Origin of the sequence: Streptomyces sp. NPDC059008 (assembly GCF_042749045.1) — a bacterium.
Lineage (GTDB): Bacteria > Actinomycetota > Actinomycetes > Streptomycetales > Streptomycetaceae > Streptomyces.
The window spans coordinates 1-56,513 of record NZ_JBHYJC010000025.1 but is presented as its reverse complement, the minus strand read 5'-3'; the positions used below and the strand labels follow the sequence as shown (position 1 = coordinate 56,513).

General features: G+C 72.4%; 48 protein-coding genes (1 of these 48 running past the window's edge). 23 read left to right on the top strand and 25 right to left on the bottom strand.

The features are described 5' to 3' along the window. Together ACFWZH_RS26155 and ACFWZH_RS26150 are read left to right on the top strand one after the other, a co-directional pair. Positions 1-84, top strand: partial view of a polysaccharide deacetylase family protein gene (locus ACFWZH_RS26155; RefSeq protein WP_384435926.1) — the end only. 720 nt of this gene lie to the left of the window's left edge; 84 of the gene's 804 nt are visible here — the last part of the coding sequence; its start codon lies beyond the left edge, outside the window; it ends in the stop codon at positions 82-84. A 51-nt stretch (positions 85-135) separates the two neighbouring features. Then, on the top strand, positions 136-3,663 hold the full coding sequence (locus ACFWZH_RS26150) for a lipopolysaccharide biosynthesis protein (protein ID WP_384435922.1): 3,528 nt from the start codon (positions 136-138) through the stop codon (positions 3,661-3,663). A 36-nt stretch (positions 3,664-3,699) separates the two neighbouring features. On the opposite strand, the gene ACFWZH_RS26145 is transcribed toward ACFWZH_RS26150, so the two are convergent. Continuing rightward, positions 3,700-5,070 (bottom strand): xylan 1,4-beta-xylosidase, encoded by a 1,371-nt coding sequence (locus ACFWZH_RS26145; RefSeq protein WP_384435919.1) that lies wholly within the window; start codon positions 5,068-5,070, stop codon positions 3,700-3,702. 128 nt (positions 5,071-5,198) lie between these two features. Here ACFWZH_RS26145 and ACFWZH_RS26140 point away from each other — a divergent pair, with 128 nt between their 5' ends. Next, entirely contained in the window at positions 5,199-6,311 is a 1,113-nt protein-coding gene (locus ACFWZH_RS26140; RefSeq protein ID WP_384435916.1) for a DUF5925 domain-containing protein, read from the top strand. A gap of 89 nt (positions 6,312-6,400) precedes the next feature. Next, entirely contained in the window at positions 6,401-6,835 is a 435-nt protein-coding gene (locus tag ACFWZH_RS26135) for an ankyrin repeat domain-containing protein (RefSeq protein ID WP_384435914.1), read from the top strand. 46 nt (positions 6,836-6,881) lie between these two features. Here the strand turns inward: ACFWZH_RS26135 and ACFWZH_RS26130 are convergent, their stop codons facing one another. Then, entirely contained in the window at positions 6,882-7,166 is a 285-nt protein-coding gene (locus tag ACFWZH_RS26130) for an acylphosphatase (RefSeq protein WP_384435912.1), read from the bottom strand. 60 nt (positions 7,167-7,226) lie between these two features. Further along, positions 7,227-8,000: a DUF72 domain-containing protein gene (locus ACFWZH_RS26125; RefSeq protein WP_384435909.1), complete on the bottom strand. Its 774-nt coding sequence runs from the start codon at positions 7,998-8,000 to the stop codon at positions 7,227-7,229. A 172-nt stretch (positions 8,001-8,172) separates the two neighbouring features. Here ACFWZH_RS26125 and ACFWZH_RS26120 point away from each other — a divergent pair, with 172 nt between their 5' ends. The 5 genes from ACFWZH_RS26120 (at position 8,173) to ACFWZH_RS26100 (ending at position 13,640) form a co-directional block, all read left to right on the top strand. Beyond that, positions 8,173-8,979: an alpha/beta fold hydrolase gene (locus tag ACFWZH_RS26120; protein ID WP_384435906.1), complete on the top strand. Its 807-nt coding sequence runs from the start codon at positions 8,173-8,175 to the stop codon at positions 8,977-8,979. Further along, the gene (locus ACFWZH_RS26115) at positions 8,976-10,304 is read left to right on the top strand and encodes a cytochrome P450 (protein ID WP_384435903.1); all 1,329 of its coding nucleotides are present in this window, start codon (positions 8,976-8,978) and stop codon (positions 10,302-10,304) included. The genes ACFWZH_RS26120 and ACFWZH_RS26115 overlap by 4 nt, the downstream gene beginning before the upstream one ends. A 116-nt stretch (positions 10,305-10,420) precedes the next feature. Then, on the top strand, positions 10,421-10,723 hold the full coding sequence (locus ACFWZH_RS26110; protein WP_384435900.1) for a hypothetical protein: 303 nt from the start codon (positions 10,421-10,423) through the stop codon (positions 10,721-10,723). 65 nt (positions 10,724-10,788) lie between these two features. Continuing rightward, positions 10,789-12,615, top strand: coding sequence for a S8 family serine peptidase (locus tag ACFWZH_RS26105; protein ID WP_384435898.1), 1,827 nt, complete (start codon positions 10,789-10,791; stop codon positions 12,613-12,615). Positions 12,616-12,821: 206 nt separating this feature from the next. Next, complete coding sequence (locus ACFWZH_RS26100) at positions 12,822-13,640, top strand: helix-turn-helix domain-containing protein (protein ID WP_384435895.1); 819 nt, start codon at positions 12,822-12,824, stop codon at positions 13,638-13,640. A 58-nt stretch (positions 13,641-13,698) separates the two neighbouring features. Here ACFWZH_RS26100 and ACFWZH_RS26095 read toward each other — a convergent pair whose 3' ends face one another. The 7 genes from ACFWZH_RS26095 to asnB all read right to left on the bottom strand — a co-directional run bounded on the left by ACFWZH_RS26095 (position 13,699) and on the right by asnB (position 21,635). Further along, on the bottom strand, positions 13,699-14,376 hold the full coding sequence (locus ACFWZH_RS26095) for a YitT family protein (RefSeq protein ID WP_384435892.1): 678 nt from the start codon (positions 14,374-14,376) through the stop codon (positions 13,699-13,701). Between the two features lie 87 nt (positions 14,377-14,463). Then, positions 14,464-16,119: an L-aspartate oxidase gene (locus ACFWZH_RS26090; protein WP_384435889.1), complete on the bottom strand. Its 1,656-nt coding sequence runs from the start codon at positions 16,117-16,119 to the stop codon at positions 14,464-14,466. A gap of 118 nt (positions 16,120-16,237) precedes the next feature. Then, positions 16,238-16,951, bottom strand: coding sequence for a hypothetical protein (locus tag ACFWZH_RS26085; protein ID WP_384435886.1), 714 nt, complete (start codon positions 16,949-16,951; stop codon positions 16,238-16,240). Between the two features lie 342 nt (positions 16,952-17,293). Continuing rightward, complete coding sequence (locus tag ACFWZH_RS26080) at positions 17,294-18,256, bottom strand: pirin family protein (RefSeq protein WP_384435883.1); 963 nt, start codon at positions 18,254-18,256, stop codon at positions 17,294-17,296. Positions 18,257-18,326: 70 nt separating this feature from the next. After that, the gene (ddaH, locus tag ACFWZH_RS26075; RefSeq protein WP_384435880.1) at positions 18,327-19,103 is read right to left on the bottom strand and encodes a dimethylargininase; all 777 of its coding nucleotides are present in this window, start codon (positions 19,101-19,103) and stop codon (positions 18,327-18,329) included. A gap of 74 nt (positions 19,104-19,177) precedes the next feature. Beyond that, on the bottom strand, positions 19,178-19,573 hold the full coding sequence (locus tag ACFWZH_RS26070) for a GntR family transcriptional regulator (protein WP_384435877.1): 396 nt from the start codon (positions 19,571-19,573) through the stop codon (positions 19,178-19,180). Between the two features lie 211 nt (positions 19,574-19,784). After that, positions 19,785-21,635: an asparagine synthase (glutamine-hydrolyzing) gene (gene asnB / locus ACFWZH_RS26065; protein WP_384435875.1), complete on the bottom strand. Its 1,851-nt coding sequence runs from the start codon at positions 21,633-21,635 to the stop codon at positions 19,785-19,787. 223 nt (positions 21,636-21,858) lie between these two features. Between asnB and ACFWZH_RS26060 the strand changes: the two genes are divergently transcribed. Then, a complete protein-coding gene (locus ACFWZH_RS26060) occupies positions 21,859-22,788 on the top strand; it encodes a GNAT family N-acetyltransferase (protein WP_384435872.1) in 930 nt (309 codons plus the stop codon). Positions 22,789-22,873: 85 nt separating this feature from the next. Then, positions 22,874-23,341 (top strand): hypothetical protein, encoded by a 468-nt coding sequence (locus ACFWZH_RS26055; RefSeq protein WP_384435869.1) that lies wholly within the window; start codon positions 22,874-22,876, stop codon positions 23,339-23,341. A 518-nt stretch (positions 23,342-23,859) separates the two neighbouring features. Here the strand turns inward: ACFWZH_RS26055 and ACFWZH_RS26050 are convergent. After that, the gene (locus tag ACFWZH_RS26050; RefSeq protein WP_384435866.1) at positions 23,860-24,459 is read right to left on the bottom strand and encodes a helix-turn-helix domain-containing protein; all 600 of its coding nucleotides are present in this window, start codon (positions 24,457-24,459) and stop codon (positions 23,860-23,862) included. A gap of 1,370 nt (positions 24,460-25,829) precedes the next feature. On the opposite strand from ACFWZH_RS26050, the gene ACFWZH_RS26045 reads away from it, so the two are divergent. After that, on the top strand, positions 25,830-26,870 hold the full coding sequence (locus ACFWZH_RS26045) for a lytic polysaccharide monooxygenase (protein WP_384435863.1): 1,041 nt from the start codon (positions 25,830-25,832) through the stop codon (positions 26,868-26,870). 92 nt (positions 26,871-26,962) lie between these two features. Here the strand turns inward: ACFWZH_RS26045 and ACFWZH_RS26040 are convergent, their stop codons facing one another. Beyond that, positions 26,963-27,418 (bottom strand): Lrp/AsnC family transcriptional regulator, encoded by a 456-nt coding sequence (locus ACFWZH_RS26040; protein ID WP_384435860.1) that lies wholly within the window; start codon positions 27,416-27,418, stop codon positions 26,963-26,965. 80 nt (positions 27,419-27,498) lie between these two features. On the opposite strand from ACFWZH_RS26040, the gene ACFWZH_RS26035 reads away from it, so the two are divergent. Further along, on the top strand, positions 27,499-28,782 hold the full coding sequence (locus tag ACFWZH_RS26035; RefSeq protein WP_384435857.1) for an APC family permease: 1,284 nt from the start codon (positions 27,499-27,501) through the stop codon (positions 28,780-28,782). Between the two features lie 82 nt (positions 28,783-28,864). Here ACFWZH_RS26035 and ACFWZH_RS26030 read toward each other — a convergent pair whose 3' ends face one another. Continuing rightward, the gene (locus ACFWZH_RS26030; RefSeq protein ID WP_384435854.1) at positions 28,865-29,347 is read right to left on the bottom strand and encodes an SRPBCC family protein; all 483 of its coding nucleotides are present in this window, start codon (positions 29,345-29,347) and stop codon (positions 28,865-28,867) included. 144 nt (positions 29,348-29,491) lie between these two features. Here ACFWZH_RS26030 and ACFWZH_RS26025 point away from each other — a divergent pair, with 144 nt between their 5' ends. Then, positions 29,492-30,076 carry a TetR/AcrR family transcriptional regulator gene (locus ACFWZH_RS26025; RefSeq protein WP_384435851.1) on the top strand — a complete coding sequence of 195 codons (585 nt, stop codon included), beginning with the start codon at positions 29,492-29,494 and terminating at the stop codon, positions 30,074-30,076. 67 nt (positions 30,077-30,143) lie between these two features. Here the strand turns inward: ACFWZH_RS26025 and ACFWZH_RS26020 are convergent, their stop codons facing one another. Beyond that, on the bottom strand, positions 30,144-30,992 hold the full coding sequence (locus ACFWZH_RS26020; RefSeq protein WP_384435848.1) for an esterase/lipase family protein: 849 nt from the start codon (positions 30,990-30,992) through the stop codon (positions 30,144-30,146). Positions 30,993-31,297: 305 nt separating this feature from the next. On the opposite strand from ACFWZH_RS26020, the gene ACFWZH_RS26015 reads away from it, so the two are divergent. Further along, on the top strand, positions 31,298-31,945 hold the full coding sequence (locus ACFWZH_RS26015) for a pyridoxamine 5'-phosphate oxidase family protein (RefSeq protein WP_384435846.1): 648 nt from the start codon (positions 31,298-31,300) through the stop codon (positions 31,943-31,945). Here ACFWZH_RS26015 and ACFWZH_RS26010 read toward each other — a convergent pair. Together ACFWZH_RS26010 and ACFWZH_RS26005 are read right to left on the bottom strand one after the other, a co-directional pair. Then, on the bottom strand, positions 31,936-32,985 hold the full coding sequence (locus tag ACFWZH_RS26010) for a helix-hairpin-helix domain-containing protein (protein ID WP_384435843.1): 1,050 nt from the start codon (positions 32,983-32,985) through the stop codon (positions 31,936-31,938). The two genes, ACFWZH_RS26015 and ACFWZH_RS26010, sit on opposite strands and share 10 nt — an antisense overlap. After that, a complete protein-coding gene (locus ACFWZH_RS26005) occupies positions 32,982-36,563 on the bottom strand; it encodes a DNA polymerase III subunit alpha (RefSeq protein WP_384435840.1) in 3,582 nt (1,193 codons plus the stop codon). Before ACFWZH_RS26005 ends, ACFWZH_RS26010 begins: the two co-directional genes overlap by 4 nt. Positions 36,564-36,785: 222 nt before the next feature. Here ACFWZH_RS26005 and ACFWZH_RS26000 point away from each other — a divergent pair, with 222 nt between their 5' ends. The 3 genes from ACFWZH_RS26000 (at position 36,786) to ACFWZH_RS25990 (ending at position 39,113) form a co-directional block, all read left to right on the top strand. Then, the gene (locus ACFWZH_RS26000) at positions 36,786-37,850 is read left to right on the top strand and encodes a DUF3533 domain-containing protein (RefSeq protein ID WP_384435837.1); all 1,065 of its coding nucleotides are present in this window, start codon (positions 36,786-36,788) and stop codon (positions 37,848-37,850) included. Beyond that, positions 37,847-38,170 carry a nuclear transport factor 2 family protein gene (locus ACFWZH_RS25995; protein WP_384435834.1) on the top strand — a complete coding sequence of 108 codons (324 nt, stop codon included), beginning with the start codon at positions 37,847-37,849 and terminating at the stop codon, positions 38,168-38,170. Before ACFWZH_RS26000 ends, ACFWZH_RS25995 begins: the two co-directional genes overlap by 4 nt. Positions 38,171-38,672: 502 nt before the next feature. Further along, on the top strand, positions 38,673-39,113 hold the full coding sequence (locus ACFWZH_RS25990; RefSeq protein WP_384435831.1) for a subtilase-type protease inhibitor: 441 nt from the start codon (positions 38,673-38,675) through the stop codon (positions 39,111-39,113). Between the two features lie 118 nt (positions 39,114-39,231). Here the strand turns inward: ACFWZH_RS25990 and ACFWZH_RS25985 are convergent, their stop codons facing one another. The 7 genes from ACFWZH_RS25985 to ACFWZH_RS25955 all read right to left on the bottom strand — a co-directional run bounded on the left by ACFWZH_RS25985 (position 39,232) and on the right by ACFWZH_RS25955 (position 47,522). Then, complete coding sequence (locus ACFWZH_RS25985; RefSeq protein ID WP_384435829.1) at positions 39,232-40,296, bottom strand: S1 family peptidase; 1,065 nt, start codon at positions 40,294-40,296, stop codon at positions 39,232-39,234. A gap of 399 nt (positions 40,297-40,695) precedes the next feature. Then, positions 40,696-41,658: a slipin family protein gene (locus ACFWZH_RS25980; RefSeq protein WP_384435826.1), complete on the bottom strand. Its 963-nt coding sequence runs from the start codon at positions 41,656-41,658 to the stop codon at positions 40,696-40,698. A 233-nt stretch (positions 41,659-41,891) separates the two neighbouring features. Continuing rightward, complete coding sequence (locus tag ACFWZH_RS25975) at positions 41,892-42,800, bottom strand: S1 family peptidase (RefSeq protein ID WP_384435823.1); 909 nt, start codon at positions 42,798-42,800, stop codon at positions 41,892-41,894. A gap of 269 nt (positions 42,801-43,069) precedes the next feature. Then, positions 43,070-43,855, bottom strand: a complete 786-nt coding sequence (locus ACFWZH_RS25970; protein WP_384435820.1) for a DUF1684 domain-containing protein — start codon at positions 43,853-43,855, stop codon at positions 43,070-43,072. Between the two features lie 127 nt (positions 43,856-43,982). Then, the gene (locus ACFWZH_RS25965; protein ID WP_384435817.1) at positions 43,983-44,825 is read right to left on the bottom strand and encodes an amino acid ABC transporter ATP-binding protein; all 843 of its coding nucleotides are present in this window, start codon (positions 44,823-44,825) and stop codon (positions 43,983-43,985) included. Then, on the bottom strand, positions 44,809-46,638 hold the full coding sequence (locus ACFWZH_RS25960; protein ID WP_384435814.1) for an FAD/NAD(P)-binding protein: 1,830 nt from the start codon (positions 46,636-46,638) through the stop codon (positions 44,809-44,811). The genes ACFWZH_RS25965 and ACFWZH_RS25960 overlap by 17 nt, the downstream gene beginning before the upstream one ends. Then, complete coding sequence (locus ACFWZH_RS25955) at positions 46,635-47,522, bottom strand: amino acid ABC transporter permease (RefSeq protein WP_384435811.1); 888 nt, start codon at positions 47,520-47,522, stop codon at positions 46,635-46,637. Before ACFWZH_RS25955 ends, ACFWZH_RS25960 begins: the two co-directional genes overlap by 4 nt. Positions 47,523-47,958: 436 nt before the next feature. On the opposite strand from ACFWZH_RS25955, the gene ACFWZH_RS25950 reads away from it, so the two are divergent. The 3 genes from ACFWZH_RS25950 to ACFWZH_RS25940 all read left to right on the top strand — a co-directional run bounded on the left by ACFWZH_RS25950 (position 47,959) and on the right by ACFWZH_RS25940 (position 50,711). Next, positions 47,959-49,068: an LLM class flavin-dependent oxidoreductase gene (locus ACFWZH_RS25950; RefSeq protein WP_384435808.1), complete on the top strand. Its 1,110-nt coding sequence runs from the start codon at positions 47,959-47,961 to the stop codon at positions 49,066-49,068. Beyond that, positions 49,065-50,012, top strand: coding sequence for an ABC transporter substrate-binding protein (locus ACFWZH_RS25945; RefSeq protein WP_384435806.1), 948 nt, complete (start codon positions 49,065-49,067; stop codon positions 50,010-50,012). The genes ACFWZH_RS25950 and ACFWZH_RS25945 overlap by 4 nt, the downstream gene beginning before the upstream one ends. Positions 50,013-50,258: 246 nt before the next feature. Beyond that, on the top strand, positions 50,259-50,711 hold the full coding sequence (locus ACFWZH_RS25940) for a cell division protein SepF (RefSeq protein WP_384435803.1): 453 nt from the start codon (positions 50,259-50,261) through the stop codon (positions 50,709-50,711). A gap of 13 nt (positions 50,712-50,724) precedes the next feature. Here the strand turns inward: ACFWZH_RS25940 and ACFWZH_RS25935 are convergent, their stop codons facing one another. Together ACFWZH_RS25935 and ACFWZH_RS25930 are read right to left on the bottom strand one after the other, a co-directional pair. Beyond that, a complete protein-coding gene (locus ACFWZH_RS25935; RefSeq protein ID WP_384435801.1) occupies positions 50,725-51,930 on the bottom strand; it encodes an acyl-CoA dehydrogenase family protein in 1,206 nt (401 codons plus the stop codon). Positions 51,931-52,046: 116 nt separating this feature from the next. Continuing rightward, positions 52,047-53,690, bottom strand: coding sequence for an MFS transporter (locus tag ACFWZH_RS25930; RefSeq protein WP_384435798.1), 1,644 nt, complete (start codon positions 53,688-53,690; stop codon positions 52,047-52,049). A gap of 210 nt (positions 53,691-53,900) precedes the next feature. Between ACFWZH_RS25930 and ACFWZH_RS25925 the strand changes: the two genes are divergently transcribed. Together ACFWZH_RS25925 and ACFWZH_RS25920 are read left to right on the top strand one after the other, a co-directional pair. Continuing rightward, entirely contained in the window at positions 53,901-55,094 is a 1,194-nt protein-coding gene (locus tag ACFWZH_RS25925; RefSeq protein ID WP_384435795.1) for a hypothetical protein, read from the top strand. 286 nt (positions 55,095-55,380) lie between these two features. After that, on the top strand, positions 55,381-56,418 hold the full coding sequence (locus tag ACFWZH_RS25920; protein WP_384435792.1) for a phosphatase PAP2 family protein: 1,038 nt from the start codon (positions 55,381-55,383) through the stop codon (positions 56,416-56,418). Positions 56,419-56,513 lie beyond the last annotated feature (95 nt).

The window sequence follows — 56,513 nt, the reverse complement described above, 5'->3', positions numbered from 1 at the left end:
ACCCGGGACCGGGTGCTCACCAGGGGGTACGCGGTCGTCCGCAGATCACGACAGGCGGTCCGGATGTGCGCGCCGGGCCGCTGAAGACGAGCCCGCCGCGGCCTCCCCGCGGTGGAAGAAGGGGCAGTTGAGCCGGTGTCCGACACCACCACCAAGGCCGAGGAGCGCGCGGAGGAAGGGCCACCGCGGCCGGGCGGGCGGGACGGCGGCAGTCCGCTGTTCCGCAACGCCTATGCGCTGATGCTCAACACCGGCGTCTCCGGGCTGCTCGGTCTGGGGTTCTGGCTGGTGGCGGCCCGTTTCTACACGGAGTCCGCGGTCGGCCAGGGCTCGGCGGCGATCGCCGCGATGAAGCTGCTGGCGGGGCTGACCGCGGTCACCCTCACCGGCGCGCTGGCCCGCTTCATCCCGGTCTCCGGCCGCACCACCCGGCGGCTGGTGCTGCGGACGTACGGGGGCAGTTCGGTCGTGGTGGCGATCGCCGCGACGGCCTTCCTGCTCACCCTCGACCTGTGGGGCCCCTCCTACCGCTTTCTGCACGGCACCCTCAACGGCCTGGGTTTCGTCCTGGCCGTGGTCGCCTGGTCGCTGCTGACCCTCCAGGACGGGGTGCTGACCGGGCTACGCAGCGCGCTGTGGGTGCCGGTGGGCAATCTCGCCTTCTCCGCGGTGAAGCTGGGGCTGCTGGTGGCCTTCGCCGCCGCGGTCCCCACCGCCGGGGTGTTCGTCTCCTGGGTCGCGGCGATCGCGGTCTCCGTCGTCCCGCTCGCCTGGCTGGTGTTCCGGCGGCTGATCCCCCGGCACGTACGGACCACACGGCACACCGCCCGGCCCCCGTCGCTGCGGGAGACGGGCCGCTTCCTGGCCGGCGACTACACCGGCTCGCTGTTCTCCCTCGCCGTGGTCTACCTCGTCCCGGTACTGGTGGCCTCCCAGGTCGGCGCGGCGGACAACGCGTACTTCTACATCGCCACCACCATCGGCGGCACGGTCAACCTGCTGGCCCTCAACATGGGCGCCTCGCTGACCGTGGAGGGCGCGCACGATCCGGCGCGGCTCGCCGCCAACACCCGGGCCGCGCTGCGGCGGATGGCCCGCATCATGGTCCCGGTCTGCCTGGCGCTGTTCGTCTGCGCGCCCTACCTCCTCGGCTTCTTCGGGCCGGGGTACGCGGAGGCGGCCACGCCGCTGCTGCGCTGGTTCGCGGTGGGCGCCGCGCTGCGCGTGGTGATGGAGGTGCACTTCGCGGTGCTGCGCGCCCAGAGCCGGACGTCCGGACTGGCCGCCCTGCAGGGCCTGCTGTGTGTGCTGGTGCTCGGGCTGACGCTGGTGCTGCTGCCGCGGATGGGGCTGACCGGGGCCGGTGTCGCCGAGATCTCCAGCCTGGCGGTGATCGTCGCGATCGCGAGCGGACGGCTGCGCCGGGTGCTGCGCGGGCGGGTGGCGGCCGCACCGCCGGCCCGGATCCCCGTGGACGGTCTGGCTCCGGACGGCGACCTGGCGGATCTGGCGGTGTACGGAGATCTCGGCGACGGCGCCTGGGCGTACGACAGGGCCCCCGACGCAGGCCCGGCCCCGGGCACCAGGGTGTACGACAAGGCCCCCGCCGCAGGCCCGGCCCCAGCCACCAAGATTCCCGGCGGCGGCGCACGCTCGCGTGGCTCGGGGAGGCGGGCCGCCGCGGTCGGATGGGCGCTGCTCGCCGCCGCCGCGGCGCTGTTCTGGCTGCCGCTGCGCGGCATGGGCGACGCCGACCTGGACGGCATGACGGGGTTGGGCCTGATCTCGGTGCTGCCCGCGGCGACACTGGCCGGCGTCGTCCTGCTGGTGGCGGCGTACGCCTGGGCGCTCTGGCTGCCCACCCCGCGCCGCACCCTGCTCACCGCCGTACTGGTGCTGACGGTGGTGTCCCTGCACGCGCTCCCGGCCGTCCTGGAGACCGAGCCGCGCTTCCCCACCGCCTGGCAGCATCTGGGCTTCCTCGACCACCTCGCCAGGACCGGCACCGCGGTACCGGACCTGGACGCCCGCTGGAGCTGGCCGGGCTTCTTCGCCGGGGTGCAGTTCGTCGCCCAGGCGTGCGGCGTCACCGACTTCACCGAGGTCCTGCGCTGGTGGCCGCCGACCGTCCAGCTGCTCTACCTGGCCCCGCTGTTCCTGCTCCTGAAGGCGGTCCGGGCGAGCCGGCGGGCGAAGTGGTGCGCGGCCTGGCTGTTCGCGCTGTGCGGCTGGGTCGGCCAGGACTACTTCTCCCCGCAGGGGTTCACCTACCTCCTCTACCTGGCGTTCGTGGCGATCCTGCTGGTGTGGTTCCGTACCCGGCCGGCGACCGTGGCCGCGGGATCCGGGCGGCGGCCGGGCGAGGCTGCGCCGCACCCGGCGGGCCGCGCCCAGCTCGCGGTGCTGCTCACCACGCTGATCGTGCTGTTCGTGGCGTCGGTGGCGGCCCACCAGCTCACCCCGTTCGTGATGCTCGGCGTGCTGACCGTGCTGGTGCTCGGCCGCCGCTGCACCCTGCGCGGTCTGCCGCTGCTGCTGGGCGTCCTGGTCGCGGCGTGGGTGGGGTTCTGCGCCGAGCCGTACTGGTCGGGCCACTTCGACGAGCTGTTCGGCGGGCTCGGGGGCATCGGCGGCAATGTCTCCTCGTCCGTGACGGACCGGATCGGGGGCGGCGACCCCACCCACAAGCTGGTGCTGTACGCCCGGGTGGCGCTGGCGGGCGGGGTGCTGGCGCTGGCCTGCCTCGGGGCGCTGCGGCGGCGGGCGGCGGGCTTCACCGAACGCTCGCTGCTGACCCTGGCGTTCGTGCCCTTCCTCGCGTTCGGGATGCAGTCCTACGGCGGCGAAATGGCGCTGCGGGTCTTTCTGTTCGCGCTTCCGGGCGCCTGTGTGCTGGCGGCGCTGGCGTTGTTCCCGCGCGGTACGGACGCCCGCCGGGGGCTCGGGCCGCTCGCCGCGCTGCTGACGGGGCTGCTCCTGGCCGGCGGCTTCCTCGTCGCCCGCTGGGGCAACGAGCCCTTCGAGCGGATCCGGCCGGGCGAGGTCGCGGCGATGGACCACGTCTACGCGCACGACCGTCCGACGGTGCGGCTGCTGTGGCTGAGCCACGACCCCGTCGACAGTGTCACCCCGGCGATGCCCTGGGGCGCCAGGGACATGGAGCGGGTGCAGTACGAACCGACCCCGGCGCCGCGCGACCCGACCCGGGTCGGCCCCCTCGTCACCGCCCTGCGGGACGCCGGACCGCAGTCGTATCTGATCGTCAACCACGGCCAGTCGGAGGCGCTGCGGCTGGACTCGGGGTATCCGGCGGACTGGGAGCGGCGGCTGCGCGCCGCGCTGGACCGGCGTGACGACCTCCGGCGGGTGCTGTCCAACGAGCACGCGGCGGTGTACGAGCCGGCGCGGCCGCCGGCGGGCGAGGCGGCCCCGCCCCGGCCCGGTCCGGCCGGACCGAAGGTGACCTGGACGCCGTGGACGGTGTTCGGCGCGCTGGCGCTGGTCGCGCTGGTCGCGGTGCTGGCGGCCCGCGAGGTGCTCCGGGTCGCGGCGTCGCCGAGCGCGCGTCGACGGCACTGGGTCCAGGGGATGTTCTGGTTCGCGATGCCGTTGCTGCTGGTGTTCCTGGTGTCGCTGGTGCAGCGGTTTATGACGCTGTCGTAGGGCCGGGACCGGGAGGCCGGACCGTGTGCCCGGCCTTCAGGAGCGCTCGACCCAGCGCACCTCGTACCCGTCCAGGGTGAGGTCCTCCCCGTCGACCGTCGCCGTGCCGCGGCGGTCGGCGGTGTTCACCAGCAGCGCCGTGCGGTCGTCGGCCAGCCCCAGGATCCTGGTGGTGCCGGTGTCGAACTCCCGCGGCCGGGCCGTGGGCGGGAAGGCACGGGAGAAGCGGGACAGCAGCGTCATCATCGGCAACTCCCGCCCCCCGTCGTCCTGTTCGGTGCTGGTCCACAGGCAGCCGGGGCAGTGCTCGCCCTCGGTCTCCGGGTTCCAGTAGAACCCGCTGGTGGCGCCGCCCGCCGCCATCTCGACCAGCGCCGTGGCCTGTGCGGCGACGCGGCGCCGCTCGCTCCAGCCGGCCCGGTCGCCCCCGCCGCCGCGCGCGCCGTCGTCCGTGATCTCGACGTACCACTCGGCCCACCACAGCGGCAGCCCGGTCTCCTGGCGCAGCCACCGCCCCACGTCGGCGAACTTCCGGGCGGCGGTGAACGGGCCCGGGGCGTAGCGGTCGTCCTTGCTGTAGCTGGAGCCGTCGACGACCACGAAGTCCGCGCCGGCCTTGTGCCGGTTCCAGTAGTCGAAGGCATCGAGCGTGCGCTGGTCGATGCTGCCCCACGGGCCCTTGAGGCGGGAGGCGTAGGTGTCGTCACCCGGCACATGGCTGTCCATCACCAGATAGGGCCCGCCCACCTGGTTCCCGGCGTCGGCCTCCTTCAGCTCCTTGTGGACGAGGTTGTACAGGCGGGTGTACCCCTCGTAGTCCCAGCGTCCCTCGGCGTCGTCGAAGAAGCCCTTGAACTCGTTCCACACGACGAAGTGGCGGACGTCCGGATAGCGCCGGGCGATCTTTCCGGCGAGGGCCGCGAAGTCCGCGTAGTGCGCCGGGTCGGGGGCCTTCTCCAGGGCGTCCCAGTCGGTCCCGCCCGCCGTGCCGCCCTTCATCCAGTCCGGCGCGCAGCACAGGGTCACCACGGGGGTGCCGCCGGTGCGCCGGATCAGCGCGATCCGGCGGTCCAGGTCGGCGAAGTCGTAGCGGCCCGGGCTCGGTTCGGGGTTCTGTGCGCCCCAGCCCATGATGTGCTGGTTCTGCGGCATCGGGCGGTCGGACAGCAGCCGGGCGGCCCGGTCCCGGGCCGGCTCGGCACCCTGGTCCGCGCTGAACTGGGTGTGGGTGAACCCCCAGCCCACGGCCGGCCCGGCGGCCCGCGAGGGCGCACGCCCCTTGGCGTCGCGGTCCCGCTGCCCCGGAGCGGTGCACATGACCAGCGTGACCAGCGCCATCGCCAGCGCGGCCACCCCTGCCACGACGACGAAGCCCGTTGTCTGACGTTCCCCACCATGACGTCGCACAAAGGGAGATTAGCGGGCCAACCGCCCGGTAAGCCCGGTTTTCGGGTTACCGGTCCCGTTCCGTACGGAGAAACACCGGAGGCGATAATCCGTGTACGCGACGGGCGGCGGTGGCGGATCATGGCGTCATGTGTGCCGATCATGTCCAGCCGTCCGCCGCGGAGGACTCCCTTCCGCTCCGTCTGACCCTGGACGACAGCGATGCGCCGTCCGACGTCATCGATGCGCTCTTCCTGGGACGGTTCGCCAAGGGCGAGCAGCCGTACTCCCGCAGCCGGTCGGTGGACCGGGTGAAGTCCGGGCTGACGCTGCTGCCGCCGGGCGCACGGATCCTGCGCTCGGCCAAGGACGAGGACCGCAGCGCCACGCTCGCCGAGGGCGACGGCTACACCCTGCTGGTCTCCCGCTGGAACCGCGGCGCCGACGTGACGGTCACCGCCGTCACCGACGAGCTGGCCGAGAAGGTGCTGGGGCAGGCCTCCGACGGCGCCGAGGACGCACCGGAGCCGCAGCCGGAGAACGTCCCGATGGGCTTTTGGTACTTCTCCCCGCGCCGCGGGCCGCACCGTACCTCCCGGCAGATCTCCGCCGGGACCTGGCAGGAGATCCGGCCCAACTACACCGCGCCGGTGGCCGATGCGATGGACCGGCTGATGAAAGTGGTGCCCGCGGAGATCGCCGGCCGGCTGCTCCTGCTGCACGGCCCGCCCGGCACCGGCAAGACCTCCGCGCTGCGCACCCTGGCCCGCTCCTGGCGCGACTGGTGCCAGGTGGACTGCGTCCTGGACCCGGAGCGGCTGTTCAACGACGTGGGCTATCTGATGGACATCGCGATCGGCGAGGACGACTCCGCCGGAAAGGGCCGCTGGCGGCTGCTGCTCCTGGAGGACTGCGACGAGCTGATCCGCGGCGAGGCCAAGCACGCCGCCGGCCAGGCGCTGTCGCGGCTGCTCAACCTCACGGACGGGCTGCTGGGCCAGGGGCGCAACGTCCTGGTCGGCGTCACCACCAACGAGGACCTGGAGCGGATGCACCCGGCGGTGGTGCGCCCCGGCCGCTGTCTGGCCCGTATCGAGGTCGGCCCGCTGACCCGTCCCGAAGCGGTCAACTGGCTCGGCGCGGACCGCGGCATCGGCCGCGACGGCGCCACCCTGGCCGAGCTGTACGCGCTCCGGCGCGGCACCGGGCCCGCGTCGGTCCCGGCCCAGGACTCGGGAGCCGATGCGGGGCTGTACCTCTGAGGCCCCGTGGCACGCCCGGCCGGCTCACCTACGGTGCGTGCGCATATCGGCTGGCCCCGCCGCGCACCCGGTCGCTAGCCTCGGCCCCCATGAACCAGCGCAAGCGCAAGAAGCTCACCCGGCGTCTCTTCGGGGCGATCTGGCTGCGTGACACCGCCCGCGTGGCGACGCTGCTGCGGGCCGGAGCCGACCCGCAGCGAGCGGACTACGGAGGCACCACCCCGCTGTACCAGGCCTCCGTGAACGGGTCGGCGGAGATCGCCCGCCTGCTCCTGGCGGCCGGGGCGGCCCCTGACACCGAGAGCGCCGGGCTCGGCTCGGAGGGCACGCCCCTGTGCGCGGCGGCGTGCTGGGGGCACACCGCGACCGTACGCGAACTGCTGGCGCACGGCGCCGATCCGAACCTCCGCGAAGACCACGGCACCGGCCGCACCCCCCTGGACTGGGCGAACGACGCCTCCCACGCCGAGACCGCCGCCCTCCTCGTCGCCGCGGGCGCTACGGCCCGCGAGGCCACCGGGTAGGGGCGCCCCAGGGCCGTTCCGACCCCGCCCCCGGCCCATCGGCCCCCTAGAACCCGCCGGGCGTCGGCCGGATCTCGAAGCCCCGCAGGCCCTCCGGCGCTTCCTCCGTCACGGACACCGCGTCGACCAGCGCCGTGGCGGGACCCTGGTGCGCCCACTCCACCAGTTCGCGGACCCGCTCGGGCTCCCCCTCGAACACGGCCTCCACCGTTCCGTCCGGGCGGTTGCGCACCCAGCCGGCCACCTCGCGCGCGTCCGCCGTGCGCCGGCAGGTGTCGCGGAAGAACACACCCTGCACTGCTCCGGAGACCACCACCCGTCTGCGGATCACCGTATGCCACCTCGTCAGCTCGCCCAGCGGTACGAGCGCAGATATATCCCCGGCCCGCGCTCAACGGGCGGAGCCACGCCCGGACGGCGTACGGCTCACCGAGCGGCCCGCGGCCTCGGCGGCGCGGGCGAAGCGGACGGCGTCGAGGACGGCCGCCGCGCCGACGTCGTTGTTGAAGTACGCATAGACCTCGGCCCGGTCCGGCCAGGTGTCGGCGATCCGCCGCACCCAGGTGGCCAGCGCCTGCCGTCCGTAGCGCGGAGCGGGCTCCGCACGGCCCTCGTGGAAGCGCAGATACCCCCAGCCGGCGGTCCGCCAGAGCGGTGTCACGGGGCGGGAGCCCCGGTCCGCCCAGCACAGCGCGGCGCCCCGGCGCTCCAGTACGGCGCGGATCTCCTCGGTCCACCACGAGTCGTGGCGCGGCTCGACGGCCACCCGGGTGCCGGCCGGGAAGCAGCCGAGGCAGTCGTCCAGCAGCGCGGCGTCGGCGTGCAGCGTGGGCGGCAGCTGGAGCAGGACGGGGCCGAGCCGCGGGCCGAGGGCCGCGGCCCGCGTCATCAGCCGCCCGACCGGCTCCGCCGGCTCACGCAGCCGCTTGATGTGGGTCAGATAGCGGCTGGCCTTGACGGCCATCACAAAGCCGTCGGGGGTCCGCTCCCGCCAGTCGGCGAAGGTCTTCTCCTCGGGCAGCCGGTAGAAGGCGGCGTTGCTCTCGACGGTGGCGAACTGCCGCGCGTACTCCTCCAGCCACAGCCGCTGCGGCCGGTCCGGCGGGTAGAGGACCTCGCGCCAGTCCTTGTACTGCCAGCCAGAGGTTCCGACGAGGACGGTCATGCCCCGGATGCCTGCCCGGTGCCGGGCGGGCCGTATCAGCCCGTGGCGGTGTCGCCGGGGCGGGGTCTTGCACGGCGGGGAGGATACGGCCAATGTGGTCGGAAATCGCCCGTGGCCGCCCGGTGGTGGCCGTGGGCCCGTCGACGCGTTCCGTCACACGTCTGGAGTGAGCGTGGCTTCCTTCGTACTGCCCCATGCCCTGCACGGTTCGGGCTCGCACAAGGTCTTCGCCGTGCACGGCTGGTTCGCCGACCGGTCCGCCTTCGACCCGGTCGTGCCGGATCTCGACCGGGACGCCTTCCAGTACGCGCTGGTCGATCTGCGCGGCTACGGCGAGGCGCGGGGCGCGGACGGCGCGTACACCACGGCGGAGGGCGCGGCCGACGTGCTGGCGCTCGCCGACCGGCTGGGCTGGGACCGGTTCTCGGTCGTCGGCCATTCGATGGGCGGCAGCGTCGCCCAGCGGGTGCTGGCCGCGGCACCGCACCGGGTACGCCGGATCGTGGGGGTCTCGCCGGTCCCCGCCTCCGGATTCCCGATGCCGCCGGAGCAGTGGGAGCTGTTCTCCGCCGCGGCGCACACCCCGGAGAACCGGCGCTCCATCATCGACCTCACCTCCGGCGGGCGGCGCCCGGCCGCCTGGCTGGACCGGATGGTGCGGCGGTCGTTGGAGCGCAGCGAGGCGAAGGCGTTCCGGACCTGGCTGGACTCCTGGGCCGGGGAGGGGTTCGCCGAGGAGGTCGAGGGTTCGGCGGTGCCGGCGCTGGCGGTGGCCGGTGCGCTGGATCCCGCGCTGAGCGCCGAGTTGATGCGTCAGACCTGGCTGCGGTGGTTCGCCGACGCCGAGCTGGTCGAGCTGCCGGCGGCCGGGCACTACGCCATGGACGAGACGCCGCTGGAGCTGATCCGGGCGGTGGAGGACTTCCTGCGGGCCGACGGCGGCGACGACGGCAACGGCGGGCGGACGGCGGCGGGATGACCGGGTCCGCGGATCCGGACGCCGGCACCGCCTCCCAGGGCGCGCCGGACGCGGTGCCGGACGTCTTCGACCCGCGCGGCTACGCGGACGGCCTCCCGCACGCCGCGTACCGGCTGCTGCGCGACCGGTACCCGGTGGCCTGGCAGGAGGAGCACGAGGTGCTGGGCTGGCCCGCCGGCCCCGGCTTCTGGGCGGTGACGCGCCACGCGGACGTCGTACGGGTCCTCAAGGACGCGCGCACCTTCTCCTCCCATCTGGGCGCCACCCAGATCCGCGACCCCGACCCCGCCGACCTGCCGTTCATCCGCCGGATGATGCTCAACCAGGATCCCCCGGACCACGGGCGGCTGCGCCGTCTGGTCAGCCGGGCCTTCACCCGCGGCCGGATCGACCGCTTCGAGGCGGTGGTACGCGCACGGGCCCGCCGGCTGCTGGCCGCGGCGGTCGGCACGGCGCGCGCGGGGGACGGCGTCTGCGACCTGGTCGCCGCCGTCACCGACGACTACGCGCTGCTCAACCTCGCCGATCTGCTGGGTGTGCCGCCCGGTGAGCGCGGGCTGATCCTGGACTGGACCCGGCGCGTCATCGGCTACCAGGACCCCGACGAGGCGGGCCCCGCGGCGTCCGGCCCGGACGGCCGGCCCGCCGATCCGCGCTCCCCGGCGATGCTGCAGGACATGTTCGCCTTCGCACGGGAGCTGGCCGCGCACAAGCGGCGGCACCCGGGCGAGGACGTGCTGACCGTCCTCGCCTCGGACCGCGAACTGGCCACGCCCGAACTGGAGATGTTCTTCTTCCTGCTGACCATCGCGGGCAACGACACCGTGCGCAGCGCGGCCCCCGGCGGCCTGCTGGCACTCGCCGGGGACCCGGGCGCCTACCGTGCGCTGCGCACCGGGGCGGTGGGCGCGGCGACGTGCGTGGAGGAGCTGCTGCGGTGGCATCCGCCGGTGCTCACGTTCCGCCGGACCGCGGCGCGGGACACCGAGCTGGCCGGCCGGCCGATCCGCGCCGGCGACAAGGTCGTCGTCTTCCACGGCTCGGCGAACTACGACGAGCGGGTCTACGCCGGTCCGCACCGGCTGGACCTGGCCCGCTCCCCCAATCCCCATGTCTCGTTCGGCGACGGCCCGCACGTCTGCCTGGGCGCGCACCTCGCCCGCCTGCAACTGCGGGTCCTGTACGAGGAGACGGCCGGCCTGCTGCCCGCCCTGGCGGTCGCCGCTCCGCCGCGGCGGCTCGTCTCGAACTTCATCCACGGTCTGAAGTCGCTGCCGCTGCGGGTCGACGAGGTGGCGGGCGCGGCCGGTACTGCTTACCGTTGAGGTACGGCATATACCACTGATATAGCCCTCTGAGACAGCCCTCCACGCACGAAGAAGAGGTGCGAAGGCGCGACCCGGATGGGCGGGGTCACTCACCGGAGCAGGGTGAGGAGTACATGCGTACCGAGAAGCTCGGCTCCGCCGCGCGGCGGATGTGGTTCGCCGCCGACGCGACGGGCGAGTCGGTCGACCCGGCTCCGTTCAGAGTGCTCATCCGGGTGCGGCGCGAACCCGACGACCAGCAGCGACGGCGTATCGCCGAGGCCGGCGCCCGGGTCCACACCACGGCGGGGAACGTGCTGACCGCGAGTCTCTCCCCTGCCGGTCTCGGGCGCCTGACGGAACTCGACTGTGTCGACTATGTGGAGCTGGCCGAGCCGCTCCACCCCGAGCAGGGCACCGGGGCACCGGACGAGTGACCGCCGGCCCGCGGTACGGGCCGGCGCCCCCACAGCAGACCTCACGCAGGAGATGAAGGTTTCCGATGTCGGAGCGAAGATTCCTCACCCTCGACTCACGGCTGACGTTCTTGATGACGCAGGCCGAGGAGGGTCAGGCGGAGTTGGCCAACCTGGAGTCCACCGGCCGTTTCGCGCTCACCGTCGAGGGAGTGCCAACGCCTCGGGTGCGCGTACTCGCCCGCATCGCCGAGGGCCACGGCGACGACCCGGACGGTCTGCGAGAGCGCCTCGCGGACGTCGGGCTGACGGTGTTCACCCGGTCCGGGAACGTCGTCAGCGGCGAGATCGGGGTCGACGCGCTCCCCGCGCTCGACGATCTGGACGCCGTCGACTACGTCGAGGCCTCGCGCCCCACCCTGCCCGAGCTGGACGCGTCCGTACCGGAGATCAACGCCGACAAGGTGCACGCGGGCCCGCCGTCGTTCCGTGGCGCCGGGGTGATCGTGGGAGTGATCGACAGCGGTATCGACTGGCGCCACGGCTGCTTCCGCAATCCGACCGGCAACACCCGCATCCTGCGCATCTGGGACCAGGGCCTCGTTCCCCAGGCCGGGGAGTCCGCACCCGCACCGTTCGGCTACGGAGTCGAGTACCAGCGTTCCGCCATCGACCTCGCGCTCGCGGCGCCCAGTACGCTCGGCGGGGTACGGCACATGGACGACCGCATCGGCCATGGCACCCATGTGGCGGGGATCGCCGCCGGCGACGGTTCGTCAGCCGGCAACGGCAGCCCGGAGTTCACCTTCATCGGCGTCGCCCCCGAGGCCGAGCTCGTGGTGGTGGCCAACCGTGTCACGACCGAGGCGCTGGGCGACTCGGCCAGCACCCTCGATGCCGTGCGCTACGTCTTCGACGTCGCCGAGGACCTCGGGCGGCCGGCCGTCATCAACATCAGCCAGGGCGACAACCTGGGGCCGCACGACGGTTCGAGCCTGCTGGAGGTCGGGATCGACAACCTGCTCGGCGCTGCGGGCCAGGCGCTGGTGAAGTCCGCGGGCAACGCCGCGAACGCCGGGGTCCATGCGGCAGGACGTGTGACGCAGGGCGGCAGCGACGTCGTACGGTTCTCGGTGCCGGCCAACGACACCACGCCGGACACGATAGATCTCTGGTACTCCGGCTCCGACCGCCTCTCGCTGAGCATCAAGTCGCCGGTCGGCACGGCGAGCACCGAGATCCTGCCGGGCACCGTCACCGGCACCGAGCTGGCGCTGCCCGGCGGAAACCGGGCCTTCGTCGACTCCGTCGTCGACCACCCGGCCAACCACGACAACCGGATCTATGTGCAGCTGCGCCCGGGGAGCCAGACGGCGATCGTGCCCGGCACCTGGAGCCTGACGCTCACCGGCAGGACCGTGGCCGGCGACGGCCGCTGGGACGCCTGGGTGGAGCGCGGGGACGTCGTCCCCCAGTTCATCGGCCCGCACCGGAGCGACGACATCACCATCTCCGTCCCCGGTACCAGCGAGAAGGTCATCACCGCCGCGTCCTACATCACCAAGGGGGCCGGCCCCGGCAACCTGTCCACCTTCTCCAGCCGCGGGCCCACCCGCGACGGCCGCCCGGCACCGACGCTGGCCGCTCCCGGCCAGGCCATCACCTCCGCGCGGGTGGGAGCCGCGGGCCCGAACCAGTACCAGTCCATGTCCGGCACCAGCATGGCCGCACCGCATCTGACCGGAGTCTGCGCCCTCATGCTGCAGGCCAGCCCCACCATGCCCCAGTCCGACCTCGCCGCCCGCCTGGTCGGCTCCGCCCGCCTGGACGACTTCACCGGCGAGGCGGCCGGCAACGACTGGGGCGCCGGCAAGGTCGACACCGCGGCCGCCGTGGACGCCGCCACACCCTAGGTGCGACCGCCATGACCGCGTATGCGCTCCATTAAATCAACGTAAAATGTCTGATGTGGCGGGGCCTTGATAACCGCATCGTGCGTCCGGGTCATGGCGCGGCGGGGAGAAATGCTCACCTCGGTCGTCGAAGGCCATGGCGTACGCTGGAGCCCATTCGTTGGCATGAGGCACGGGGGCGCATCGCATGCATGGCAATTCGGTAGATGACTGATCCGTTATCGGCTCTCCGCCACAATGAGCCGGCTCCCCCGAAACCCCCTGCCGTACTGGAACTCCCCGGGCTGCTGCGCGCCTGGCGGGCGCAGGCGGGGCGCAAGCTCGGCAAAGGAAAGCCCCTGACCCAGGCCGAGGTCGCGGCCGAGTTGGGCGTGAGCGTGCGGTGGTACCGCGATGTCGAGCGCGACGGGCTGGGACGTCTGTCGCCCGCCACGGCGGACCGTCTGGGCGAGGTGCTGGTACTGGGGCCGGACGAGCGGATGGCGCTGCGGCGTTTCGCCGCGGGGGGCAGACCGCCGACGCATGCGACGGGCGCCCTTCCGACCGGTGCCCTGCAGACCCTTCTCGATATGCAGATGCCGTGCCCCGCCTATTGCACGGACAGCGTGTGGGACCTGGTCGCGTGTAATCAGGCGATGAAAGAGTGGTTTCCCTGGGTGCACGAGCCGGGAGCCAACCTCCTGCGCTGGGCGTTGGCTTCCCCAGAAGGCCGGGAACAGTTCGTGCACTGGCACGAACACGCCGCGACCTATCTGGCACAGCTGCGGTTCGCGCTTGCGGCGACGCCCGGGAATGCGGAACTCGGCGCACTCCGCGACGAACTCCTGCGCAATCCGCAATGCCGGCGGATGTGGGAAGAGGAGCCGCGCGTCGTCGCCTATGGAGACGGCCATCGTTTCGATTTGCGGCTGCCCCGTTTCGGCCGGAAGCAGATCAGCGTCGTGTCCCACGTACTGGTCCCCGCCTACCACCAGGACCTGCGGTTCGTCGTCCTGACCCGCGCCGAGGGCGACGGGGGCGGCTGACGCCTCAAGGGCGCCGGCCGCTCCCGCCTCCGGGACGCCGCGGGTCAGGACGTGCCGCCTACGCGATGGCCGGGGCCGCCTCCGCGGCGGGCCGGCGCTCGTCGACGGCCCGGTAGGCGAACCACGGGAGGCAGAACTGGGTGACCGGGCCGACGCACAGCGCGTAGAGCACGGTGCCGACCCCCACGCTGCCGCCCAGGATCCATCCGATGATCAGGACCGTGATCTCGATGAGGGTGCGGATGAGCCGGATGGACTTGCCCGAGCTGGCCGACGCCCCCGTCATGAGGCCGTCACGTGGTCCGGGGCCGAAGCGCGCCCCCACATAGATGCTGATCGACAGCCCGTTGAGGACGATGCCGCCGATCAGCAGCATGATGCGCACCGGAAGCCCGAGGTCCTCCGGGATGAGGGAGAGGCCGAGGTCGGAGGAGAACGCCAGCACGATGATGTTGGCTATCGTCCCGAACGTGGGCTTCTGCTTGAGGGGTATCCAGGTCAGGAGCACCAGGACACCGAGCACGGCGCTGATGGCGCCGAAGCTGAGCGGTGTGTAGTTCTCCAGGCCTTCGTACAGCACACTCCAGGGATTGACCCCGAGTGAGGCCCTCACCATGACGGAGAGGCTGAACCCGTACAGGGCCAGACCGATGAACAGCTGAGGGATGCGCCTGAGCGGTTTCTCTCCGAAGCGGACATAGGCGAGGGGTGGTGTGTTCTTGCCGGTCGCGGCCATCTGATGCTTTCCGGGTGGGGTGAATGCTCATGCGCCGCCGCAGCGACGGCGCATGAAGGGCGGAACAGGGGACGAAGGCGTGAGGGCTCAGGCCGTGTGCATGTACGGGGCCCAGACCAGCTGGCCCTCCTTGAGGGCCGCGCTGTAGCCGATGAAGTCGTCGGACTGCTGGGGGAAGTCGTCGCGGTAGTGGGCTCCGCGCGACTCCTCGCGCATCAGCGCCCCCTCGACGATCAGCCGGGAGGCCAGCAGCAGGTTGGACAGGTCCGTCGCGGTCTGCACCTGGCCGGCGGCGCGGGAGCCGGTGGTGAACGCGAGCCGCCCGGCCCGCTGTTCAAAGGTCTCCAGCAGGCCGAGCATGGTGGTCAGACCACGGCGGGTCCGCACCGGGCCGGCGTGCCAGTACATCGAGGTGCGCAGGTCCTGCAGCACCGTTTCGGGGGTGTCGCCGCCCTTGTGCGAGGGCAGGTTGAGCGAGCCGATGACCTCGATCTCGCCACTGGCGGCCCTGTCCCGGCACTCGGCGGCGGCGTGGCGACCGGCGATGCGGCCGAAGACCAGGCACTCGGAGAGGCCGTTGCCGCCGAGCCGGTTGGCTCCGTGGATGCCGCCCGCGGTCTCGCCGGCCGCGTACAGGCCGGGGACGGTGGTCTCGGAGCGGGAGTTGATGAGCAGGCCGCCCATGAGGAAGTGCGCGGTGGGGCGGATCTTGAGCGAGGTGACGCTGCGGGGGTCGAAGCCGGCCTGGATGAGCCGTTCGTCGAGCGCGGGGTAGGTGGTGGGGATCAGGTGGGCGCAGGCGGAGATGTCCAGCCGGACGGCGCCGTCGTCGAACGCCCGGCCCTCGATGATCTCCCGGTAGATGCCGCGGGACACCACGTCGCGGGTCGCCATCTCGCCGCGCGGGTCGTGGCCGAGCATGAAGCGCTCACCGTCGCGGTTCAGCAGCAGGGCGCCGTCGAAGCGGAGGGCCTCCTCGACGAGGCTGCCGTCGAAGGTCAGGACTCCGGAGGCGAGGCCCGTGGGGTGGAACTGCAGGAACTCCATGTCGATGACGCCGGCCCCGGCGGCGAGGCCCAGGGCGATGCCGTCGCAGGACTTGTCCATGGAGGCGGCGGAAGGGGCGTACATCGAGGCGCCACCGCCGTCGGCGAGGATCACACCGGCGCCGGGTATCACCATGCGTTCCAGGGTGTCCACGGCCGTGGCCTCGATACCGTTCACATGACCGTCGGCATCGCGCAGGACCTTGGTGGCGCGCACTCCGGAGACGATGCGAATGCGGCCGTCGGCCACCAACTGGCCGAGGCGAGCGGTGAGCACGCTTTGGATGTGGTAACCGAGACGGTCTTCGAGATAGACGCCGCGCGGAGTTCCGCAGCCGCCGAACGGGCGGGTGGCGAATTCCCCGTCGGTGTCCCGCTCGAAGGCCAGGCCGAGCCCTTCGAGCCAGTGGACGAGGTCGCGGGCGCCTCTGCATAAGGTGTCGACCAGCTCGGGGTTGTTGGCGTGCGAGCCACCGACGATGGTGTCCTGCACATGTGCCGCCACGCTGTCGCCGGCTGCGACGGCGGCATTGAAGGCGTGGGTTTTCCAGGTGCATCCCCCGGTGGAGGCCCACTTGTATTTCTGGCTCTCGTACAGCGATTTGGTCACCAAAATGACGTCGGCGCCGTTGTCGGCTGCTTCAATGGCCGCGCTGAGACCAGAACCACCCGCGCCGACTACAATGACCGTTCCCATACCAAGTCTTCCTTCGTTGAGAGTTCTTGCTGTGCGCGGGCAGGACCGCATGCCCGAATTGCAGGAGGGGGGACCCGTGCGTCTGCCGGGCTCCGCGGCTGTCGTCCGTGAAGCCCGCTCAACCGCACTTTCCGGTCGGGGAATCCGCGCTCAATACGAGGACGTCGGCGGCCGAGAGCCGCTGCGCCGCTTCGTCGACGGCGCCGGAGAAGGTGTCCGCGTCCATACCGGGAATCCTCAGTACGCGGATCAGGGCCGAGCCCGATGCGTCGCCCACCAGGCGCCCGGCGCCGTTTCCGCAGGTGGGTGAGTGGATGATGCCGTGCTCGTCGGACAGCACCAGCTCTCCGGCGCGCACCTGCCGCATCCCGTCCTCCGCCCCCGGGCCGTCGGCCGGCCCGTAGGTGACGCTGCGGCCGATCCGGTCGGCGTCGTAGACCTGGAAGCTGCACAGCGTCGAGTACTCGATTTCCATGCAGACGTCCACGACCGGATGGATCGGCCGGTAGGCGTCCCGGCGCATGATGCGCAGCGCCTGCTTCAGCGGGGTCGACACACCACTCGGTTTGACGTTCATCTCCGCGTAGAAAGACCGGTAGGCCTCCCATAGCGGGTTTTCCCGAATGGATTCCTCCGTTTGATGGGTCTCCTTGAGGCGGGTGAGAACCCTGCGCTCGGTGTCCGCAAAACCGACCGCCCCGTAGGGTGCGCACGGCACGAGCAGAAAAGCCGTCATCAATCCGGGACGGCCGTGCAGGGCGGCCGATGCGTCGAAGGCGTGGGGCCCGCTCTGCGGTGCCGAAGGGGCCGCCGGTATGCCGACGCCGTCCAAAGGAACTCCAACCACTAATAGCGTAGGATTCGATCTTGATATCGCCTCAATGATCTTCCCGGAGAGTATTGGCGCCGGTACTGCCTGGTGTCAACCGGCAAAAAATTGCCGGTTGTTGCCAAGTCGAATCGGCAAATTTTTGCACCTCTGGATGCCGGGAGAAGCGGCGCTTCGTCGTCTTCCGCGATTCGTGGAGAGTTCAACTTCCCAAAATCCACAATGGGTTGATCTCCCCGCCTCTCTTCCCGAAGGCACGTCGACGCGTGGCCGTCATGCGGCACCGGCGCCGTGCGCACGCCGCCGCTCCCGCGGGCCCGCCCCGGCGGCCCGCACCGCGCCGGATCAGCGCGTCCGCCCCCGCGGCCTGAGGGGGCCGGGCGGCAGCTCGGGGGCGGACAGCCGGTCGCCGTCGTAGCCCAGGACCTCGCCGAAGCGGGTGCCGACGGCCCAGTCGTCACGGGCCCGGGCGATGTCCTCGTGGGAACGTCCCACGAAGTTCCACCACATCACGATCTCCTCCTCGAACGGCACCCCGCCCAGGAGCAGCAGACCGCTGTCGGAGTGGGCGCGCAGCGGGAGTTCGCTGCGGCCGCAGCCGAGGTAGAGCAGGGCACCGGGGGTCAGCCGGACGCCGTCGACCTCGGTCTCGCCGGAGATGGTCAGGGCCGCGTACTCGAAGTCGGGATCGAGGGGCAGCCGGGTGTCGGTGCCGGCGGTGAGCGTGAGGTCGGCGCCGACCAGTGGGGAGTAGGTGGTGCCGGGCGAGGTGGCGCCGGCGAGTTCGCCCAGGATCACGGTGGCGGTCAGGCCGCCGCCTCCGGTGACCAGCGGGAGGTCGGTGTGGTGCTCGAAGTGCGGGGCGGTGTCGCGGTGCGCGTCGGGCAGGGCGACCCAGAGCTGGGCGCCGTGCAGCAGGGGGCCGTGGCCGTGCGGGGACTCCTCGGAGTGGGCGATGGCCCGGCCGGACGTCATCAGGCCCAGTTCGCGCGGGCGTACGGTCTGCAGGCTGCCGAGGCTGTCGCGGTGCAGCACCTCGCCCTCGTGCAGCCAGCTGACGGTCTGCAGACCCATGTGCGGATGCGGCGGCACCTGCATTCCGGGCTGGTCGACGATGTCGTCCGGCCCGTAGTGGTCGACGAAGCACCAGGCGCCGACCATCCGCCGGCCGAGGTTGGGCAGCAGTCTGCGCACGACGGTGGACTCTCCGAGCGGCACCTGCTTGCCGGGCTGGACGTCGCGCACCGGGCCCGTACGGCCGGTGCCGCCGCACAGGCTGGGCGAGGGTCTGAGGTCGAGGTTGCTCATGGCGTCACGATAGGCGGGGCGCGGTGTGCGGCCGGGAGAGGCGCACGCGCCACCCCCGCCTGACGGGCCGTCATTCATACAGCTCGCGCAGCCGTACGGACAGGCAGGTGACACAGCCCTCCAGCTTCTCGAACTCGCCGATGTCCACGACGACGGGCTGATAGCCGAGATCGGCGAGGAGCGCCTCGCTCTTGGGCGCGCCGGCCGCCATCAGCAGCCTGCCGCCGCCGAGCAGCACGACATGGGCGCCGGACGCCTCGGGGACGGGCAGGAAGCGGGGGAAGACGGACGGGTCGTCGACCAGGGGCGGGTAGCCGATCACCGTGCCGTCCGGGAGTGCGGTCACCGCGGATTTCAGGTGCAGTACGCGGGTTACCGGTACGGCGACCACGCGGGCGCCCAACGGCTCGAAGGCGGAGCGGAGTTGGCGCACGCCGTCGGCGTTGGTGCGGCCGCCGCGGCCGACGTAGACGGTGTCGCCGACCTTCAGGACGTCGCCGCCGTCCAGGGTGCCGGGCGAGCGGATCTCGTTGACCGAGCAGCCCAGCGCCTCGACGGCCGCGCGGGCGTCCGGTACCTCGGATCTGCGCTGGTCGGCGCCGGGGCGGGCGAGCAGGGCGACATTGCGGAACATGACCACGGTGTCCTCGACGAAGACCGCGTCGGGGCAGTCGTCGGCGGGGGCCACCTCGGTGGTCCGCCAGCCGTGGTCGCGCAGCGTCTGCACGTAGGACTCCCACTGGCGCAGGGCGAGCGCGGGATCGACCGGGCGCCGGTCGATATGGGTGACCAGACCGTCGGCGAGGCGGGGGCCGGGGCGGCGGACGAGGGCCTGTTTGCCGGGCATTCGGCTCCGTTCGGATACGGGTGGGCGGGGTGCCGGGCCGTCGGGCGGAGCGGGGCGGGGTCCGGCGTGGGCGGTCAGGCCCCGGCGCCGTAGGTGGCGCGCAGGGCGTTCTCGACGGCGGTGAGGGCGGCACGGTGGTCCAGGCCGAGCCGCCGGACACGGCGGGCGTAGCTCTCGGCGGCCGCGGCGGCCTCCCGGTCCGCGGCCTCGCCGGCCGCGGCGATGAAGCTGCCGTTGCGGCCGCGGGTCTCGATCACGCCGTCGGTCTCCAGGGCGCGGTAGGCCTTGGCGACGGTGTTGGCGGCCAGGCCCAGGTCCTCGGCGAGGCCGCGGACGGTGGGGAGTTTGTAGCCGACCGGCAGGGCGCCGTCCCTGGCCCGGTCCGCGATCTGGGTGCGTACCTGTTCGAACGGTGCGACGGCGGAGGCCGGGTCGATGGCGATGACGAGGGTCGAGACCTGCGGGGACACGGGGCGCTCCTGGTACTGGTGGTGGGGCGGACGGGTGCGGGGCCGCGTCCCGGGGAGCCCGGATGCGCGGCACGCTCGTACCCGTTGGTGCGCGTGTTTGTCTCATTCATTGTGCGCCAGGAGCGCCGGCCGTGCCGGGAGGTTCCGGGGCCTGTCGCTTTGTGGACACGCCTCGGCGTCGCGGGCCCGGCCATACCCCATCGAACCGGCCCTAAAGCCGGAGGGTGGTACCGGTCGTGCGCAGCCAGGCGTTCATGCCGAGGGCCAGTTCGGCCGCGGGGCGGATGTCGCAGGTCGCCCCGTCCGCGGTGGCCTCGGCGAGGGCGCCGGTGTCCAGCAGCGGCCGGACGGGGGCGTCGTGGTCGGCGGCCAGGTCCTTCAGCTCGGCGCGCAGCGCCTCGGTGTAGCGCGGGTCCTGGGTGCTGGGGTAGGGGCTCTTGACGCGGTCGGCGACCAGGTCGGGCAGCACGTCGCGGGTGGCGGCGCGCAGCAGCGACTTCTCCCGGCCGTCGAAGGTCTTCATCGACCAGGGGGTGTTGAAGACGTACTCGACGAGGCGGTGGTCGCAGAACGGGACCCGGACCTCCAGGCCGACGGCCATGCTGGCCCGGTCCTTGCGGTCGAGCAGGATCTGCAGGAAGCGGGTCAGGTGCAGATGGCTGACCTCGCGCATCCGGCGCTGCAGGCCGGTGTCGGAGTCGAGGTAGGGGACTTCGGCGAGCGCCTCGTGGTAGCGGCGGGCCTGGTATCCGGGCAGGTCGATCTTGTCGAGCAGGCCGGGGTCGAGCAGCGCCTCGCGGACCGTGTCCCCGCCGGCGAAGCGACTGCCGATGCCCGCCGCGATCCAGGGGAAGGTGCCGGCGTGCACGGCCGCGGGGTCGTGGAACCAGCGGTAGCCGCCGAAGACCTCGTCCGCGGATTCGCCGGACAGGGCGACCGTGGACTGCTCGCGGACCGCCTTGAACAGCAGGTACAGGGAGGTGTCGCCGTCGCCGAAGCCGTTGGGCAGGTCGCGGGCGGTGAGCACCGCGGCGCGGTGGCCGGGGTCCATCAGGGCGGCGGTGTCCAGGACGATGTCGCGGTGGTCGGAGCCGACGTGCTCGGCCAGGGCGTGGGCGTACGGCCCGTCGGGCGTGCCGCGCAGGTCGTCGGGCCGGAAGTGCTCGGTGTAGCCGGTGAAGTCCACGGCGAACGAGCGCACCGGGCCGCTGCCTTGGGCGGCCAGCGCGCCGGCGGCGAGCGCGGTGATGACGGAGGAGTCCAGGCCGCCGGAGAGCAGGGTGCACAGCGGCACGTCGGCGATCAGTTGGCGGGCGACGATGTCGTCGAGCAGCTCGCGGATGCGGGCGACGGTGGTGTCGAGGTCGTCGGTGTGCTCGCGGGCCTCCAGGGCCCAGTAGCGCCGGACGCTCAGCCCGCCGCGGTGGACGCGGACGAGATGGCCGGGGCGGACCTCGTGCATGCCCTGGTAGACGGCGTGCCCCGGCGTCTTGGTGAAGCCGATGAGCTCGGCGAGGCCCTCGGCGTCGACGGTGGGCCGCACCGCGGGGTGGGCGAGGATCGCCTTGGGCTCGGAGCCGAAGAGCACGCCGTCGGGGGTGGGGTGGTAGTAGAGCGGCTTGACGCCCATCCGGTCGCGGATCAGCAGCAGTTCCTCGGTGCGGGGGTCCCAGAGCGCGAAGGCGTACATGCCGTTGAGGCGCTCGGCGCACGCCTCGCCCCACTGGAGGTAGGCGTGCAGCACCACTTCGGTGTCGCTGTTGGTGCGGAAGGAGTGGCCCAGCCGCACCAACTCGGCGCGCAGTTCGCGGTAGTTGTAGACCTCGCCGCTGTACGTCGTGACGACCAGGGTGCGGCCGTCGTGCTCGGCGGTCATGGGCTGGGCGCCGCCGTCGATGTCGATGACGGCGAGCCGGCGGTGGCCGAACGCGGCGTGGGCGGCGAGCCAGCTGCCGGCCGCGTCCGGGCCGCGGCAGGCCATGGTCGCGGTCATCGCCTCCAGCGTCGACCGCTGGGTGGTCAGGTCGTTGTCGTAGGAGATCCATCCGGTGATTCCGCACATGTTCGCGGCTCCCTCCATACGTGGACGGCGGGCCGCCGCGTCCCGTCGGCGGCCCGCACGGTCACCGTACGCCCAGGTAGTTGCATGGGCCACTTATGTTCGGCCGGGCGCGTCCGAAATGAGCCACCCGTTCACCGCAGTGCGCAAAAGCGGAGGCGAACCGCGCCTCGCCTGCCGGAAAAGGGGCGGCAAAACGGAGCTTCGGCGCGTACCGTCCGCCTCCATGACGCTCACCGTGCGCGACTTCCGCCCCGCCGACGCCAAGTCCGTCGCCGACCTGCGACGGGCCGGTGTGCCCCATCGGCTCAGCACTCCGCAGGGTGTCGCCTGGGAGGTCTCCACCGCCCGTGCGGCGCAGCGTCTGCGGCTGTTCGTCGCCGAGCTGGACGGCCGGATCGTCGGCTCGGCCCGAGCGGCGCTGCTGCCCGGCAGCCGCGTCCCGGCCCGGGCCGCGGCGGCCTTGCACGTCCACCCCGGCCACCGCGGCCGGGGCGCGGGCCGGGCCCTGCTGGCCGCGGCCGAGGAGCACCTCGCGGCGGCGGGGGCCGACCGCGTCTTCGTCCGGGCGGTCGACGAACCCGGCGCGCACGCCTTCGCCCGGCGCCACGGCTACCGCCACACCCGCACGGCCCGCCACCTCCGCCTCGATCTGGCGACGGCCGGGCCGCCACCGCTGCCGTCCGCCCTGCCGGCCGGTGTCCGGCTGCTCACCGGCGCGGAGCTGGAGGCCGACCCGCGCCCCCTGTACGCGGCCAACGCCGAGGCCGGCGCCGACGAGCCGGGCGAGGTCGCGGGCGACGCCATGGCGTACGAGGACTGGCTGCGGCACACCTGGGATCACCCGCATATCGACCTGGACCTCACCTCGGTGGTGACCGTCGACGGCGCACTCGCCGCCTTCAGCCTGGCGGCGACCGACGGCCTGGGCCGCTACGCCTCCGCCATGACCGGCACCCGCCGCGCTTTCCGCGGTCGTGGCCTGGCCCGCCTGGCCAAGGCCGCCTCCCTCCACCGCGCCCGCGACCACGGCTGCACCGAGGCGTTCACCGGCAACGACACCGCCAACACCCCGATGCTCACGCTCAACCGACGTCTCGGCTACCGGCCGTTCGCCGAGGAGTGGCGGTACGCACGGGAGGTGGGGCGGGGCTGAGGCCGTCGGGTGACGGGACGTCGGGCCGCGGCGGACCGGCCCACCGACGCAGCGCGGCCACCGGATCGGGCAGCGCCCCCAGGACATGACGTACGCGGACGGCACCGAACCCGTCAAACTCCACAAACACGCCACCACGCACGGCAACGCCCGCACGGCAGCCACTCTCATCAGCCACCTCCGCACCTTGCACCCCGCCGACCACCGCCCCTCCCAGCACGGCACCCGCATTGCTTTCGACGACCCGGTTGGTGTGGCTTCGCTGCTGTGGAGCCTGCGGAGGGTTGGTGCGGACGGGCAGGTAGCGGCGCTATTGGCCCGTGATCCTGCCGTCCATGCCTCCCTCGACGATGCGAACGCCGTGGCTTCGCTGCTGTATGGCCTGCGGGAGGTTGGTGCGGACGGGCAGGCCGCCGCACTAGCCGAAAGGCTTCCTGCCGCAGGGCACTTCGATCAATGCATCAAGATCAGCGGTCACTGGGAGCGGTTCAGGTTCGGGCGGGAGCCTGACGGACGCGTCGCCGTCCCTTGGACGTGGGACGACCCCGAGTAGTCCGGGAGCCAGCGTTACCAATCCCCTGACCGGGCACCACTGCCGAGGCCGCGCCCCTTACACAGTCACGCCTCCTGCTCCCCCACCCTGGGGCGCCTGAGGCGACGGAGTTGGAGATTGTGCCGCAGAAAGTGCTGCTCGGTGAGACCTAGCAGTCTCGCGGGCCGAGCTTGAGTCAATCCTGCGAAGGACGAACAGGCCGGCCAACGAGAGAACGCTGGGGCCGGCGAGCATCGCCGCGAGCCAGGGCATCTCATTCATCCCCACGATGACCGCGCCTGTGAGCATGGCAACCACGACTACAAAGCCGGCGATGAGGCCACCCATGTACAGGTGATGGACACGCCGATCCCGCCCCTCTTGGTGCGCAAGTTGCGCACGGAGCATGCTCAAATCATGTTGTCGGGCCAACTCCGGCTCAAGAGCCTTTAGCGCCACCCTGAGATGCTCAGGCGGAAGCTGCCCCCATTGAAGCGCGACTTCCAAGCTTGTGGGCTGCTGTGGCTGTGGAGTGGTGGTCATCGTTGGGAGCCCCCGCCGCCATGAAGTTGCGGTTCAATATCACCGAAAAGCCCTTGCGGGGGTGGCCCTAGGAACTGGAACAAACGGTCTAAGCCCTCTAGGACCTGCGAGGCTGCCGGGGCGAACTCCCCGCGATCACCAAGGTTCAGGAGATTGGAAGCAACTGCAGCATCCATCTGTGGTGACTGTGCTACGTCCTCGACGTTTTGGCTCGCATTGCGCCGTTCACGCTGTTCCATCCAGAGCTCTTCGAGCGTGGCAGCACGCGCCTCGGCAGCATCGGCTCGCTCACGTAGCCGTGCCAATTCGTCTAGAAGGGGGGCCTCGCTCGGGTGTGTGCGCTTCCTGGCCTCGGTCCACAAAGCCGTGATCCGTGTGGCGACCATGGGATCAGGTTCAAGTGCAGCGAAGATGCCCTCGAGAACGCCGCGACTCGGCACTTTCTCTCCGTGCTCGATCCCATGGATCATCGTCATCGATACGTTCGCCCGCGTCGACACCTCACGCATGGACATGTCCTTGGCCAGCCTAAGTGCACGTAGCGCTAAGCCGAGTTGACCCCTTGCCTCAGACTCTCGTCCAGACTCTGGCGGCATCGATCCCCCCAACCGTGCTGTACGCCGGCTAACAGCCCATCACAATGACTATGCCGCTGCAGCTGTGACGGAGAACACGCTACAGGCAGATCTTGCTCCCGCACCGCGAAATCCCTGCAAGGACTCTGCGCGGCCAGCGCCACGTGACCGGGCTGGCTTCGTGCGGAAGCATGGCCGCTACTTCGCCGGCACCTTCCACTCCGCGAGGCTCGCGCCGTCTCCATTCGGCGCGTAGAGCACTCGCTCCGGACGCTGTCCACTCGGCACGGGGAATACCAGCTTGCCTCGCACGCAGTCACCAGCCCGCACCTGTGTCTCCGCGGGAAACTCCGGCTTCGGGAAGTCATCCCAGGTCGATGACGAAGGTTCGATCCGTGCCCCGTCCTGGTACGCAAGCGTCCAGTCAGTCTGCGACGAGAGCACCTCACCCCGATCTGTGCACACCCTCAGGTCGAGGGCTCCCCACACATAGCCATTCTCTCCGGTCTCTTCAGCCGCCGATCCGACGCTTTGGATGGGCTGCTGCCAGCTGACGACGGTGGTCTTCCCGATGCTGGACTCATCGCCGTTACGCCACTCCCAGGGAGATCCAATCGTGAGAGTCGTAGGGGGTTTTGACGCTGCCTCTCCGGTTGGGGACGGCTCCTCGGTGGATGCGGCCTCCGTTCGCCCACCCCCCGTCTTTGACGAATTCTCCTCACTCTGCTTCGAACTAGCGCAGCTAGTGACCAGTAGCAAGGTCACCGCAGCAGCGATTGCGGTGTGATGACGCACGAGTCCCCCTGTTGTCAGCGGTGGAAGACAGCTTGTCCCTTGCGAACATCCCATGTACGCGCCGTAGCCGAATGGTTACCTGTTCAATGAGCCGGGGCTCTGCACGGCATCCGACCGATGCAGGTTCATGACCGATGCAGATGCACGCGCCTGCTGCGCGCTGGACGCCCATCTCGAAGACAGTGAAGAGCCCCGGACACCTCTGTCCGGGGCTCCGCTTCGGCAGTGGAAGCCCGCGAGACGCCCAGGGAGCCACAGGGAGCCAGACGGGGAGCCAAAGGAGGCGAATACAGGTGGACCGACGCGGACCATCACGGACGTCCAGCGGCCCAACTCCTGCTCACGGTGCCCGTTTCCTCCCCGCCTGCCTGTGCCCCCGCTTAGCCATGCCTTAAGCCGACCATAAAGATCCTCAGGATCGCCTTCGGGCCTCAAATCCGCTGTTCAGCGGGGCTAGCGTGCTTCTCGCAAGGCGGCGTTGCGGGTCGCCGGCGCCGTACTCCGGGGGGCGGCGCGGGCGCACGTATCCCGACCCCCCCACCACATCGCCGCCCCTTGCCCCCCTCTCGACGCAACTGATGAAGGAGACCCCCACGATGACCGCTCGTCGCAAGGCCACCGGGATCGCGCTGGTCGGTATCGCCCCGCTCGCGCTCACCGTCCTGACCGCGAGCCCGGCGGCCGCGCACGGTTCGATGTCGGATCCGGTCAGCCGGGTCTTCGCCTGCTACGCGGAGGGGCCGGAGAGCCCGCGGTCCGCGGCGTGCAAGGCCGCCGTGCAGGCCGGTGGGGCGCAGGCGTTCTACGACTGGAACGGCGTCCGCGACGGCAACGCCGGCGGCAAGTCGAAGGAGAAGATCCCCGACGGCAAGCTCTGCAGCGGCGGCGACGCCGCGTTCAAGGGCCTGGACCTGCCGCGCGCCGACTGGCCGTCCTCCAAGATGCGGGCCGGCAAGCACACGTTCCACTACAAGGCCACCGCCCCGCACAAGGGCTCCTTCGAGCTGTACATCACCAAGGCCGGCTATGACCCGACCAAGCCGCTGAAGTGGTCGGACCTGGAGGCGAAGCCCTTCGCGAAGGTGACCGACCCGACGCTGACCAACGGGGAGTACATCTTCGACGGAAAGGTGCCGGCGCGGTCCGGGCGCCATCTGATCTACAGCATCTGGCAGCGGTCGGACAGCCCCGAGGCGTTCTACACCTGCTCGGACGTGGTCTTCGGGAAGGGCAGCGGCGGCTCCGGCGGCTCGTCCGCGGCCCCCGCGCCGGCCGCCTCCGCACCGACGGACACCCAGATCGCGGCGGGCGCCGAGAAGGCGTCGGCGGACCTGCGCCACCACAGCCACCAGGGCGGCGGCACGGGCGGCCACGACCACGCGGCACCCCAGGCCGACGGCGACCGGCCGGCGCTCGCCGGTGACGCCGGCGCCGCGCAGGACGCCGGCGCCGCGCAGGACGGCAACGCCGCGCGGCCCGACGGAGGTGCCAAGCCGCTCGGCGGACAGCGGCTGGCGGAGACCGGTGGTGACGACTCGACCGCCCCGATGGCCATCGCCGGCGCGGCGGTGCTGGCCGCGGGCGCCGGGGTGCTGTTCGCCACCTCCCGCCGCCGGGCCGCCCGCCACCGCGGCTGACCCGGCCCCCGTACCCCGGGCACCCACCCCCCTTCCGGGGAAGCGACGCCGCCCCTTGTGACCAGGGGCGGCGTCGCGCCGTCACGGTCCGTTCAGGGCAGCGGCTCGATGATGTCGTTGGCGACGTGCTGGTAGATGAAGGAGCTGCGGCAGTCGACGACCTCGCGGCGCTTGAAGACCTGGTCCATCAGGAGGGTGTGCAGCCGGTCGACGTCCGGGACGGCGACATGGACCAGGAAGTCGTCGCCGCCCGCGACGACATAGACGCTGAGCACTTCGGGCAGCGAGGTCAGAAAGGTCTTGAAGCGCTCGATGACCTCGCGGTTCATGGGGCGGATGCGGATGGTGAGCAGCGCCTGTACGGGGCGGTTGAGGGCGCGCAGGTCCACCCTGGCGCGGTAGCCGGTGATCACGCCGCGGGCGCGCAGCGCCCGGACCCGCTCCAGGCAGGTGGAGGGCGCGATGTTGAGCATGCGGGCCAGCTCGCGGTTGGTCTGCCGTGCATCGCGCTGCAGTTCGCGGACAATCGCCGAATCAATGTCGTCCATGGGAACCATGGTGGCGCAGCTGCCGAATTTCGTTCGGCCGGAGATCATATCGATCAGCCAGACGGTTACCTTCTGCGACTGTGACCGTACAAGAAACATCCCTTGCCGCTCCTGAACGGGCGGATATACGGCGGCTGGGCATCGGCAGCGGTACCGCGCTGTGTGCCGGTGCGGTGCTCGGCCCCGGAGTCCTGACCCTGCCGTCCCTGGCCGCCGCCGCGGCCGGCCCCGCCTCGATCCTGGCGTGGGTGGTGCTGCTGGCGATGTGTGTGCCGGTGGCCGCCTCCTTCGCGGCGCTCGGCGCGCGGTTCCCCGACGGCGGGGGCGTGGCCACGTATGTGCACCGGGCGATCGGGCCGCGGGCCGCGGCCGTGGTGGGGTGGTGGTTCTACGGCGCGGTGCCGATCGGCGTCGTCTCGGCGGCCTGGATCGGCGGGAAGTACGTGGCCGACGCGGCCGGTTGGGGAGAGCCGGGGGCGTACGCCGTCGCCGGCGCGGTGCTGGTGGGGTCGCTGGTCTCCAACGCGGTCGGGCTGCGGATGTCGGGCCGGGTCCAGCTGCTGCTCGGCGGGCTGCTGGCGGCGGTGCTGCTGTGCACGGTGCTGACCGCCGCACCGCAGGTGTCCGCCGCGCACTTCGCGCCGTTCCTGCCCGGCGGCTGGGCGTCGGTCGGGTCGGCGGCCTCGGTGCTGTTCTTCGCGTTCGCCGGCTGGGAGGCGGCCAGCCATCTGTCGGGCGAGTTCGCCGATCCGCAGCGGGACCTGCCGCGGGTGACGCGCCGTACGCTCCTGGTCATCACCGTGCTCTACCTGGGGCTCGCGGTGGTCACGATCGGTGTGCTGGGCCCGGCCGCGGCCGACACCGACACCCCGCTGACCGAACTGCTCTCCCGGAGCGTGGGCGCCGCCGCCCGCCCGGTCGCCGCCGCGGCCGCGCTCTTCCTCACCTTCGGGGCGGTCAATTCGTACCTGGCCGGGGCCTCCCGACTCGGCGCGGCACTGGGCCGGGACGGCGCGGCGCCGCGCCTGCTGGCCAAGGGCGGTGCGCCGGGCGAGGTGCCGCGGCGCTCGCTCGCGGTGCTGGGCGCGACGGCCGTGGCGGTGGGGGTGGCGGCCGGGTGGGGCGGCGCCGATCTGGACCTGCTGATGAGGGCCACCGCCACCTGCCTGGCGGCGGTGACCCTCGCCGGACTGGCCGCCGCGCTGGTGCTGCTGCCGCGCCGCACTCCCCTGTGGTGCGGCGTGGTGGCGAGCTCGCTGCTGACGGCGGCGGTCCTGGCCTTCTCCGGATGGCTGCTGGTGATCCCGGCGGTGCTCGCGTGCGCCGCCTGCGGTTTTCTGACGCTGCGCCGGGGCCTGCGCTAGGGCGTGTCCGGTGGGCCAGGGTCGGGCCCCGGTCGTGGTCCACCGGACGGGCCCGCGGAGCGGTTCCCGTGCGGCATCGGGGTCACCGGCTCAGGCGGCGCAGCAGGCGGGTGTAGCCGTTCCAGCGGGCGGGCCGGGCGACGGTGCCCGTGCAGGCCCGCTCGGCGCCGTCCAGGCTGTCCTCCAGGACGGCGTCGTGGAAGTGCCGGTAGGCCAGCGGCCAGGTGAGCCGGGCGAGGCCGTGGGCGCGCATGGCGAGGGTGTGGCGCAGCAGGGTGCGGTCCGGTGCGAGCGGATGGACGGTGTACTCATGGAAGCCGTCGAAGCCGCTCGGCCCGCTGAAGGTGAAGCGCACCCACCGGCCCGGTACGTACGCCGCCACGGTGTAGCGGACCGGGCCGTGGCCGCCGGCCACTCCCGGCGCCAGAGGCCCGTCCAGCAGCATCGGGGGCCAGTCGCCGCGCGGCCAGAGGCGGTCGCCGTCGCCGGACAGGCCGTCGATCAGCAGGCCGGCCTCGGCCGCGGGCACCGGCAGCTCCCGCTCGTGCACGTTGTAGACGCCCATGGGCGCAGACCTTTCCGGTCTCCCTGTCCACCGTTCCGGCACCGCGGCGCGTCGGCACGCTTCGCCGGCGCGTGGCCGCGAGAGGTTTCAGAGAGACCTTTCTAGAGAACAACCTCTAATATAGTGGAGAGTACCCTCTAGAACATGGCCAGGCCACCTCGTTTCGAGACCCCGCAGCTGCTCGACGCCGCCGTACGGCTGGCGGCCGAGTCCGGGCCCGCGGGCGTGACCATGTCCGCGGTCGCCGCGGCCGTCGGCGCGCCCAGCGGCTCGCTCTACCACCGCTTCGCCGGCCGCTCGGCGCTGCTGGCCGAGGTGTGGCTGCGGACCGTCGAGGGCTTTCAGCAGGGGTACTTCAAGGCCCTGGAGTCGTCGAACGACCCGCGCGCCGGAGGCCGGGCCGCCGCCCGGCACGTCGTGGCGTGGAGTCGCACCCACCCCCAGGAGGCCGCGCTGCTGCTGTACGGCGCCCATGAATTCGGGCGGGACGACTGGTCGGACGACCATCTGCGGCGCGCGAACGAGGGGAACATGCGGGTGCGGGCCTCTTTGGCGGCGCTCGCGGGCGCGCTGGGCGTACACGGCACCGAGAGCCTGGACCGGGTGTCGCTCGCCGTCGTCGATGTGCCGCTGTCGCTGGTACGCCGTCATCTGCGCGGCGGAACGCCGCTGCCGCCGCACGCCGAGGAGCTGGCGGAGGAGTGCGCCGAGGCGCTGCTGAACTTCTGAGACCGCCCTTTCCGGCACCCCGGAGAGGACGGCCCGGCCCGCGGGTGGCAGGCCGGGCCGGCTCCGGTCAGCCGGAGAGGCAGGTGGTCGGGGTGGCGTGCGCCGGGTCGAGGGCGTTGGCCGTCTCGTGGAAGGCGAGGCGATCGGCGAGCCCGATGGCCAGATGCTCGGAGATATCGGCCGGACACAGGTCCTGGAGCAGGACGTTGCGCACGTCGGGGCCGTCGAGGAAGCCGCTCCGGTAGGGCGTGACGACCTCGTCGTACTTCGTCGCGATCACGGTGTAGTGCACCCCGGGGACGGTGTCGCCGCCCTCGTTGAGGCGGTTGAGGACGTCGGAGCCGACGATCTGGTCGGTCAGACCGGGGGTCAGCCCTTCCAGGTGGTCCTTGGCGCCGGGGAACAGGTCCAGCAGCCGGGTCAGACCGTCCAGGTCGGTGCCGTGGTTGTCGGGAGCCAGTCCGACCAGCGCGTTCACCTTCTTCGCGCCGCCGTGGAACTTCAGGTACACCCGGGGCATCATGCCGCCCTGCGAGTGGCCGACCAGATCGGTCTTGCTCGCCCCGGTGGCGGCCAGCACCCGGTCGACGTACGAGGCGAGCTGCCCGGCGGAGGCCTCCACCGGGCCCAGGCCGTGGAAGAGCGGGACGCCGGGCAGCTGACCGTAGTCCAGGGAGAAGACGCAGTAGCCGCGGGCCACCAAGTAGGGCGCGAGGCCGAGCCAGTTGTCGACGGAGTTGCCGAACGTGCCGTGTACCAGGATCACCGGCCGGGGGTGGGCGGCGGAGGGCTTGCAGGAGTAGTTGTTCCAGCCGCTGCTCACCGTGGGGGCGGCGGCGGCCGGGGCGGTGGTGACGCCGAGGGCCAGGGCGAGGGCGGGGAGGAGGGTGAGCGTTCGTGACCAGCGCAGCTTCATACGATGCTCCTTGCGGGGTGAGGGGACTCCGAAGTGCTCCGTGAGCCGTTCACCTGCGATCCGGATCGCAAGGGCCAACGCAGTTGACTGGCAAGTAAGTTACGGCCGAGTAAGCAGGGTGTACCAGCGGTGTGACGGTGAAGGAAAGGACACGCAATCTTCACCATATGTCCAGATCACCCGGCAGCGGGTCGCCGTGCGCCCCGTGTCCCGCACCTCACTCCTGCGCCGCGGCGGCGCGACTGTCCGTCCCGTCACCTACAGTCGGTGATGCCTTGGCCGAAGAGTGAACGGGGGATGCGCACATGGAGACCGCACGGACGGCGGATCCGACCGGGATCGAGGAGGTCTCGTCGGAGCAGGAGCTGCGCGAGCTGCTCGGCGAGCCCACGCCCCACGCCGCCAACAAGACCCGCCATCGGCTGCACGACCTCGACCGCGAGTGGCTGGCGCGCTCGCCGTTCTGCATGATGGCCACCGCGGACGCGCGGGGCTGGTGCGACGTCTCCCCCAAGGGCGACCCCGCGGGCTTCACCCATGTCCTGGACGACACCACCCTGGTGATCCCGGACCGCCCCGGCAACAAGCGCGCGGACGGCTTCTTGAACATCCTGGCCAATCCCCGGGTCGGGCTGAACTACCTCCTTCCGGGGCGCGGTGACACCCTGCGCATCAACGGCCGCGCCCGGCTGCTGCGTGACGCCCCGTTCTTCGACGCGCTGACGGTCAAGGGCCACCGGCCGCGGCTGGCGGTGCTGGTGGAGGTGGAGGAGGTCTTCTACCACTGCTCCAAGGCCCTGCTGCGCTCGCAGCTGTGGAAGCCGGAGACCTGGCAGCCGGACGCGCTGCCCTCGCGGGCCCGGATCGTCAGGAGCCTCGAGGACCAGGACAGATCCCTGGAGGAGCTGATGGAGCACTACGGCCCGCGGTATGCGGAGCGGCTCTACGACTGAGGCCGGCGGCCGGCTCCACCAAGAGTGGCCGCGGGACGTACGACCTCGGTGCCGAAGCGCGCCCGGGCCCGGTCGACGGCCGCCTCGATGCGGTGCGCCTTGTCGTCGGACGGGTCGAAGGTCAGCTGGTGAGCGGCGAGTTCGGCGCGGCAGAGGTCCTCGGCGCGCAGTGCCACGGACCGCACCCGGGCCCGCTGCAGCCCGAGCGCGGCGTGCAGCGCGTAGGCCGCCGCGGTCAGCGCGGGCCCGTGAGCGGTCGGCTCGTCCAGCCGCCGGGTGCGGGTCGTCGTGGAGCGGTCGGCGTAGCGGACGGTGAGGGTGAGCGCGCGGGCCACCTGCCCGCTCGCGCGCATCCGGGCCCCGAGGCCGTCGGCGAGCGAGAGCAGCGCTCGGCGGCGCCTGGCCGGATCCAGCTCGTCGTGGGCGAAGCGGTGTTCGGCGCCCATCGAGCGGGCCGCGGCATTGGGCACGACCGGTGTCGGGTCGATGCCGCGGGCCCGTTCGTACACCATCCGGCCGGTCTTCGCGCCGAGGATCCGCTGCAGGGTCGCGGGCGGTGCGGCGGCGATCCGGCCGACGCTGTCGAGCCCGTACGCGGACAGGGCGCGCGCCGTCGCCGGGCCGACGCCGAGCAGCGCCGACGCCGGCCGGCGGTCGAGGAAGGCCGTGACGGCCGCGGCGTCGTCGGGGACGACCCGGATCTGCCCGGGCACCGCCCCCTGGGCCGCCATCCGGGCGAGCAGCGGGTTGGCCGCGATCCCGATCGTGCAGCGCACACCGTGCCAGGCCAGCGCGCGCAGCCGGATCAGCTCGGCGATACCCGCCGCGTCCCGGTCGAAGTAGCGCAGCGCGCCGCGGACGTCCGCCAGCGCGGCGTCCGGCGGCAGTGCCTCGATCATCGGCGTGAACTGCGCCAGCAGTGCCAGCAGCCGCTCGAACTCCGCGGCGCCGACGGGGGCGTCGCCGGCAGCGACGAACCGTACATGGAGCATGCCCGGCGGCCGCGCGGCGCCGGAGGGCGACAGACCGGGGGCGCTCATCCCGCGCTCCCTGGGCTGGAGTGCCACAACTTGCGGCCGGTGGCGGCGCGTTCACCCGGGGGCTGGAGGTCGGCCCAGGGGTGCAGCTCATAGCCGGTCTCCAGCCGGATGGTGCGGCCCGGGGCGCCGGCCGCCTCGGTCTCCTTGCCGGATTCCGCGTCGGGCTCCTCGTCCGGCCCGGCCGCCGGCGGCGCCTGCTCCCGGACGGGGCCCGGGGTACGGTCCGGCCCCTCGGCGAGCCGGGCGGCGACCGCCTCCAGGCCGCCCTCGCGGCGGAGTTCGGCCAGCTCGGCGAGGTTCCAGGCGGCCGCGCCGACCACGCTGAGGCTGCGCGGCCCGCGCCGCTGGACCGTCCCCCGCACCAGCAGCAGCCAGGAGTGGAAGACGGTGTGCGCGCAGGCCTCGTGGCTGTCCTCGAAGAAGGCGCAGTCGACCAGCCCCGTGCTGTCGTCGAGGGTGGTGAAGATGACCCGGCGGCCGGAGCGGATCGGCGGTGTCTGGGTGGCCGCCTTGGCGCCGGCCACCAGCACCGTCTCGCCGTGCCCGGCGCTTTGCAGCAGCCGGGCCGGCAGCGCGCCCAGCTCCGCGAGGAACTCCTGGTGGTCGGCCATCAGATGGCGGGAGGCGTCCATCCCGAGGACGCCCAGCTCGGCGCTGAGCCGTTCGACGTCGTCGAGGTCGGGCAGCCCCACCGGCCGGACCGGATCGGCCTCCCCCACGCTCCCGGCCCCGCCCGGAGCGGCCCCCGCCTCCTGCCCCATGCCCAGCGTCAGCTGGCCGCCGGACGCCTGCCGTCCGTGATGGTGCAGCTCGGCGACGTACAGCAGCAGATCGCGGCGGTTGGCGCCGAAGGCGTCCAACGCGCCCACCCTGGCGAGGCGTTCGGCCACCGGGCGGGACGGCCGGGCCCGCTGCCACAGGTCCTGCAGGGAGCGGTAGGGCTGCCCGGCCGCGATCCGCTGCGCCTCGGCCTCGCTCATGCCGTGGACGTCACCGAGGGCGAGCCGCAGCCCCCAGACACCGCGGGAACCCTCCCCGTCGGACACCAGTTCGATCCGATGGGCGACCGCCGACCGGTTCACGTCCAACGGCAGCACCGGCACCCCGCGCCGCCGCGCGTCCGCCAGCAGCAGCCGCTTGGGATACATCCCCGGGTCATGGGTGAGCAGCCCGGCGTAGAAGGCCGCGGGGTGGTGCGCCTTGAGCCAGGCGGACTGGTAGGTGGGCACCGCGAAGGCCACCGCATGCGCCTTGCAGAAGCCGTACGAACCGAAGGCCTCGACGATCTCCCAGGTGCGGGCGATCACCTCGGGGGCGTACCCGCGCCGCTCGGCGCACCGGGCGAACCAGGCGCTCACCCGGCCCCGCAGCTCCGGATCCGACAGCGCGCGCCGCTTCTCGTCCGCCTCGTCCCGCGCGCAGCCCGTCATGATCCGCAGCACCTCGATGATCTGCTCGTGGAAGACCACCACCCCGTAGGTCTCGCGCAGCGGTTCCTCCAGGTCGGGGTGCGGATAGCGGACGGGCCTGCGGCCGTGCCGGGCCTCGACGAAGGGCCGCACCATGTCGGCGGCGACCGGCCCCGGGCGGAACAGGGAGATGTCGACGACCAGGTCGTGGAAGGTGGCCGGCTGCAGCCGTCCGATCAGGTCGCGCTGGCCCGGCGACTCGATCTGGAAGCAGCCGAGGGTCTCGGTCGAGCGGATCAGGTCGTAGGTGGCCGGGTCGCCGGGCGGCACCTGCGCGGGGTCGTCGAGGTCGAGCCGGCGCCCCGTGGCCCGGCCGATCTCGGTGACCGCGTGCGCCATCGCGGACTGCATCCGCACGCCCAGCACATCGAGCTTGAGCAGCCCCATCTCCTCCACGTCGTCCTTGTCGAACTGCGACATCGCAAAGCCTTCGCCGCTGGTGGGCACGACGGGGGTGCGGTCCAGCAGCGTGGCGTCGGAGAGCAGCACCCCGCACGGGTGCATGGCGATCCCGCGCGGCAGCGCGTCCAGCGCCTCGACCAGCCGCCACAGCCGTTCGGTGCCGGCCTCCCGCACCCCGCGCAGCTCCGGCAGCTCGGCCAGCGCCGCCCGGGCGTCGCGGGCGCGGATGTGCGGGAAGGCCTTGGCGAGCCGGTCCACCCGCGCCGGGTCCATGCCCAGGGCGGCGCCCACGTCCCGTACGGCGTGCCGTACGCGGTAGGTCTCGGGCATCGAGACCGTCGCGACCCGCTCCGCGCCGAAGCGGTCGAAGATCGCGCGGTAGACCTCCAGCCGGCGGGCGGACTCCACGTCGATGTCGATGTCCGGCAGCGCCGCCCGCCGTTCGGACAAGAAGCGCTCCATCAGCAGCCCGTGCGCGACCGGGTCGGCGTGCGCGATGCCCAGGAGGTGGTTGACCAGGGATCCGGCGCCGGACCCGCGGGCCGCGACCCGGATGCCCCGCTCCCGTATGTCGTCCACGACCCGAGCGACCGTCAGGAAGTACGAGGGGTAGCCGAGCCGTTCGATCGTGCGCAGTTCGTCGTCCAGCCGCGCCCAGCGCCCGCGGTCGCGGTCGTAGCCGTGCAGCACCATGCCGGCGGCGCAGCGCGAGCGCAGCACCCGGGCGGCGGTGCGGTGCTCCGCGCCGACCAGCCGGGGCTCGGGGAAGTGGATCCGGCCGAGCCCGATGTCGTCCTGCGGGTCCACCAGGCACTCGCCCGCGGTCTGCTCGGTCATGGCGAGCAGGCGGTGCGCCAGGCCGCGCCGGAAGCCGGCCGCCTCGGCGATCCGCTCGGCGACACGGCTCATCGCGGCGGTGTCCTTGAGCCAGCGCTCGCCGCCGTCGAGGGCCTCGGGGCGGCGCGGGTCCACCGGCACCAGGCGGCGGGCGGAGTCCAGGACGTCGGCCACCGGGCCCTGGCCGGGGTCGGCGTAGCGGACCGCGTTGGTCAGCACGGCGCGCACGCCCTGGTCGACGGCGAAGCCCAGGGTGCGGGCGGCCAGCCGCGAGGAGCCGGGACCGCCGCCGGACCGGCCGTGGTCGACGACCTCCAGGCGCAGCGCCTGGCCGTACAGCTCCCGCCAGGGGGTGAGGAGCCGGGCGGCGCGGTCCGGGCGGCCGGCGGCCAGCGCCCGGCCGACCTCGGAGTCCGGTCCCAGCAGCACGGTCAGTCCGGCCGGGGCGGACTCCAGGGCGCTCCAGGGGAGGACGGGCTGCTCGGCCCGGCCCGCGTGGGCGGCCGAGATCAGCCGGCACAGGGCGGCCCAGCCGGCCGCTCCGTCGCGGGCCAGGAAGACGGCGCGGGCGGCGGACTCGTCGAGGAAGGCGCCGCCGCGCACCGGGGTGCGCCGTCGTGCGGTGGCCGCGCCGGCCGCTGGGTCCGGTGCGCGCTCCGCCACGGCGAGTTCGCTGCCGAACAGCGGGCGGATGCCGGCCTCGGCGGCGGCCTTGGCGAAGCGTACGGCGCCGGAGAGCCCGTCCCGGTCGGTCAGCGCGAGGGCGTCCATACCGCGCTCGGCGGCGCGCTCGGCGAGCCGCTCCGGATGGGAGGCGCCGTAGCGCAGGGAGAACCCCGAAGCGGTGTGCAGATGCGTGAACCCGGGCATCCACACCTCCTGCACCTCATCCGCCCCCTGGCCGACCCTGTGTCCCTCGTTCCTCCTCTCCACCATAACCCGGACATCGAACATTCGTACGAACGCCACGCCGGGGCCGCCTTCCGTCGTCCGCCGATCAGCCCCATCCGCTCTGCACGCCCTCGCCGCCAACCAGAAGATGTAGGAGCAAAAGCCTCATAACGGCGGCACAGGTGTGGCGAGGAGCGACGCATGCCCACGACGGAGGACGGCACCCGCACCACCTTCCTCGGGGAGGTGAAGAGCGCGGTGACACCGCACGCCTCGCTGCTGGTGCTCGGCGTCCTGGGCCTGATGATCGCGTTCATCGCGTCCTACGCCGGAGCCTTCCACCGGCCCAAGCCGGTCGACGTGCCGTTCGCCGTGGTCGCTCCCCCGCCCGCCGCCGGACAGCTGGTGCGCAAACTGGACCGCCTGCCCGGCTCGCCGCTGGACCCGCGCACGGCGGCGTCCGAACGCGCGGCGCGGCACCAGATCGAGGACCGGACGATCGACGGCGCGCTGATCGTCGACCCGCGCGGCAGCACCGACCGGCTCCTGGTGGCGAGCGGCGGCGGCGCCTCCCTCTCCCAGGCGGTCGAAATGGTCGTCCGCGCGGCCGAGAAGGCCGAGCGGCGCACCGTACGCACGGTGGACGTGGCCCCCGCCGACCGGGACGATGCCCGCAGCCTGTCGTCCTTCTACCTCGTCGTCGGCTGGTGCGTCGGCGGCTATCTGTGCGCCGCGATCCTCGCGATCAGCGCCGGGGCGCGCCCCTCCAACGGGCACCGGGCGGTCATCCGGCTGGCCGCGCTGGCCGTGTACGCGATCGCCGCCGGGCTGGCCGGCACGATCGTCGTCGGGCCCGTCCTGGGCGCACTGCCCGGCACCTTCGTCGGGCTGTGGGGCCTGGGCGCACTGGTCGTCTTCGCGGTCGGCGCCACGACCCTGGCCTGCCAGGCCCTGCTGGGCATCGTCGGCATCGGCCTGGCGATCCTGCTGATCGTCATCCTCGGCAACCCGAGCGCGGGCGGCGCCTACCCCTACCCCCTGCTGCCCCCGTTCTGGCGGGCCATCGGCCCCGCCCTCCCACCGGGCGCGGGCACCTGGACGGCGCGTTCGCTCGCCTACTTCCGCGGCGAGGCGGTGACCTGCCCCCTGCTGGTGCTCTCCGCCTGGGCGGTGGCCGGCACCGCGCTCACCCTGATCCTCTCCGTCTTCCGCAAGCCCGGACAAAGGCCCGTACACCCCGCCCAGGACCAAGGAGCCCCGCCATGACCATCCCCGCCGACCAGCTGTCCGACCCCGCGGTGCGCGCCCTGGTCACCGCCATCAACAGCAACGACGAGCAGGCGTTCTTCGCCGCACTCACGCCCGACGCGACAATGTCCGACGACGGCTCCGACCGGGATCTGCGGCAGTGGTCCGACCGGGAGATCTTCGGGTCGCGCGGACACATGGACGTGGAGTCGGAGTCGGACGGCGGGCGGTCCCTGGTGGCGAACTACCGCAACGACACCTGGGGGGCGATGCGTACGCGCTGGTCGTTCACGGTGGCGGACGGCAAGGTGAGCCGCTTCGAGACCGGGCAGGCCTGAGGCGGGGACGGGTGAGACGGCGCCGACCGGACGGGCGAGCCGACCCGGATCGGGAGCGAGCAGATGCCGGATCGGGAGCGAGCCGATGCCGGATCGGGGACGGGTGAGACGGCACCGGCCGGAGGGGTAAGCCGGCCCCCAGCGGGGCGCCTCTTACCCCGGCCGGCGCGCCGGGCTGCCCGGAGGCCGCCTCCGGCCCTCCTCTTCGGCCAATCGGAGGAGATCGAAACCCTCCCGAACGACCGGTCGGCGGCCGGATTCCTACCTTCCGGCCGCGAACGGCTCATGCCACGAGCATGACGGGCGGGGCATCCTCGCTGGCCGCACACCGGTCAACCCGCCCCCCTTCGTCCACCTCCGACTCGTTTCGCGCCATTACCCTCAGCTTTCATTCAACGACTCAAAGCGATCGCCTGATGCACGATCAGGGTGCTTTTCGGTGCGCGGTTGGGCCAGACTCCGGTCCGGCATCTGCACCTACGAGCACAAGGGAGTGTTCTTCATGCGGTACATCACTGGGGCGGTCGCGTTCGGCGCGGCGCTGGTTCTGGGCACGCTGGCCACCACCGCACAGGCCGTCGCCGCCCCGGCGCAGCCCGCGCGGTCCGGTGGGCTCTACGCGCCGTCCGAACTGGTGCTGACCGTCGGTCAGGGCGAAAGCCGCGCGACCGCCACGGTGCAGCGCGCGGTGACGCTCAGCTGTACGCCGGTGGCGACCGGCAGCCACCCGGCCCCGAAGGCCGCCTGCACCCAACTGCGCGCGGTGGCCGGCGACTTCGGCGCGGTGACCAACACCACGTCGGGGCGGGTGTGTACCAAGGAGTGGGCACCGATAGTGGTCACCGCGGACGGCGTGTGGCAGGGCAAGCGAGTGTCGTACACCTACACCTTCGCCAACTCCTGCGCGATGAACGCCGGAAGTGGCTCGGTCTTCGTGTTCTGACCGATGCGGCCCAGGCCCCGGGCATCGGGCGGCGATGCCCGGGGAGGGCGCCGGCCCCCGGACACCGAACGGTGTCCGGGGGCCGCTGCCATGCCGTGGGCACGGCGGGCCGAACCTGTCAGCCGATCTGCGCGCCGTAGGCCTCCAGGGCCTCCGGCACCGGCTGGAAGAAGGTCTCGCCGCCACCGGAGCAGTCGCCGCTGCCGCCGGAGGTGAGGCCGAGCGCGGACTCGCCGTCGAAGAGCGCGCCGCCGCTGTCACCGGGCTCGGCGCAGACGTCGGTCTGGATCAGGCCCTCGACGGTGCCCTCCTGGTAGTTGACGGTGGCGTTCAGCGCCTTGACCGTGCCGTCGTGCACCTGGGTGGTGCTGCCGCTGCGCTGCACCTTCTCGCCGACGGTGGCCTCCGCGGCCTTGGTGATCTTCTGCGTGCTGCCGTTGTAGAGGTCGACCTCGCTGGGGTGCGGGGTGTCACCCGTGTACTTGGCGATGGAGTAGTCGTCACCGGGGAAGCTGGACTTCTCGGTGGTCGCGATCTCCGGGCCGCCCTGCTTGTCCGACCAGCTCTGGACGGCGTTGCCGCAGTGGCCGGCCGTCAGGAAGTAGGGCTGGCCGTCCTTGACGACGTTGAAGCCGAGCGAGCAGCGGGCGCCGCTGCCCCAGATCGCGTCGCCACCGCCGATGAAGGGGGTGAACTCGCCCTTGCTGCGGCGGAGTTCGACCTTGTCGCCGAGGGACTCGGCGACCTGGGCGAGGCGGTCCAGCTCGGCGCCCTTGACCGTGCGGTCGGCGGTCACCACGACCTTGTTGCTCCGCGGGTCGATGCCCCAGGAGGTCCCGGGGATGGTCGCCTTGGACTTCAGCGTCTGCCGGGCCGAGTCGAGCTGGGCCAGCGTGTGCTTGACGAGTCTGGCCTCCGCGCCCTTGGCCCGTACGGTCTCGGCCGCCGCCTGGCTGACGACGTTGACCACCAGCTTCTCGGCCTTGGCGTCGTAGAACGCCCCGGCCGTGCCGGTCTTGAGCTGGGACGCCAGGGTGGTCGCCGCGGCGGAGCTCAGCTTGGCCACCGTGGGGGCGGGGGCCGCGTGGGCGTTGGCCAGGGTGACGGTGGCGGTGGCGGCGAGCGCGAGCGCTCCCGCGGCCGCCACTACGGCGCGCCGGTTGGGTATGCGTCGATGCTTCAACTCAGAGCCTCCCGTGGGGGGATGGGCCCGGACTGTGGGGAGTGGCACGGGCCCGGAGAGTGAGGTTCGGGACACGGATGGATCCGCCCCGCGGAGCAGCGCCTCGGGGGAGTCGCGTCCATGCCAACGTGCGGAGCCGAGTATTCCCACCCGCCTCACTCGTGCACAAGACCGAGTTCCGGTCTCACATCCGGGAGTTCACGTTTTCATCACATCGTCACCACACCGATATGTGCGCACTCCGATCCTGAGTGCGGACATCAGCGTGCATGCGGGGATCGCGGCGGTGTGCGAAGTGTGAGGACCGCGTCTGGCCGGAAAAGAGCCCCCTCCGACGAGGAGAGGGGGCCTGGGCGCCGCCCGTTCGACGGGAGCGGGCCTACGGGCGCGCGCCGGGGTTCACGGCAGCTCCTCCGCCTCCGGGAGCTCCTCCAGCCGCGCCGAGAGCGCACGGTCGGCCTCGGCGTCGAGGCCGCCCACGGCGGTCGGGCGCGGCTCCTCGGCGGGCGGGCGCGGCTCCTTCGGGGCGGTTCCGGCGGCCGGCTGCCGCGCGCTCTCCCGTCCGGCCGCCGCCTCGGCCTGTGCGGTCTGCGCCTGGGCCTGCAGCCCGGAGCGCTCCAGGAACCGCAGCAGCTCCACGGGGAAGGGCAGGACCAGGGTGGAGTTCTTCTCGGCGGCGACCGCCACCACGGTCTGCAGCAGCCGCAGTTGCAGCGCGGCCGGCTGGTCGGACATCGCCGCGGCGGCCTCGGCCAGCTTCCTGGAGGCCTGCAGCTCGGCGTCGGCGTTGATCACCCGGGCGCGCCGGTCCCGGGTCGCCTCCGCCTGGCGGGCCATCGAGCGCTTCATCGTCTCCGGCAGCGAGACGTCCTTGATCTCCACCCGGTCGACGGTGACTCCCCAGCCGATGGCCGGGCTGTCCATCATCAGCTCCAGCCCCTGGTTGAGCTTCTCGCGGTTCGACAGCAGATCGTCCAGTTCGCTCTTGCCGATGATCGACCGCAGCGAGGTCTGGGCCATCTGGGAGACCGCGAAGCGGTAGTCCTCGACCCGGACGACCGCGTCGGCGGCGTCCACGACCTTGAAGTAGACCACCGCGTCGACCCGGACCGTGACGTTGTCGCGGGTGATGCCCTCCTGGGCGGGCACCGGCATCGTGACGATCTGCATGTTGACCTTACGCATCCGGTCGATGCCCGGAACGATCATGGTGAAGCCCGGCTCCCGCACTGCGGACGCCAGCCGCCCCAGCCGGAGCACCACCCCGCGTTCGTACTGCTTGACCACGCGTGCCGCAGCGATGAAGTACACCGCGCCGGCGCACACCAGCCCCACCCCCGCCGTCACCAGTTCTTCGACCATCACGGCTCCCTGATGTGTGCCGTATGCCGTCCGATTCGGGCTTGCTTTCCATGGTATGCCCGGCCCGGAGGGGGGTCGAGGCGCGCGGCGGACGCGGTCGGGCCCCCGTCCTTCCCCAAGCTCTCGACTTCGCTCGAGCAGGGGAGACCCCAATGCGGACGGGGGCCCGGCACCACCGGACCCAGGCCTGGGGATCGCGGCGGTGCGCAGGAACGGATATCAGCCGGTCGGCGTCAGTAGACGCTCACGCCGTACGCGCTGAGCGCCTCGGTGACGGGCTGGAAGAAGGTGGTGCCGCCGGACGTGCAGTCGCCGCTGCCGCCGGAGGTGAGGCCGAGCGCCTTGGTCCCGGAGTAGAGGGGGCCGCCGCTGTCGCCGGGTTCGGCGCAGACGGTGGTCTGGATGAGTCCGGAGACGATGTCGCCGCCGCCGTAGTTGACGGTGGCGTTCAGCGCGGTGACCCTGCCGCTGTGGGTGCCGGTGGTCGAGCCGCGGCGGGTGACCGTCTGGCCGACGCTCGGGGTGCCGGCACTGGTGATGTCCTGGCTGCCGACCGTCCCGGGGTGGGCCACGGAGGTGTTGGTGTACTTCACGATGCCGTAGTCGTTGCCCGGGAAGCTGGATCCCGCGGTCGGGCCGATGCTCGTGGTGTGCGAGGAGTTGGTGTACCACGGCGGATTGCCGTCGGTGCAGTGACCGGCCGTCAGCAGGTAGTAGGTGCTGCCGCTGCGGACGTTGAAGCCCAGCGAGCAGCGCCAGCTGGGGGCGTAGATGGCGTCGCCGCCGGAGACGAACTTGCGGAAGGTGCCCGCGATGCGGTCGATGCGGACCGCCGCGGCGTTGCCGCCCGCGGCCCGCTCGATCTTGGCGATCTCGGCCTGGGAGACGGTGCGGTCGGCGGTCACGACCAGGGTGCGGGTCGCGCTGTCGACCCGCCAGGCGGTGCCGGCGACGTCCGCGGCGCGTACCGCGTTGCCGGCGGCCGTGAGCTGGGCGGCGCTGAACGTCTTGGCGAGGGCGGGGTTCTGGGCGTTGGCGGTCGGGACGGCGATGGCTCCGACGGCCACCAGTCCGGACGCCACGGCGATCAGCCGGGTGCGTCTCGCTACGCCGCTGCGGGGGGTGGTGCGCTCGTTCCTCACTGATTCCTCCGAGGGGGATCGGGGGGCCGCGGGTGAGCGGCCCGGTGAGGCGCAGTCGAAGGGCACGCGGGAATCCGCACGTTCGTTTCGGCGTGCCCCTGACAAGCGCTGAGCGGAGTTTCGGGTGCCCCGCCCCCGCCGCGCAAGAGGGCGACACGAATGTTTCGCCCCGGCACCCCGCCGCCCGCCGCCCCCAACACTCCGCCCCGGCAGCCTCGTTGACGGCTGCCGGGGCGGTGCTGACCCCCTCGGTCGGGCGATGGGACGAATCAGTGGACGATTCGGTTCCGCTCCCCCGCGCGCAGCGCGAGCGGCAGGGTGTTGCCGGGCGGCGGGAAGGGGCACAGGAAGTGGTCGGCGAACGCGCACGGCGGCAGCAGGGTGCGGTTGAAGTCGACGGTGACGGTGCCGTCCTCGGCGGGGGCGGGCGGCCGCAGAAAGCGGAAGCGGTAGCTGTCGGTGCCGCTGGTGTCGTCGGCGAGCACCGCCCACAAAGAGCCGTCGCTCTCGACCGCGACCTGCAGGGTGTGCTCGTCCCCTGCCACGGTGAAGGCGAGTTCACCGGCGAGTCCGAGGCCGCGCCGCTGTCCGTCGGCGTGCGGGACCCGGACCGTGCGGCCCTGCGCGTACGGGCGGAACAGGCCCGGCCGCACCCAGCGCTCGTCGTACGCGTAGACCTCGATCCCGGCGAAGGCGCGGCGGGCGGCCGCGTCCGGATCGTAGTCGCGCACCGCCCACCGGTCCTCGCGCCGCAGCACCAGCAGATGCCGCTCGCCCACCGCCACCCGGGTGGCGGTGGGGTCGTCGTCCGGGCCGAGGTGGAACTCACCGTCCGCCGGCTCGCCGTCGACGGTGAGACCGTCCCCGGCCGCGGCCCGCAGCACGACCCCGTCGCCCCGCTCGGTCCAGATGCCCGGCAGGCCCTCGATCCGGCCGTCGGGGTGGTCGGCCGGCCAGTGCGCCCCGGTCAGGGCGAGCGGGCCGTACGGGCCGGAGACGGCGGCGACGCGCCGGGCGTGCCAGTCCCGCCACTCCTGGGGTGCGTGGGTGCTCATGGCCGCTCACCCTTCCATACGCCGGGCGCCCGGCGAGCGCACCGGGCGCCGGCCGACCACAGGTGCCGGGGCGGGTCGATCTGCGGGGTTCTCGGGCGGCGGCGCTGCATCGACGTACTCCTCATCCTCAAAGGACCTTGGCGAGAAAGGACTTGGTGCGCTCCTGGCGCGGGTGGTCGAGGACCTCGGCGGGCGGGCCCTGCTCGACGATCCGTCCGTCGTCCATGAAGACGACGGTGTCGGCGACCTCACGGGCGAAGCCGATCTCATGGGTGACGACGATCATGGTGGTGCCCTGGTGCGCCAGGTCCTTGATGACGTCGAGGACCTCGCCGACCAGCTCCGGGTCGAGCGCCGAGGTCGGCTCGTCGAAGAGCAGCAGCTTGGGTTCCAGGGCGAGCGCACGGGCGATCGCCACGCGCTGCTGCTGGCCGCCGGAGAGCGTCCTTGGGTAGGCGTCCGCCTTGTCGGCGAGCCCGACCCGGGCGAGCAGCGCCCGCGCGGCCTCGGCGGCGTCCCTCTTGGGACGGCCGAGCGCGGCGACCGGGGCCTCGGTGAGGTTCTCCAGCACGGTCAGATGCGGGAAGAGACGGAAGTTCTGGAAGACGAAGCCGATCTCCGTGCGCTGCTTGAGGATCTCGCGTTCGGGCAGCTCGTAGAGCCTGCTCGCCCGTCGCCCCCCGCCACCCCTGCCGAAGACCCTTCGGGCCGGATCCCTGGTGTCCCTCCGGTAGCCGACCAGCACGCCGTCGACGTGCACCGAGCCGCTGTCGACCTTCTCCAGGTGGTTGATGGTGCGCAGCAGGGTGGACTTGCCGGAGCCGGACGGGCCGAGCACGACGGCGACCTCGCCGGTGCGGACCTGGAGGTCCACCCCCTTGAGGACGTCGAGCGAACCGAAGCGCTTGCGGACCGAACGGACCTCGACCATCGCGGTCTGCCGGACGGGTGGGTCAGTGGCCGGTGGCATGGGACTCCTCGGGGGTGGGGGCGGAGACGGGGACGGCAGCGGGCGCGCCGGCCCGGTCGCGGAGGAAGGTGAGCAGCGCCCGCGCGGCGGCGTCGTTCTGCCGGAAGGCGGGGGCGTTGGTACCGGGGCGGGCGAAGGCCCCGGAGGAGCGGGCGTCGGTGTGCGGGCCGAGGGCGAAGCGGCGCGGGTGCGGGCGGCCGGCCCGGTCCAGGATCCGCGCGTCGGCGGCGGACACCGCCAGCAGACCGGCGGGCGTCGCGGCCGCGCCGTCGACGTACAGGCCGCGCAGCAGCGCGTCGCGGGTGTGCTCGACGGTCGGCTCCGGCAGCCGGGCCTCCACCAGCGCCCGGGCCTCGACCCGCTCCCCCGGCACACTGGCGCTCCCGGCCGAGAACACCCCGCGCCGCTCGTCGGCGGTGACGGTGGTGCCGGCGCCGAGGAAGCGGACCACACCGGCCCGGGAGAGCGCGAGCAGCTGCCGCAGCCGCGGGCCGGGCGGACCGGACGCCAGATAGCTGAAGAAGCCGTGCCACCAGGGGCCGAGGTCGCCGAGGCGGACCAACTGGCCGTAGACCGACAGCAGCGCGTGGGAGACCGCCAGGTCGGGGCTGTGCGCCGGGTCGTGGCGGCGGGCGAGGTCGGCCTCGATGTAGCCGCGCAGTCCCTCCTGCAGCGCCTCGCCGTCGCGGTAGCGGATCCCGGCCAGCGGCTGGTCCAGGGCCGCCGGGTCGAGGCGGTCGGCGGGGTCGGGGACGGCGGCGGTGACCAGGGCCTGGAGTGCGGCGCCGGCGGGGTCGGCGGCGTCGTACTTCTCCTCGAAGTCCGGCCGGTGCATCCGGGTGCGCTCGGGGTGGGCGGTGAACAGCCGGTGGTAGTGGGCGAAGCCCAGCTCCTTGACGATCAGCGGCCAGACATCGCGGCGGAAGGTGATCCGGCCGGGCCGGGCGAGCAGCTCGTCGACCTGTTCGGGGCCGAAGAAACGCGGCAGCGGCGGCCGTTCCCCGTCCGGCGGGTAGCCGATCTTGGAGTGGTAGGGCACCCCGCGCCGCGACCCGACGTGCAGGACGGGTTCGCGCCCCGAGGGCCGGTAGGTCAGCCGCCCGTCGGCGCCGGTGGTGTACCTGCCGCCGCGCCCCTCGGTCAGCAGCACCATGAGGTCGACGAAGGCCAGCCCGAAGCCGCGGACGAGCACCGGCTCGCCGGGCTTGAGGACGCTCAGATCGCTGTCGGCGGTGAACGCGGGCGGCAGGTGCGTCAGCCCGTGGCGGGCCGCGAAGTCGCTCAGCTCCCGCTGCTCCGGCGAGGGTTCGGATTCCAGATGCCCCAGGGTGAGCACCACGAGGTCGGCGAGCAGCGGAGTGGGGCGGCCGGCCAGCCACACCTGCTGGCGGCCGTCGCGGGAGCCGGAGACGCGCAGGGCCGTGTGCCGGTGTTCATGGACGGTGACGGACGGCGGCAGCGCGGCCAGCGACTGCTCGTAGAACCAGCGCAGATAACCGCCCTGGTCCTGCCGGCTCACGAACGTCCGCCCGTCGGTCCGGGCCCACTGGGCGAGCGTGGGACCCGGTCGGACCGGGCCCTCCTGCTCCACCGAGGTGTCGGTGAACATGGTGACGTCCTCGGCCGTGGAGTTCATCCACAGCAGCGGGGACTGTTCCCGGCGCCAGACCCGGCCGGCGCCGGGCGGGTACGGGTCGACGAGGTGGATGTCCAGGGGCCGGTCGCCGTACAGGGAGGGGAGGTTGGCGGCGAGCCGCTCCAGGACGCCGGTCCCCCGCGGACCGGCGCCGACGATGACGAGCGAGGCGTTCACCGGGCACCGGCCGTGCCGCGAGCGTAGTGCCGCTCGACGAAGTACTGGCCGACGCCGAGCGCGGAGGTGACCACGACGTACCAGAGGGTGGCGACCAGCAGCAGCGGGATGACCTGGTAAGTGCGGTGGTAGACCAACTGGACGGAGTAGAGCAGGTCCTGGACGGCGATCACGCTGACGACGGAGGTGCCCTTGAGGGTGCCGATCAGCATGTTGCCGGCCGGCGGCACGATGGCGCGCATCGCCTGCGGCAGCACGATCCGGCGCAGCCGTCGCCAGGCGCCCAGGCCCAGCGACTGGGCGGCCTCCAGCTGCCCCTTGTCGACGGAGAGGATGCCGCCGCGGACCACCTCCGCGGCGTACGCGGCCTCATGCAGGGTCAGTCCGACGATCGCGACGGTGACCGGGCCGAGCAGGTTGACGGTCTTGACGCCGAGGACCGTCGGGTACAGCGCCCCGATGTTGAACCAGAACAGCAGCTGCACCAGGATCGGCATCGATCTGAACAGCCAGACGTACCCCCAACTGACGCCGCGCAGCACGGGGTTGGTGGACAGCCGCATGGTCGCGAGCAGGGTGCCCAGGGCGAAGCCCAGCACCATGACCAGCGCGGTCAGCCAGAGCGTCAGTCCCAGGCCGCGCAGTACGGCGGTGGTCAGGAAGTAGTCGGCGACCACGTCCCACTGGAAGGCGTCGTTGCGCACGACCGAGGTGGCGGCCAGCGCCAGCAGGGCGAGGACGACGGCGGCGGCCGCCCACTGGCCGGTGCGGCGGCGGGCGACGATGCGCGGGACGGCGGGGTCCGGGGCGTCGTCGGGCGTCGCTTTGGCGGACGTGGGGGAAGCGGCGGGGGCGCCGAGGGTGTCGGGGTCTACCAAGGACATGGCGAAGGCTCCGTGGGTGCCGAGAGCGAGCACAGGCTCTGAGCGCCTTCACACGGGCCGCACGGATCGCGCCCCTCAGCACGACCGGCCCTTGATGCTATGGAGTGAACACGCCCTGCTGTCAAGGCCGTCCGTCCAGTGAGCGATGGGTCACTCGGCGGTTGACGGGGAAACGGATGCCTGTTCCACTTGGTCGCATGTACGCATGGCAGCGGCTGGTCACCCGCGACCACATCGACTTCGGTCGTGTGTGGTCGTCGTCCTGTTGAGCTGACGCCCTGCCCTGCAGCCCGCCGCCGACAAGGCCGGGCCGTTTCGCGGTTCTCCCTCTTCTGTCAACCGCGCGCCTTCACACGCACTCCGCGCCGCCCGTTCGGCTGCCCTCCCCTCCCCTCGTAGTACCCCCGTTTCCGCTCCTCCCATAGAAGGGCGCGGTATGCGCTTCGGCGTCATGACTTTGATCGACAACGTCCCGGACGCGCTGTCCGGACATCTCCTCACCCCGCACGACCGACTCCAAGAGGTCGTCGAACTCGCCGTACTCGCCGAGGAGTCGGGCTTCGACGCCTTCGGTGTCGGAGAGCGGCACGGTGCGCCGTTCCTGTCCAGTTCCCCGCCCGCGGTGCTGGGCGCGATCGCCGCCCGCACACGGCGCATCCGGCTCTTCACCACCGTCACCGTCCTGTCCACCCTCGACCCGGTCCGGGTCGCCGAGGACTACGCCACCGTCGACCAGCTCTCCGGCGGCCGACTGGAGCTGACCATCGGCAAGGGCAACGCCCCCGAGCCCTGGCACCTCTTCGGCCGCGACCCGGACGACCAGTACGCGCTGCAGGAGGAGAACTACGAACTGCTGCGCCGGCTGTGGAGCGAGGAACAGGTCACCTGGTCGGGCCGCTTTCGGCCCTCGCTCCGGGACGCCACCGCGCTGCCGCGCCCCTATCAGCAGCCGCCCACCATCTGGCACGGCAGCGCCACCAGCGAACGCTCGGTGGAGCTGGCCGCCCTGTGGGGCGACCCGGTCTTCACCGCCAACGTCATCCAGCCGGTGGCCGATTACGCCAAGCTGATCGACCACTACCGCGCACGCTGGGCGGACTACGGGCACGATCCCGCGGCGGCACTGGTCGCGGCGGGCGGCACCCTCTACGCCGCGGCCGACGACCGCACCGCCCGCCGGGAGTTCGCGCCGTACTACCAAGCGGCCGTCGCCGCCCGTGACGTCCCGGGCAACAACACCCCGTTCCGCACCCTGGACGACGCCGCCGACCACGGCCCGGCGCTGGTCGGCTCCCCCGGGCGGATCGCCGACAAGATCCGCGAGCAGCATGCGGCGTACGGGCACGCGCTGCAGTTCTTCTCCGTGGACAGCGCCGGGCTGCCCTTCGCGCGCAAGGCCGAGGTGCTGCGGCTGACCGCCGCCGAGGTACTGCCGCGGCTGCGCGACGAACTGCCCGATCCGCTGCCCTGGCCGTCCGCCGCGCCCACACCGGAGTCGATCGGCCCGCTGCCGTTCGACAAGCACCTGGAGATCCCGCACCCATGACCAGCACCCCGCCCCGCACCACCGCACCGCGCGCCGCGGCCCTCCTGGCCGCCGCCGTCCTGGCGCTCACCGCCTGCGGTTCGGGCGAACCGCAGGGCGGCACCGGGGCCGCCGGGCCCGCCGCCGCCGAGATCCCCACCGCGGACGTGGTCTCGGCGGTCCGCAAGGACGCGGCCGCGGCGAAGCTGCTGCCCGCGGACGTCCGTGCGCGCGGCAGCCTGTCCCTCGCCGCCAGCGTCGGCACCCCGCCCGGCGCCACGTACCTGTCCGACGGCAAGACGCCGGCCGGTCAGGACATCGACTTCGCCGACGCGGTCGGCAAGGTCCTCGGCCTGCGCATCGACCGCGAGGTGGCGAGCTTCGAGGCGATCCTGCCGGCCCTGGGCAGCGGCAAGTACGACGTGGGCACCGGCAACTTCGGCGTCACCGACGAGCGCCGCCGGACCCTCGACTTCGTCACCTACGTCAACGACGGCCAGGGCTTCGCCGCCCGCAAGGACAGCCCGCTGAAGAAGGTCACCTCGCTGCGGCAGCTGTGCGGGCTGACGGTCGCCACCGGCGCCGGCACCACCTTCGAGGCGACGCTGGAGGAGAACAAGCAGCAGTGCGCCAAGGCCGGCGAACGGCCGTACGACGTCAAGACCTACGCCGAGCAGGGCGCGCTGTGGATCTCGCTGCGGCAGGGTCGCAGCGATGTGGTGATGAGCACCATCAACGGGCTGCGCTACGCCGTCGGGCAGCAGCCGGACCTGCGGTTCCTCAACGAGTTCAAACGACTCGACGTGGGCTTCGCGTTCAAGAAGGGCACGCCACTGGCGCCGGCCTTCCAGGCCGCGGTCAACCGGCTGCGCAAGGACGGCACCTACGACCGGATCCTGAAGAAGTGGGGCACCGGCGCCTCGGCGATCACGACGTCGCAGATCAGCCCGCCGGAGATCAAGTGAGCCGTGCGCCCCTCGCGCACCGGCCAATTGCCGACAGTACTCGACATCACTCGATCGGGTACCGACCGTGATGTTCTTCATACTGTCAGTTCCCGTACGGGGCGCGGAAGCTGATGGCGCGCCACCCTCTTTGCACCAGATGTGTCACGAACCCCCCGTGCGGCGGCTATCCACTTGGCACACCCTCCGCCTCATGGACGACGATAGGGGCGGACACGCAGACACCGCGGGTGAGAGGAGGCGTCAATGGGATCGGTGCGCAAGGCGAGTGCCTGGCTTGGCCTCGTCGACGACAGTGATGACGAGCGCTACTACGACGACGACTACGCCGAGGGACCCCATGCCGGTGACTCGGGCGGCAGCAGCCCCTGGGTGACCGACCCCCGGGTCCGGGTGGCCGACGCGACCGCCCAGGACCAGGGGACCCGCATCGCCACGGTCACCCCGGAGAGCTTCCGGGACGCCCGCGGCATCGGCGAGCTCTTCCGGGACGGCGTCCCGGTGATCGTCAATCTGACGTCCATGGAGCCCGCCGACGCCAAGCGCGTGGTGGACTTCGCGGCCGGCCTGACCTTCGGCCTGCGCGGATCGATCGAGCGGGTGGCCACCCGGGTCTTCCTGCTCACCCCCGCCGACTACAAGGTGCTCAGCGGAGAGACCCACGACCACCGCAACGGCGGATTCTTCAACCAGAGTTAGCGGGCGGGGCCGCTCACCGGAAGGCGTCCAGGCCGGTGAGCGCCTTGCCCAGCACCAGCTGGTGCATCTCGACGGTGCCCTCGTAGGTGAGCACCGATTCGAGGTTGGTCGCGTGCCGCATGACGGGGTACTCCAGCGAGATGCCGTTGGCGCCGAGGATCGTGCGCGCCGTGCGGCAGATCTCGATCGCCTCCCGCACGTTGTTCAGCTTGCCGAAGCTGATCTGCTCGGGGCGCAGCCGCCCCGCGTCCATCCGCAGCCCCAGATGGTGGGCCAGCAGGATCCCCTTGTGCAGTTCGACGGCCATGTCGGCGAGCTTGGCCTGGGTGAGCTGGAAGCCACCGATCGGCCTGCCGAACTGCTCCCGGACCTTCGCGTAGTCCAGCGCCGCCTCGAAGCTGGCGCGCGCGGCGCCCATGGAGCCCCACACGATGCCGTAGCGGGCGTGGCTGAGGCAGCCGAGCGGGCCGCGCAGGCCGGTGACCTCGGGGAGCACCGCATCGGCCGGCAGCCGTACGTCTTCCAGGACGAGTTCGCTGGTCACCGAGGCGCGCAGGGACCACTTGTGCTTGATCTCCGGGGTGGCCAAGCCCGGGGTGCCGGCCGGGACCAGGAAGCCCCGGATGCCCTCGTCGGTCCCGGCCCAGACGACCGCGACACCGGCCACCGAGCCGTTGGTGATCCACATCTTGCGCCCGTTGAGCACCCAGTCCGTGCCCGCGCGCTTGGCGTACGTGCGCATCCCCGCCGGGTCGGAGCCGTGGTCCGGTTCGGTCAGGCCGAAGCAGCCGATCACCTCGCCGGACGCCATCCGGGGCAGCCACTGCTGCTTCTGCTCCTCGGAGCCGAAGCGCCAGATGGCGTACATGGCGAGCGAGCCCTGGACGGAGACCAGCGAGCGGATACCGGAGTCGGCGGCCTCCAGCTCCAGACAGGCCAGTCCGTACTGGACGGCGGAGGCGCCGGCGCAGCCGTAGCCCTGCAGGGACATGCCCAGCGCGCCGATCGAGCCGAGCTCGCGGGCCAGTTCGCGGATACCGGGCAGCTCGCCCGCCTCGTACCACTGGGCGATATGCGGCAGGACGCGGTCGGCGGCCCATCGGCGGACCGTGTCGCGGACCGCACGGTCCTCGTCGGTGAGCAGGTCGTCGATGCCCAGGGGGTCGCCGGGGTCGAACGGCGGGACCGTCGAGGACTGTGCGGACGGCTGTGCGGACATGGCGGGCCTCCGGCGGGTTCAGCGCTCGCGCGAAAAACTAGCAGTGGTAGTTATAGCGCGTCCGACGGTACGGCCCGGGGTGCCGCGCGGCAAGGGTCACCGCCGCGCGGTGCGGCTCAGCTGCCGGACCTCGCCGGGGCGGGCTCGCCGGCGCCCGACACCACGCCTTCGCCCTGCGCGGTCTCGCCCTCGGTCTCCGCCCGCTCCGTGGACTCCGCGGCCCGGCGCGGCAGCCGCAGCGCGATCGCGGCGCCGACCAGCAGCAGCAGCGCGCTGGCGACGAGGGTGACGTGCAGCCCGCGGACGAAGGAGTCGCGGGCGGCCTCGCGCAGCGCCTCCCGGGCGGCTCCGTCCAGGCCCGCGGCCACCTTGTAGGCCTCGCCCAGGGAGTGCGCGGCCGAGGCGGAGGCCTTGCCGGGGACGCCGTCGACATCCGCCAGGCCCGGGGCGTAGGCGGCGTTCATCACGCTGCCGAGCAGGGCGACACCGATGCCGGCGCCGAGCTGGTAGGAGGTCTCACCGATGGCGGCGGCGCCGCCGGACTGCTCCGCGGGGGCCTCACTGAGCATCGATTCGTACGCCCCGAACAGCGTGGACTGGAAGCCGAAGCCGAGCAGGACGAAGCCGCAGGCCAGCAGCCAGGGGCGGTCCTGGCTGCTCATCGCGGTCAGACACAGCACGGCGACGGCGGTCAGCACGAAGCCGAGCGAGACCATCGCACGCGGGCCGAGGGCCTGCAGCATCTTCGAGCCGGTGAGGCCGGCGGCCATCGCCGCGAAGACCAGCGGCAGCATCCGCAGCCCGGTCTCCAGGGGGCTGAGGCCGAGCACCAGCTGGAGGTACTGGACGGCGATCAGCTGCAGGCCCACCAGCGCCAGCATGGCCAACACGATGCAGCCGACGGAGGTGCCGAACGCGGGCCGGGCGAACAGCCGCATGTCGATCAGCGGGTGCGCCCGCCGGCGCTGGCGCCGTACGAAGAGGATCAGCAGCCCGGCGCCGAGGACGATGGGCAGCAGCGTGGTCGGGCCCACCACGGCCATACCGCTGCCGATCCGCTTGACGCCGAGGACGATGCCCAGCACGCCGAGCGCCGCGACGACCGCGCCGATCACGTCCCAGGGGCCGTTGCGCTCACCGCGCGACTCCGGCAGCAGCCACCGGCCTATCAGCAGCATCGCGGCCATCATCGGGATGTTGATGAGGAAGACCGAGCCCCACCAGAAGTTCTCGACGAGGAAGCCGCCCAGGACCGGGCCGACGGCCGCGCCGACCGCGGCCACCGCGCTCCAGACGCCGATGGCGACCGCGCGCTCGCGCCGGTCGGGGAAGACCTGCCGCAGGATCGACAGCGTCGCGGGCATGATCATCGCGCCGCCGATGCCGAGCAGGGCGCGGGCCACCATGAGGATCTGCGGGTTGGGCGCGAGCGCCGCGGCGGCGGAGGCCAGACCGAAGAGGCCGTAGCCGAGCAGGAGGACGCGACGGCGGCCGACGCGATCACCGAGGGTGCCGAAGAGGATCAGCAGCGAGGCCGCGATCAGCGGATAGACATCCACGATCCAGAGCAGCTCGACCGGTCCCGGTCGCAGGTCCTCGGTGACGGAGGGCACGGCGACGTAGAGGATCGTGGTGTCCAGTGCGACGAAGAGCAGGCTGACACACAGCACGATCAGCACGGTCCAGCGGTTCACACCGCCGCCTGAAAGCCGGGGAACACCAGCCGTCCGTCCACTGCCGGACGCGGTCGTCCCGGACATAGCACCTCCAGTCATGCTCTCGCGGCCACGGATCAGGGCGCGAAAAACGCCCCGGTGGAACCGGCGGCACGGGCGAGTTGAGACGTCAGACTACGCGAGTCGCCGAAGGTGCCGCGTGGCTCACCTCACGATGAGACGCTCATCGCAGCGCCGTCCGTTCCCCCACCCGCGGTCGGTGGACGTTCTTCGGCCACCTGGATAATCGTCCGGATGAACGACCTTGCCTCGGTCGGGGTTCCCGGCCGGATACTGCGCGAGGGCCCCGCCGTACGGGCCGCGCTGCGCCGCGCCGCGCCCGCGCTGGCCGCCTACGCGGCGATCCGGCTGCTCGGCCTGGCCGCGCTCGCCCTCTGGTCGGCCGCCGACGGCAAGGACTGGCACACCCTGCTGACCGCCCGCTGGGACTCCCTCTGGTACACCCGCGTCGCCGAGCAGGGCTACGGCTACGCCGTCCAGTTGCCCAGCGGCGACGTCCACTCCAACCTGGCGTTCTTCCCGCTGCTGCCGTGGCTGGAGCGGGGCCTGTCGGCGATCTCGCCGCTGTCGCCGGCCGACGCCGGGATGGCGGTGACCTGGCTGGCGTCCCTGGGCGCGGCCTGGGCGCTGTACGCGACCGGTGAGCGGCTGTACGGACCGCGGGCCGGCATCGCGCTGGCTGCGCTGTGGGCCGCGCTGCCCGTCGGCATCGTGCAGTCGATGGCGTACTCCGAGTCGCTGTTCACCGCGCTCGCCGCCTGGAGCCTGTACTGCGTGCTGACCGGGCGCTGGGCGAGCGCGGGGGTCCTGGCGTCGCTGGCCGGGCTGACCCGGCCGGTGGGTGCGGCGGTGGTGGCGGCCGTGTGGATCACCGCGGTGGTCACCCTGCGGCAGGAGCGGGCCGGCGGCATGCGGCTGCGCACGGCGCTGCGCCGGCACCGGGGAATGCTGACGGGCGTGCTGCTGGCACCCCTCGGCTGGTGCGGCTACTTCCTGTGGGTGGGCGTGCGTCAGGGCTCGCCCACCGGCTATCTGGACGTCCAGGGCGGCTGGGGCAACGGCTTCGACGGCGGTGCCGCGTTCGGCGCCTTCGTGGCGGACCTGCTGTCGGGCCCCGCCTTCGCGGCCGGCCTCGCACTGCTCGCCGGCCTCGGCCTGGTGGTCTGGCTGTATGTGCGCGGTGTACGACGGGGCCAGCCGCTGCCGCTGGCGGTCTACGGCGGGCTGGTACTGCTGCTCGCGCTGACCGCCAAGGGCTACTTCGGCTCCAAGCCGCGGCTGATGATGCCGGCCTATCCACTGCTGCTCCCGCTGGCGGCGTCGCTCGCGAACTGGCGCCCGGCACCGCGCCGGCTGCTCATCGGGCTGGTGGCCGCGGGCTCGGCGGTCTACGGGGCGTTCTGGCTGAACGGATCGGGACCCCCGTGATCATCTTCCGGTCACGCCGACCGGAAGATCCCACTCCGTGGCCCGCGCCCCGGGGGAAACATCACACAGCGCCCGGGCAAATGGCGGATAAACTCCGCGGGAGAAAAGCAGATAAGGCGCTGAGCGCGCCGACACGAGAGTGTCCGGAAGGGATTGAGAATCGCTGTGAATTCTCATCCAAATCCCCGAGGCGAAGCCTCGTTTGAGACGCATTCCACATCACATCGTCATTACAAAGCGCACAGTTTGACCAAGCAGCTACATCACACGCGGTAACGTCGATTGAGTGCGTACCGATGAGAAGCTCGACCAGATGGAGGAGCGCCCGACCGATCGCGCCCGGCCACCGCAGATGACCCGGACCCGCCAATGGCTGTTCGGCGGCACGCTGGCGGTGTACGCGGCGATCGTGGTCGGAGTGCTGACCACTTCATGGCTGGTCGCCTTCGACTGGCAAGTCATGTTCTTCCGGCCGTACAAGCAGTGGCCGGAGATCCATGCCTTCCTCGACTACTTCGTGGTGCTGGGCCAGCGCGGCCCGACCGCGGTGGCGGTGGCGGCCTGGCTCGGCTGGCGCTGCTGGCGCCAGCGCAACCTCCACCCCCTGCTGGTGCTCGGCGCCTCGCTGCTGCTGCTGAACATCACCGTGGGCGCCGCCAAGCTCGGCATGAGCCGGCTCGGCCCGCACTACGCGACGACCGTCGGCGCCAACGAGATGTGGCTGGGCGGCGACATATTCCCCTCGGGCCACACCGCGAACGCCGTGGTCACCTGGGGCGTGCTCGCCTATCTGGCGACCACCCCGCTGCGCCGCCGCACGCTGTCGGTGATCGCCGCGCTGGGCGCGCTGGGCGTCGGCATGACGACCGTCTACCTCGGTACGCACTGGGTCAGCGATGTGCTGCTGGGCTGGGCCGCGGGGCTGCTGGTGCTGCTGGCGATGCCCTGGCTGGAGCCCGGCATCACCTGGGTGGAGGACCGCCTCATGGGCATCCTGCTGCGGCTGTGGCTGCGGTTGCGCCCCGATTCGCTGCGCGGCCCGCTGCCGGCCGGTTCGCTGGCCCCGGGGGTCTCCCGCCAGCGCATCGCCCCCGACGGCGAGGTGCTCGTACGCGAGACGATCGGCGCCGGCACCGGCGGCCGCTCCGCCGGCCACGCCCCGGAGAACTGGCCGCACCACCCGTCGCGCCCGTACACCATCCGCTCGGAGCGCACCCCGGTCACTCCTGCGGGCGGCAGCCGGCGACCGCCGCACGCGGACCGCGTCCCGCGCACCACGCCGCTGAGCCCGACGTCCGGGCGCGGCCGCAACTCGGGCGGCTGACCCGCCCCACACCGACCGCGGGGCCGGTACGCACACACCCCTCCCCGCACACCAGGGCCCCGGCCGCTCCCCTCTGGAGGGGGCCGGGGCCGGGG

Bases quoted from the DNA above. Each gene is read 5' to 3' on its own strand.
- ACFWZH_RS26105 (WP_384435898.1), top strand. From the start codon at position 10,789: ATGTCGGAGCGAAGATTCCTCACCCTCGACTCACGGCTGACGTTCTTG.
- ACFWZH_RS25990 (WP_384435831.1), top strand. From the start codon at position 38,673: ATGCGGTACATCACTGGGGCGGTCGCGTTCGGCGCGGCGCTGGTTCTG.
- ACFWZH_RS26045 (WP_384435863.1), top strand. From the start codon at position 25,830: ATGACCGCTCGTCGCAAGGCCACCGGGATCGCGCTGGTCGGTATCGCC.
- ACFWZH_RS26020 (WP_384435848.1), bottom strand. From the start codon at position 30,992: ATGAAGCTGCGCTGGTCACGAACGCTCACCCTCCTCCCCGCCCTCGCC.
- ACFWZH_RS26090 (WP_384435889.1), bottom strand. From the start codon at position 16,119: ATGGGAACGGTCATTGTAGTCGGCGCGGGTGGTTCTGGTCTCAGCGCG.
- asnB (WP_384435875.1), bottom strand. From the start codon at position 21,635: ATGTGCGGAATCACCGGATGGATCTCCTACGACAACGACCTGACCACC.
- ACFWZH_RS25965 (WP_384435817.1), bottom strand. From the start codon at position 44,825: ATGCCACCGGCCACTGACCCACCCGTCCGGCAGACCGCGATGGTCGAG.
- ACFWZH_RS26110 (WP_384435900.1), top strand. From the start codon at position 10,421: ATGCGTACCGAGAAGCTCGGCTCCGCCGCGCGGCGGATGTGGTTCGCC.
- ACFWZH_RS25935 (WP_384435801.1), bottom strand. From the start codon at position 51,930: ATGTCCGCACAGCCGTCCGCACAGTCCTCGACGGTCCCGCCGTTCGAC.
- ACFWZH_RS26050 (WP_384435866.1), bottom strand. From the start codon at position 24,459: ATGCCGCCAGAGTCTGGACGAGAGTCTGAGGCAAGGGGTCAACTCGGC.
- ACFWZH_RS26135 (WP_384435914.1), top strand. From the start codon at position 6,401: ATGAACCAGCGCAAGCGCAAGAAGCTCACCCGGCGTCTCTTCGGGGCG.
- ACFWZH_RS26060 (WP_384435872.1), top strand. From the start codon at position 21,859: ATGACGCTCACCGTGCGCGACTTCCGCCCCGCCGACGCCAAGTCCGTC.
- ACFWZH_RS26025 (WP_384435851.1), top strand. From the start codon at position 29,492: ATGGCCAGGCCACCTCGTTTCGAGACCCCGCAGCTGCTCGACGCCGCC.
- ACFWZH_RS26055 (WP_384435869.1), top strand. From the start codon at position 22,874: ATGACGTACGCGGACGGCACCGAACCCGTCAAACTCCACAAACACGCC.
- ACFWZH_RS25955 (WP_384435811.1), bottom strand. From the start codon at position 47,522: ATGTCCTTGGTAGACCCCGACACCCTCGGCGCCCCCGCCGCTTCCCCC.
- ACFWZH_RS26030 (WP_384435854.1), bottom strand. From the start codon at position 29,347: ATGGGCGTCTACAACGTGCACGAGCGGGAGCTGCCGGTGCCCGCGGCC.
- ACFWZH_RS25940 (WP_384435803.1), top strand. From the start codon at position 50,259: ATGGGATCGGTGCGCAAGGCGAGTGCCTGGCTTGGCCTCGTCGACGAC.
- ACFWZH_RS25950 (WP_384435808.1), top strand. From the start codon at position 47,959: ATGCGCTTCGGCGTCATGACTTTGATCGACAACGTCCCGGACGCGCTG.
- ACFWZH_RS26115 (WP_384435903.1), top strand. From the start codon at position 8,976: ATGACCGGGTCCGCGGATCCGGACGCCGGCACCGCCTCCCAGGGCGCG.
- ACFWZH_RS26100 (WP_384435895.1), top strand. From the start codon at position 12,822: ATGACTGATCCGTTATCGGCTCTCCGCCACAATGAGCCGGCTCCCCCG.
- ACFWZH_RS25930 (WP_384435798.1), bottom strand. From the start codon at position 53,690: ATGTCCGGGACGACCGCGTCCGGCAGTGGACGGACGGCTGGTGTTCCC.
- ACFWZH_RS25945 (WP_384435806.1), top strand. From the start codon at position 49,065: ATGACCAGCACCCCGCCCCGCACCACCGCACCGCGCGCCGCGGCCCTC.
- ACFWZH_RS26140 (WP_384435916.1), top strand. From the start codon at position 5,199: ATGTGTGCCGATCATGTCCAGCCGTCCGCCGCGGAGGACTCCCTTCCG.
- ACFWZH_RS26005 (WP_384435840.1), bottom strand. From the start codon at position 36,563: ATGCCCGGGTTCACGCATCTGCACACCGCTTCGGGGTTCTCCCTGCGC.
- ACFWZH_RS25970 (WP_384435820.1), bottom strand. From the start codon at position 43,855: ATGAGCACCCACGCACCCCAGGAGTGGCGGGACTGGCACGCCCGGCGC.
- ddaH (WP_384435880.1), bottom strand. From the start codon at position 19,103: ATGCCCGGCAAACAGGCCCTCGTCCGCCGCCCCGGCCCCCGCCTCGCC.
- ACFWZH_RS26080 (WP_384435883.1), bottom strand. From the start codon at position 18,256: ATGAGCAACCTCGACCTCAGACCCTCGCCCAGCCTGTGCGGCGGCACC.
- ACFWZH_RS25980 (WP_384435826.1), bottom strand. From the start codon at position 41,658: ATGGTCGAAGAACTGGTGACGGCGGGGGTGGGGCTGGTGTGCGCCGGC.
- ACFWZH_RS25995 (WP_384435834.1), top strand. From the start codon at position 37,847: ATGACCATCCCCGCCGACCAGCTGTCCGACCCCGCGGTGCGCGCCCTG.
- ACFWZH_RS26095 (WP_384435892.1), bottom strand. From the start codon at position 14,376: ATGGCCGCGACCGGCAAGAACACACCACCCCTCGCCTATGTCCGCTTC.
- ACFWZH_RS26000 (WP_384435837.1), top strand. From the start codon at position 36,786: ATGCCCACGACGGAGGACGGCACCCGCACCACCTTCCTCGGGGAGGTG.
- ACFWZH_RS26125 (WP_384435909.1), bottom strand. From the start codon at position 8,000: ATGACCGTCCTCGTCGGAACCTCTGGCTGGCAGTACAAGGACTGGCGC.
- ACFWZH_RS26015 (WP_384435846.1), top strand. From the start codon at position 31,298: ATGGAGACCGCACGGACGGCGGATCCGACCGGGATCGAGGAGGTCTCG.
- ACFWZH_RS25925 (WP_384435795.1), top strand. From the start codon at position 53,901: ATGAACGACCTTGCCTCGGTCGGGGTTCCCGGCCGGATACTGCGCGAG.
- ACFWZH_RS26010 (WP_384435843.1), bottom strand. From the start codon at position 32,985: ATGAGCGCCCCCGGTCTGTCGCCCTCCGGCGCCGCGCGGCCGCCGGGC.
- ACFWZH_RS26040 (WP_384435860.1), bottom strand. From the start codon at position 27,418: ATGGACGACATTGATTCGGCGATTGTCCGCGAACTGCAGCGCGATGCA.